The organism is Halobacillus sp. ABA4_118, from assembly GCF_056160205.1.
The window spans coordinates 3,470,863-3,528,533 of record NZ_JBSWWS010000001.1; the positions used below are offsets into that span (position 1 = coordinate 3,470,863).

Here is a 57,671-nt window from a genome sequence, read left to right on the forward strand (position 1 = left end):
CGGAGAACCTGCCGGCGAAAAGGAAGCAGAGACAGCCGAACTTAACGCCGTAGACAATATATCGTATGAGTTGGCGGATTCGACCGCCGGTGCTTTTTCATTTACTGCCTTTAATCTCGATGTTCACTATCCCGGAGGTGTAACCTACCGCGTGTACTATTCAGCTTATGATCAAGGAGCGCAGGCGGTTGTGTACGAAATGGGCAGAGAAAGAATCTCAGGGACGAAAGCCATGAATCAGTTGACGCCCCTCTTCCGGGAAATGAGCTTTGATGCAGATTCCCCGGATGCCCTTGTCATCAACGACGTCCTGCACATTTTTGGACTGGATACCGGATATGAACACTTTTCGCTGCGTGTCACCTATGCAGACGAGCCGGAGCGGCATTATGAAAGCAGTAAAAAACAGCCCCTGTCAAACCAATGACATAGCGGCTGTTTTGTTTTTTTGTTTAAGATTGGAGTTGCTACGAAGTTCGAAGTGCAGATACTCAGTTATGCTTTATAACGGTGCGTCCGTCTTTCTGCTCAATTTTGTCCTGTTTCATCAGCTGGCCAAGCGCACGTTTGAAAGAAGCCTTGCTGATTTGGAACGTTTCCCGGATTTCATCAGGAGAGCTTTTATCATGAAGCCCCATGACTCCGTCGTTCTCCTCAAGGAATTGGAAAATCATCTCGGCATCTTCAGACATGCTTTCCTGTTTTAACGGTCTTAGAGATAGATTGATCGTACCATCTTCCTTGACGTCAATGACACGGCCCTCAATCGTCTGTCCGAGACGCGGTTCTTCTTTACGCTCATGCGGATGGATAAACCCGCGGTAGCCTTCGCCTGTCAACACAGCTGTACCGGCTTTTATGGCCCGGTAAACCCTTGCTGTCACTTCTTCCTTCAACAATTCCGCAGGGGCCGGCTCAAGATCGTCCATCACTTCCTGCTCGCTGATGGGTTCGCCTGTCAACCGGCCTTTTTTATCCAGTTCTAAACTTATAAATAAGTGATCCCCTTCTGCCGGCCAGACTGATTTAAACAGGGGCATATGGTCAGAGGACACAAGAATATCCTTATCCGGAAGTCCGATATCAACAAATACCCCTGTGTTTGGAGAAATTTCGACAACTTCGGCCCAGCCGTAGGAGTCACGGGTGATTTCCGGAAGATCTGCCACCGCTGCCGCTTCTCCCTTTTTATTCATATATAAAAAGCATGACAGTTCATCACCAAGTTCAACAGACTCGTCCACTTCTTCATCAGGAAGGAAGTATTCTTCATTTCCTGCCGTCACCTTGAATCCATGGGTCACTTTTTTTGTTAAAACAGCTTTTTTTACTGTTCCTAAATATTGTTGTTTACTCACTTTATTCACCCTTTTTGACAAGTCATGTCGTCCATTATATCCTAGTTTGTCTCATTTTAAAATATCACGGGGAATGGAAGCATAAAAAAAGCACGGGGGAAACCCGCGCTTCTGCTTATTAGCACCACCAGGAAGCTCCGACAATAATAAGGAGAATGAACAATACAACGATCAGCGCAAATCCTCCACCATATCCTTTACTCATACTTATTCCCCCTTTCCCTTTTATATATGAGAAAAAGGAGGAATTGGTATGGGTGAATGACTCATTTTTCTCCCGAAGCCATTACGTACGGAACTGTTCAGCAAGCAGACGGTAGGATTCTTTCTTATCCTCCAAGTCGTAAATATTCGTAATGATGAGGAATTCATCAGTCTGGTATTGCTCTGACAATTCGAGCAGACGCGCCTTCACCTGCTGGGGGGAGCCGATAACCGCACGCCGGCGGTTCTGCTCGATTTTTTTCTTTTCGATTTCAGAATACGTACAGCTTTCCGCCTCTTCTATAGAAGGAACACGGGTCTCGAGTCCTTTTTCAACCCGAAGGAGCCACAAATCCTGACTAAGCGCCAGCTTTTCTGCTTTTTCCTCTGTCTCTGCACAGACAACAAAAATACAAACATTCACATCCGGCTGGTCGAGCGAGGGGGAAGGCTTGAACTTTTCCCGGTAGGCCCGCAGTGCATCCTCACCATTGTCTGGACTGATAAAATGTCCGAGTGTGAATCCGGTGCCATTCACTGCTGCATGACGTGCCCCGCGTTCAGACAAACCGAGAATCCACGTTTCCGGCTGTCCCTCTGTTGAAGGCCTTGCGGTCACACCGTAGTAATCGCTTCCCTTAGGCATGGTCCCGTGCAGAAACTGCTGCAGCTCTTTCACCTGACGCGAAAAGGAGCTGAGCGGCTTTTCCAACCCATCCGTCAAGGCCAGTCGCGTTTTCCGGCCGCCCCCGGGTGAGCGTCCAAGACCAAGGTCGATTCTCCCCGGATAAAAAGCCTCCAGCACTCTGAAATTTTCCGCTACTTTCAACGGACTGTATTGAGGGAGGAGGACTCCCCCGGAACCGACACGCATCCGGCTGGTAGCTGCCGCAATCTGACCGATCAGGATTTCCGGAGAAGATCCGGCCAATCCATTCGTGCTGTGATGTTCGGCCACCCAGTACCGGTAATAACCTAGTTCCTCCGTCCAACGGGCCAGCTCAATGGTGTTTAGCAGCGCCTGTTCGGCAGAATCCCCTTTGGATATAGGGCTTTGATCAAGTACACTCAGTCTCACTTGTTGTCATCCTTTCGGGCTTAACGATACACATCTTTCATAATCTGGTTCAATATCTGAATCTGTTCTTCAAACAACAATTTATACCGCTTCTTTAAAACGTCAAATTCTTCTTTCCCCTGGTCGGTTAAATAATACCAGTAAACCTTCTGACGTTTCTTATCGTGGGATTTATAATCTTCTTTCCGATAGAGTAACCCCTGCTCCGTCATTTCATGTAACGTATCCAGAAGTGTTGAAGGTGCCGGAATCCAGTTCTTCGTCAGTTTTTTAAACTCCTGCTTAAAATGTTCACTGATCATCGGCTGGCGGATTTGTAACAAGTGCATGATGTAAAATTTGGTGAACTGAGCTGCGCTCATATTTAATGCAAAACGCTTCGGGTTGTTTTTATGTGACACGGCGATCCTCCCCTTCCTTATTGAATACTTTCATTCTACAATAAATGATGGTAGATTTGTCCAATCATAAGCACATTTGTTCGCTTGATGATGGTTTTATTTTTCATTTCGGAGTTGCTACTAAGTAAGAAGAGAGAATATTATGACATTTGAAAGCCTATTTTTCCGAAGTTTTTAGTATCACGGATGTACGTGAAAGCTTCCTCCGCTTGATCCAGCGGGAATATCCTGTCGATTTCCGGACGGATGTTATGGTGTTCGATAAAAGCGATCATCGACCTCAGCTCCTCTGCACTTCCCATCGTAGACCCCAGCAAATTATACTGTCCGTAAAAGAACGCGCGGATATTCAAGGTGACTTCGTCTTCCGTACTGGATCCGAATGTAACAATCGTTCCCCCTTTACGGACAGCACGCAGTGATTTATTGAATGTCGCGGCTCCTATACTCTCAATCAATAGATCGACGCTCTCACCAGCCAATTCTTCACTCCAATCCGATTCGGTCAGGACTGCTTTATCCGCTCCTGCGTCCAACGCCTGTTTGAGCTTCTCCCTGGACCGTGACGTAACGATCACTCTGGCCCCTTCTGCCTTAGCGAATTTGAGCGCATACGTTAGGACGCCTCCGCCGATTCCTGGAAGCATCACGGTGTCTCCTGATTTAAGGTTCCCTCTTGTGAACAAAGCTCTGAAAGCCGTCAATGCAGCCAGCGAAAGGACCCCTGCTTCTTCCATAGTCAAGTGCTTCGGTTTCATCTCCAGATGGTCTTCTGTACATATGTAAGTCTCCGCAAACGTCCCGTGGTCAGGAAAGCCGACGATCTCAAACCCTTCCGGGGGAACATCACTGTTTTTCTGCCAGCCGAGTCCGGGATTGACTATGACTTCATCCCCTTTTTTAAAACGCGTCACATCTCTGCCTGTTTCCTCAACGATCCCTGAGGCATCTGAACCGGGAATGACAGCTGGATCTTCACCTTTATGCCTTTTTGTAACCACTGCAAGATCCCGACGATTCATCCCTGCTGTATGGATGCGCACCTTCACTTCACGGGAGTCCGGCGTTTTCTCCTCCATCATTTTCACCTGAAGACCTTCCAGACCATCTTTTCCTTCATGTACAATCGCTTTCATCATTTGTCTCCTTTCCAACTATAAGATGTCTTAAGTCTATCAATAAGACTTCCTATATAAAAGAAAAAAGACCTTTTCAGAAGGACTGAAAAGGTCTTTTCGTTTGATAATATTGAATTTAGTCCGCAAGTACCTGTACTTTTACAGTCTGGCGTCCGAAATCAAGAGCGTCACCGCGGTCCTGCATATAAAGATCAACACGGTTTCCGTTGATGGCACCGCCGGTATCACCAGCAATGGCTGTTCCGTAGCCTTCCACATATACTTTAGAACCTAATGGAATGACGTTCGGGTCTACAGCAATAACTTTCTGGTTTGGATTCGCATTTAAATCAATACCTGTGGCTGTTACGCCGCTGCAGCCTGTGCAGTTTGCCGTGTAGGCCGTTGCTTCAGCTGTGATTTCCTTAACTACATCATTGCTCGTTCCTTTGTTTGTGTTCGCTTGAACAGCTTCAGTGGACTCAGCAGATGTTTCTTTTGCGGAAGCATTGCTGGAGCTGCTTGATTTCTGGCTGCTCTCACTGGACTTGGCTGTGCTTTCTTTGGCAGGAGCTGTAGATGTCTCCGCAGCTTTCTGTCCGTCAACCTTGAATTGTTCCCCTGGGTAGATGAGAGTGGAAGATAAATTGTTCCAAGCCATCAGCTGATCGACGGAAATATTGAATTTTTGGCTGATCGCGAACAACGTATCTCCGGATTTAACCGTGTACGTGGATGCGTTCGAAGATTTAGTAGTAGAAGTAGATGCTTGATTGTTGTGTGCGTTAGATACGGCTAGTGTTTGACTTGGATAAATTAGATTGGAATTCAGATCGTTCCAAGATTTCAGATTGTTGACAGATACGTTGTATTGTTGAGAGATGCTCCAAAGAGTATCCCCTTTATTGACGGAATATTGTTCAGATTCGTGAGCACTCACAGATGTGGCAAATGCTCCAGTCAAGGCTACGGTTGCTGCAACAGAAAATACAGTTTTTTTCATAGGATAGTGCCTCCCCTTGTTTGTTCGATCACTTTGTATTTTTTGATGTGATCAATTCACAATTACTAGATTACCAGATATTTCGTATAAATGAAGAACAAACAAGCAACAGTTTCGTTGCAAACGTAACATCTATATTTCACTATCATTACAACAGGCAGAAAACCAGCGCCTTTTCGATGATAAAAGCGGAAGATTGACAAAATCCGTCACGCTTCAAGGCACGTTTCAAGGGGATTTAGTCATTCAAAAGGTCGAACAAGGAGGAAATCAAGGGGGAAAAAGAAGAAAAAAAGCCTGTCATTTTGACAGGCTTTTCAGTATTTATGCGTATTGAGCAGCGACCTGCTTTTGAATTTCCGGATCATTCAAATAATCATCATACGTCATTTCCTTGTCTACAAGACCACTTGGCGTCAATTCAATGATGCGGTTGGCGATCGTTTGAATAAACTCATGGTCATGAGAAGCAAAGATAACAGATCCTTTGAAATTGATCAACCCTTTGTTCAAGGCTGTAATGGACTCAAGGTCCAGGTGGTTGGTTGGTTCATCCAGAAGAAGAACGTTTGCACCGGACAGCATCATCTTAGACAGCATGCAGCGGACTTTTTCTCCTCCGGACAAGACGTTCGCTTTCTTCAATGCTTCCTCTCCGGAAAACAGCATACGGCCAAGGAATCCGCGCAGGAACGTTTCTGTTTCATCTTCCGGTGAATACTGGCGGAGCCATTCAACGAGGCTGCGCTCAGAATCGAAGAACTCGGAGTTGTCTTTAGGGAAGTAGCTTTGAGAGGTCGTAACGCCCCATTTATAGCTTCCTTCATCAGGTTCGATCTCACCCATAAGAATCTGGAAAAGCGTGGACTTGGCCACTTCGTTCGCACCTACGAGAGCCACTTTATCATCTTTGTTCAATGTAAAGCTGATGTTGTCCAGCACTTTCACACCATCAATGGTTTTGGACAGGTTTTTAACCGTCAGCAGGTCATTCCCGATTTCCCTGTCCGCCTGGAAGGAAATATACGGATACTTACGGGAGGAAGGCTGGATATCATCCAGGGTGATCTTATCCAATAGTTTCTTCCTGGAAGTTGCCTGTTTGGATTTCGAGGCGTTGGCACTGAAGCGGGCCACGAACTCTTTGAGATCCTTGATTTTTTCTTCCTTCTTCTTATTCTGCTCCTGGGCCAACTTCATTGCAAGCTGGCTGGATTCGTACCAGAAATCATAGTTTCCGACATAGACCTGGATTTTCCCGAAGTCAAGATCGGCGATATGGGTACAGACATTGTTCAGGAAGTGACGGTCGTGGGATACAACGATTACAGTATTTTCAAAATCGATAAGGAAATCCTCAAGCCACTGGATCGCTTTAATATCCAAGTGGTTGGTCGGCTCATCGAGAAGCAGAACATCCGGATTGCCGAACAGCGCCTGGGCAAGAAGGACTTTCACTTTTTCCGAACCGGCAAGCTCACTCATCTGCTTCGTCTGCAGTTCTTCACCGATTCCGAGTCCTTTAAGAAGGCGGGCCGCATCGGAATCCGCTTCCCACCCGTTCATTTCTGCGAATTCACCTTCCAGTTCAGCCGCACGCATGCCGTCTTCCTCGGAAAAATCACCTTTCATATAAATGGCGTCTTTTTCTTTCATGACTTCGTACAGGCGTGTATGGCCCATAATGACCGTTTCAAGCACCTGATATTCATCGTATTCGAAGTGGTTCTGTTTCAAGACCGCCAGACGCTGGTCTTTTTTCAGGCTTACATCTCCGATTTGTGGTTCAATTTCTCCGCTCAAGATTTTAAGGAACGTGGATTTACCTGCTCCGTTTGCCCCGATTAACCCGTAGCAGTTTCCCGGGGTGAATTTTATATTGACGTCTTCGAACAGTTTCTGGTCACCGAATCGAAGCCCTACGTTATTAACTGTTAACATGTCTGAATCCTCCATTGCTTTCGTTTGTAGAACAAGAAAAGTATATCATTCATCCGCTTCATAGAACAGTCATCACGGAGATTTCACGTACTCATTTTCACGACACCATTCGAGAAACAGCTGATAATCCGTGCTGACTCTTTCCTTGTAATGCCTGGACCATAAATTGAGCTCTGTCTGGAAATCCGCCTTATGCCCGCGAATAACCTCCATAATGGCATCCTCACTATGATAGGAAAGGATACCTTCATCGATATCTGCATCCGCCCGCGCATGAATTTTGGCACTGATCTGAGCCATTGTTTTCAGTGTCTTCTTCAGCCGCTTCTCCTCCAACAGATGTTTCGGTTTAAGATCTTTGGAATAAGGCGAACGTTCGCGCACATAATAGTCGCTGTTATTCATCGTAAAGTACCCAAGATACGGGTCGGACAAATGGTGCATCGCCTGCTGGGTGTGAATCACCCGCCGTCCCTGCTGACGATGTTCCGTCCAGAACTGTTCATCATATGGGAAGAAGTAGGCTGGAATGGGCGTGCGCGCTTCCTTGGCTTCCAGTATGATGTCATCTTCATGACTGTCCCCCGATTGGCCTTCTATCAAGATGTAATACCGGTTGAGGCCGGTAGAGCCGATCCCCGAGCCTCGCTTTTTCACGATATCTTTGATCCGGTAAAATTCACGCGGCCGGCGCAGTTTTTGATCAAGGGACTGGTAGTAATCGTCCCATGCTTTAACCAGCTGCTCATATTCCTGTTTCGGTACCGATGCCAATTTCTCTTTGCCGATATCAAAGGAACGGATGGAATCATGCTTGACGATCGTCTGTTTCTCCAGTTCATGGGAAGCCCGGCGTTCTTCTACTTTTTGAATCGCTTTTTTTACAGCGCCTTTACTTTCCTCTTTGGTAAAGTACATCGTCTGTGGATCCTGATCTCTATGATGGAAGGCTTCCATCTGCTTCACGTAATGTTTCAGATAATGATCGACCATCGCATCATGACTGTCTTCAGGATAACCCAGTTGATCCATAGTTAAACGGATACTGACAACCATACGCATCACGTCGTATAAATACGAACCGAGATAGCCCTCATCGAAGTCATCCACATCAAAGACGATATCCTTGTTTTCATTTTGAAACACACTGAAATTATCAAAATGGAGATCTCCCATGATCCATGTCGGCGTTTCATCAGGGGTATGGAACCTGAACGGCAGTTCCGTGGCATCGTGAAAGAATAGATAGGCGCTCCCTCTGAAAAAGCTGTAGGGACTCTCCATCATCTTTTGATACTTCTGCCTGCGCTCCTTCTTCGATAATTTCATTAAATCCCCGTCAAAGCGGTCCAAAATCGTGCCCAGCGTATTTTTTCTGAGTGCTTGTTTCGTTTCCAGCATCTGCTTTACTTTGTTATCCATGGCTGGTTTCTCCTCCTCTCACGGAAAAAAGCGACCGCCCGTGAGCAATCGCTTTTTTTACCATATCATGACTGAGATTTATAATACAGGCTGTTGTTTTCCACAACTTGAAGGACTTTGTTTTCTTCCTTCATATCGCTGCCGCACATTGGACATTTCTTCTCATTGTTCGTACGGAAATTATCCCTCTGCCAGCAGTTGCAGTCATCGGATGAACAAACCCAGATTTTTGTGTCTTCTTCTTTCACTTCAGCTTGATTTTTCTTTCCGAATGCCATTGAAGCAGCCCCCTTTAACTCAATTATGATAGAAAAAAGACTGACTTGCTAAAGCCAGTCTTTTTATGATTTTATAATTTCGTTACGTTTGCAGCTTGTGGTCCGCGATTTCCTTCAGTTACTTCAAACTCTACAGCTTGACCTTCTTCAAGAGATTTGAAGCCTTCTTCGTTGATTGCGCTGAAGTGTACGAATACATCGTCTTCGCCTTCAACCTCGATAAAACCAAAACCTTTTTCCGCGTTAAACCACTTCACTGTACCTGTTTTCATGGAATGGATCCTCCAATATTTCTAAATTAATATGCGTTTTGCTTTAATGAAAAAATCACATATTATAAAAAGTACCAATAGAATTGATCACTCTTTATAATAGGTGATTGGGAAGAATGAACTTCTTAATATTGGTAATTCAACCTTTATACTTACTATACTACGCCTGCGGTATGAAGTCAAGTACACTCCCTTCACATCACTCTACTTCCATTATATCCGTTAAGGAGGAGCATTATTCCTCCCCATGATGATTTATCCGGATTGAATGACGGCACAGGCGATTCTTTTCCCTGAGCGTCCGCTGGGCTGGGACTGATAATCATCCGGACCTTGATGAATGATGACACTTCTTCCGATAATATCACGGACTTGAAAACGATCGGTAAAGAAAATCATCCGAGCCCTTCCCTGATTGGAAAAAAGCACAGGGAAATCTCCCGCATGATTGCCGTGCGGCTGCTGATCAGGATTCCAGTGCCCCCCGGCCGTTGCAAACGGATCGCTCCCGTCCCCAATTTCACACAATCCCTTTTCGTGGATATGAAAGCCGTGAGGGCCCGTCTGAACTCCGTTTTTTTCCTTTTTAAACGAAGGCAGTCCTTCCACATAAACGAAAACCTCAACACCATACGGCATCTGGTAAAACTGAATACTCCCCTTCAGTCCGGGGGCAGTGGGGCTTGACGAAAACTCAGCAGAAGCTGTCTGTGATGCATACTGCTGCCGGTACATTCCCTGGTTCGGATTATACAACATGTTCGTCACCCTCCTTTCCTGTACACTGTATGCGTCTGATCAGCGGGTGATGATAAAAGAATTTCCCCGGCCGGGGAGGAGGAAGAGAACCCCGGCCGGGGAAAATCGTCTTAGTCTATGGTATGTTTTTCTGTTCTCATTTAGACCTTGGAAAGCTGATCCCAGGCTTTCTCCACCTGTTTCCGGTTTACAGGGGTCCTGTAGTGATTGATCAGCTGATCGAACTGCTTTGCTGTTTCATCGATCCAGGAGCGGCGGGCCGTCGCATATACATCTGCCCATTGAGTCTGGTAATAAGGCGTTACGTCTTTGGAAATCTGCTCCAATTGCTGATGCAGAACATCCGATGCACGTGGAGCGGCCGCTTCTTTCATTTTTTCTTTTTCATTTTTCTCAAAGAAGGATTTCGTCCCCTTGAACATTTTCCTGATCTGATCCTGTTCCGCGGCCGTAAGCTCGATCTCCCCTTCGATCTTTGGAATAGGCATATCAGGAAGCTCAAGTGTATCGAGATGGATGGACGCTTCGATGTGATGGAGGTTTTTTTCAATTTTAGCCCTCGTCTCATCGAGATGCTGTGTAATAAACTGCTCCACACGGACACATACAGCCTTGACTTCCTCTTTCATGTCAAAGGTCATCTCTTCAAACAACTGTTTTTGTGCCTCTTTCACCTGTTCTTTCACATCCTGGTGCCATCCATTAATAGCCGCAGGGTTGAAATGGCGCTTGAACAGATCGTTGAATTGAAGCATCATCCGTTCATGGACATAATGAAGCTGCTTATCCATTTTGTTCTGCACCGCTTTTTCAGCCCCGCCGTCATACTCTTTTTCGAAAAGATCCAGCGCCTGCTGCCTGCGTTCTTCCAGTTGTGCCTTTTTCTTTTTTCTTTCTCCTTCATCCATGTGGCTGCTTTCCACCATGGATTGGACATAATTTTTCACACGCTCCAAATCACTTTCAATGGAAGCCGTCATCACTTGGGATAACTCCTCTTCCAAAAAGGAAGAAAAACCGTCTTCAAATGCCCCCATACCGGAATTTTCATCTTGATGGTATTTTTTCTCTTTCAACCCCAGCAGACTTGAGACCGGGTAAAGCCTCGGATTCCGAATTCCGAATGCACTCAGCTGGGTTTCCACATAGCTTTCCACCTGCTGCAGTTCTTCCTTGGACTGCGCAAGGTCTTTGGCATTGATCAGGAAGAACATCTTATCCATGGCAAAACTGTCCTTGACCCTGCCCAGTTGTTTCAGAAACGTTTCATCGGCTCTTGAGAACGGGTGGTTGTAATAGGTGACAAATAAGACAGCATCGGCATCTTTAATGTACTGAAAGCTGACATTCGTATGACGGGCATTGACGGAATCGGCCCCCGGTGTATCAACAAGCGTCACGCCAGCCCTTGTCCACGCACAATCGTAGTACACATCCATCGACTCGATAAAACAGGACTTGTCCTCTTGGGAAACAAAAGCAGCCAGCTGCTCCCAAGGCACAGACATCCTTTGTCCCAGATGTTTCTTCATCTGCGGATATCCATCGTAAAAGGCTTTTAGGAATGAGCGCTCTTTCTGCTCCCGTGATTTCCACTCCTCCACTTCCATTTCATCCAGTTCCTCCCAGGCTGTTTCCAAGGAAGAAAAAGATGCGTACACAGCAGCAATGTCCTCCAGCATATCCATTTCTGACTTTACGGCAGCTTCTGCCGATTGGTGCGGATGATCACTTGATACAGGAGATATCCGGTTGATGGCTGCTGTTGTCGGATTGGGGGACACAGGCAGAACGTCATCTCCGAGAAGCGCATTGCCAAACGAGGATTTCCCCGCGCTGAAGGCACCGAATAAAGCTATTGTAAACGTCCGGTTGTCAAGCCGGGTCACTTTTTCCTCCAGCCGGAGGGAAAGGTCATCCATGCTTTCCAAATCCTGAATAACAGCCAGGGCCTTCTCTGTCCTGTCTTTCACCTGATCCACAGTTGAACTTGGAGAGGGAGCCGGCCTGCCTTTGGATGGTTCTCCCACTATAAGGTTCTCATCCTCGTCCATGACGCCTGCTGGATGTTCAGGAGCATCAGACACCCGCTCTTCCATGCGCTCCTCATCTTCTTCTGCCTGTTTCCTGTTTTCTGCAGATATCGTGTCAGAAAAACTTTCATGAAGGCGGTTGGAGAACTGCCGGACCTTTTCAATGATGAATTCCAGTTCCTCGTCGATCTTCTCTAAGTCTTCATACGCAGAGAATGCTTGGTCATGTTGATGCAGCACATCCTGTTTTTTTGCTGATACTTCTTCCAAAAAAGCTTTTTTCCATTCTCCGAGAAAGGCTTTGGCCTGCCGTTGAATATCAGCTGCCACTTCATCGGTATATCGAAGAACATATGCCCCTGTAACCGAAGCCCCTGATTGAACCAGTGTTTCCAGACGTTCTTTTGGATAGTGAAAATCCATTTCCTGAACGATTTGAAGAAGCTCCGTGGAATGGATGCCGTAAGCGTCCAGCAGTTTCATCATCCGTTCCCGCACCGGCCATTTCAACTGTTCTTCCATCGTTTTTTCCAAGGCCTCGTAAAAAGCGTCTTCCCTCATCTGTTTTTCTTCCTCGGTTTTTTTCTTCGCAAACAGCAGACCGACTTTAAAGTCCGGCTGCCGGGAGTGCAGGTAAGCTTCCGCATACTCACGGAGGGCGCTCGGCATCAAGTAGGCATTGGAAACAAACTGATAGATCCGCTTTTCAAACGCCTCGTCGGCCGCTTCTTGCAGTTCGCTGTACTCACGGATCAGATCCGGATCCATCGGACTTTCGTCAATGGCCGATTGAAGGTTTTCTCTCTGTTCAAGAAGTTCTTCCCGCTTCTCTTCAAAGGTCTCTTCATAATCTCTGACGGTTTCTTCCATTAAAGCAGCGGCTACGTCATCCGCCTGCTGTTCTATGAGGGAAAAATCCCTGTCAAACAACTGTTGGAAATGGTATTTCAACTGCCTGTACTCATTTTCTTCCATTGCAAAGTCTCTCATGGATGTATAATAGACCGATTCCGGGTGAATCCCCCACTGTTGAAAGGCCGCTTCAACACTTTTTTGGTAGTCGCCAAAAGTAAGCTGGTCTTCTACATGCTTATCCACCTGGTTGATCACCACGGTAAAAGGGGTGTTCCTCTGCTGCATTTCCAATAAAAACAATAGATTTACTTCCGACTGGACATGGTTGTAATCCATAACATAATACATGTAGTCCATCACGTGCAGAGAAGATTCGGTGATCAGCCTGTCTGCATCATTCGTAGAATCTACGCCAGGGGTATCCAGGACAGAAACGTGGGGTGGAAGGAGACTGTCCGGACGGCTGATTTCCAGTCCGGTCACACGTTCACCGTCCCTGCACCATGCCTGTATCGTCTCCGGCTCTACATCCGCTTCGTATTTCACAGGCGCATCTGAAGTGAAAAACGCCTTTGTATAGACGGGCCCTGTTCTCAAACGGACAATATTGGCGCTCGTCGGAATAGGACTTGAAGGAAGGAGCCGGCTTTCCAGCAGCGTGTTGATCAATGTGGACTTGCCGGCGGAAAAATGGCCGGCAAAACCGATGACCATTTCCTCCTGCTTGATTTTTTTGATCAGATCCATAACCTTATCTTTTTGTCTGCTCATCCCTTCTTGTTTTAAAAAGGCATAAAGGTTTTGAAGTTTCATGGCATTTTTACGTGTCGTTGTCTGCATCAAAGGTCTCCTTTACGGTTTACGTCTATCCTTATTGTACGCCGCAGACCCCTTCATCTCAATATGGTTTTTCAGGTGATGCCGTCCAGATAGGGAATATCCATAACTGTATCAATCCATCCGAACATTTTTTTAACAGGGGAACGGCGTCCCTTGATCCAGTTGTCGAAGGAAAACGAAACAGCCTGTGCATCACCGCCAAGTCCGAATCGGAGAGAAAGCGTCTCCGGGGAATAACCAGCTGTATGAATCGTACCCGAAGACCGTTCATACTGATCAGAAAAAATCGGACCCGAACGATCGTTCAAAAATTGAAAGGCGTCTTGGGCATCCCACTCCTCCTTCTGTCTGACGATCATTTTGGAAAGCCGCGTTTCTGAATCTGACAAGTGTCTGCGGTTCTCCTGGGGCATGTGGGAGAAATGGTTGGTACAAGCCTGTCCTTCTTTCTTGATCACCCCTCTGGGGGATCCTTCCAAAATAGAAGATCTGCCGGCTTTATCAAAAAGGACATAATTGAATGAATGGCGGTGGGGGAGCTCTTTCAGCAGCTTCTCTGCTTCAACGGTATCCCGGCAGCTCTCCAAAAGAATTCTAGTCAATGTACAGCAGATGAATCCATCTTCCGGGTGAAGACGATTGACGAAGTTGTAGCCAGCACATAATCCATGTTCATTCATGCCATCGGTGCGTCCGATGATCCGCTGACCCGGACCGATGGATGCGGTCCCGTTATCCGGCTGGTAAATCAGGAACCGCCCTTCATAGGTTTTCGGGTTGTAGTCATAGTTGCGGATCATATAGTTGCTGCCAAGCATGATAGAGCATCCGGAACGATCCCATTCCTGCTGCCAGCCGCTGTATTCATGAACGGTTTCTTCAAGGGACCATTGCAGACCTTCCGAAAGCCCCCTCAGCTCTTCCCATAGGATCGGCGCCCAGTGCATAAGCATCGCTTTCACATGTTCTGTATCTGTATGATAATGACGGATGGACCGCGGTCTGCGCTGAAGGTGACCTTCATAAAGGAGGGTCTGTTTCAGTCTTTTTCCCTGCTCATATCCGAAATCATCGGCCCGGCCCTTGAACTGGATGACTTCACTGGACAGTTTTTTCATTGACAGACTCGTCCATTTCTTGAATGATCTTATGAAAGCCAGCGTCATACAAGATGTCGTTATGATCGGCCCCTGTAAGAATATCGACTGGACGTTCCCAGATATCTTCCGCCCACTTCTTCAATTTCTCTGCTTCGATTACCTCATCCTCACTGCCGACAGCAATGGTCACTGGTGCCTGCACACCTTTCAGCAGGCCGGGGGTCACTTTCTCGGGAAATCGGGAAACCAACAACCTGAAGGAAAGGGACAGACGGCCGGTATCGGCGAATTCGTCAGGAATTTCAGCGGCTGGAGCCTTTTCAAACCGGTGGATATTCATTTTATATAAGGTCATTAACACCATGACCTTTTTCGTATAGACGGTGTACTCGACATCATCTCCTTCTCCGGAAGGATCAGTTGCGTCGTTTTTATAAACGGGAACGGCCGGATGAAAAAATGGAGCCGTGAAGATGTAGGCATCTCCGATGGCAGGATTTTTCTTGATCAGGCGCAGCAGGTTGGCACATCCCATGGAATGCCCCATCAGTGTGATCCGCTTGTACCCTTTTTTCCTGATATAGTGAATGAAATCAAACAAATCATCATCATACTGTCCGATATAATCCAGGTCACCGCGCTTATTTTTATGATCATAGCCTCTGAGGACCGGAAGAAAAACGTCCGCATCTCTCCGGCAGGCGGAGGCGAACTTTTTCTGCTCCGTTAATTCTGCCGTGATGCCGTGAATGATGATTACCGCCTCGTCGCTATGGGCGGATTGATGGTAAGACATATAGGAAAGCGTAGAAAAATCACGCGCTGTATACATTTTCCATGTGGCTTCAGTCATAGGAACGGCTCCTTTTCTCCATGTATTCTTGGAAATGCTGCACTTTTAAATCATCGAGGAACCTTTGTTTCAACGCCTCGATGTACTCCGTGGATAAGTAACGCTCTCCGCCGCGGACAATCTCTTCAGCATAGTGGAAGGGCGGAGGTGAGTCTTCTTTCTTAGAGAGCACGGTGAATGTGACAGCCTGCAGGACTGAACCATCATCCGTTTTCACCGGCACGATGGCAGGTCTGTATGCCCCTGCTTCCACCCCTTCCCGTAAAAAAAGGTATTGAAGGGCCTGCTTGTTGATTCGATAAAGGACACCTTCCACTTTTTGCTTCACGCCCTCTCTGATATCCGCTCTTGCTCCATCATTCAAATGGTAAGAAAAGGCTAAACAATAGTCATCCAGCGTTCCTCTTCCTATGACATCCCCAAAGAGATGGTGGACCTTCTGGGTAATGAACCGGGCATCATCCATGCAGGACCCGTAGGCGAAATAAATGTAGGAGTCTTGCTGAAGAAACTGATGAACCTTCCAGTCGTTGTGAGGAATCGATTGCTTCGCCACTCCATTCCAGTAATAGGTTTCTGCCATAACGGAGTCTGTGTCCCAAAAGACTTCTGTTTCTTTCCTATACCAATTCCCATCCCCACTTCCTGGTTGAAAGCCTTCGAAATCATCAAGCAAAGATAATAAAGCGGGCGGAATATGATAGAGTTCTCCATACGTCCATGTATGCTGGTCTTCCAAAAGAAGCGGTTCATATAAGGGCCCGGAATGAAGCGTGCCCCTTACAAAGGCCTGAGCGGATACAAGCTCTGCTTCTCCCAATCGGTGATGATTGTCCTGACCTGAACATAAGGATCCATAAACAAATACGTACACGGGTGTCATCCTTTCTTGTGAAAATCCTTGGCTGCTGGATATTCTTCCGTGGAAGCACTGGACAGCACGGCATTCAGCACCGCTTTTTCCATACACCATGCAGCAGCAGCCGCTAGAGCGTTCGGGTCACAGGGAACCTGATTGTCCGACATACAGAAAATCGTATCCCCGTCCACAAATGTATGGGAAGGGCGGATTGTCCTGGCCAGACCGTCATGAGCCGCATCGGCCACTTTAGATGCCTCTGCTTTCGTCAAAGCCGCATTTGTAAGGATGGTCCCAATGGTCGTATTTCCTTTGAAACGATTGGTATCCGTATCTTCCATTTGACGAAGAAGCTGCTTTTCTGTATGTAAAAATTCATTTCCTTCATAAAGACCCGCGATCACTTTTCCTGTGGCCGGATCGACCACATCGCCAAAACTGTTGACCGCTGCAACAGCTCCGATTTCCACTTGCCCGATTCGGCAGGCCCAGCTTCCGATTCCGCCTTTCATGCTGTGTGTCTTTCCCAGCGCTTTTCCTACCGAAGCCCCGGCGCCCGCTCCGTAATTTCCCATTTGGAACGCAGGTGCCTCATAAGCGGACCGAGCAGCCTCATAGCCGAGTTGGGCGTCCGGACGTTCGACGGCGGGATCGTCGGTCAAGTCAAACAAAATGGCTCCTGGAATAATCGGAACTTTAGCCACCTGCACATCAAAGCCGATTCCTTTTTCTTCGAGAAATTTCATGACACCGGAACCGACATCAAGTCCGAAAGCGCTGCCGCCGGAAAGGAAGAGGCCGTGAATGTGCTGGACAAGGTTTTCCGGCCGCAGCAGGTCGGTCTCCCTCGTCCCCGGCGCACCGCCCCGGACGCTTACACCTCCGACAGCACCTGTTTCATGAAGCACAACGGTACAGCCGGTACGGCCTGATGGATCTTCTTTCTGTCCGATTTTAAACGGGGACAAATCCGTAATCTTCATTTCTTTCATCCTTCTTCCTCCTTATTGAGGTTTGCCTGCAGGGGGACGCAGGGAATTGTTCAGAGAGGAACTGGAGGTGCTGACACAATGGAAAATAATAGAATTCTTGTACATGGACGCGTTCAGGGAGTCGGTTTCCGGGCTTCTGCCAAGCAGATGGCTGAACAACTCGGCGTAACGGGCTGGGTCAAAAATCAGCCGGACGGAACCGTCCTGATCGAAGCTGAAGCTGAAGAGGATCAGTTGAAACGTTTCATTGAAAAAATCAATGAAGGTCCAACTCCTTTCAGCCAGGTTGAATCCCTTGATATAACTAGTCAAGATGAAATTCAGGGTTACAGCAGATTTAAAGTTGTCCATTAAAAGATGACCGCTTCCCGCGGTCATCAATGCTTGTAGAAAAACAGAAGTTTTTCTACAAGCTTTTTTTTAGATGTCTCTTTTTGCTCAGGCCTGATGCAGCGGTCGTACAATGATTTCATTTACATTTACGGATTTCGGCTGTGTCACAGCATACGAAACGGCGCTGGCAATATCTGCAGCTTCAAGGGGCTGCATACTGCGGTCCTTAAACATATCCAGAACTTCTCCGTCAGTGATGTGATCGGTGAGCTCTGTTTCTACCGCCCCGGGAGAAATGTTGGTGACGCGCACACCGGTTTTGGCCAGTTCTTTTTCCATACCCATGGACAGCGCTTTTACTGCGTACTTGGTCGCGCTGTACACCGTGCTGGAAGGAAACACTTCATGGCCCGCCACTGAGGAAACATTGATGATGTGGCCGGAATCCTGTTCAAGCATAACGGGCAGTCCGGCATGAATGCCGTACAGCACACCTTTAATATTCACATCCACCATCTGTTCCCATTCGTCTACATGATCATTTTTCAGGAAGGAAAGCAGCATAACACCGGCATTATTGATGAAAATATCCAAACGGCCGAAGGCATCTTTCGTTTCCTTCACGAGATTTTCGACATCCTCCCGCTTCGTAACGTCCGTTTCGACCACTTTCGCTTCTACTTGATACTGACTTGTAATTTCGTCAGCAAGCTCCTGCAGGCGTTCCGCGCGGCGGGCTGCCAATACGACATGAGCTCCCTGTTCTGCGAGGGAGTGAGCGATCGCTTTACCGATTCCGCTGCTTGCCCCTGTAATAACTGCTGCTTGATTTTGTAACGTTGTCATAAAATAGCCTCCTATGTCCGAATTCTTTATGTATCTACCCGGAATTCAAGATAATTATTCATTGGAATGCTGTGAAGAAATGGGATAATAAAAAACGCCCTCCTTAATCGTAAGGAGGGCGTTTTTTTGTATGTGCCTTATTGTTCTTCGAAGAACTTGCGGTTGATTTCGATGTATGGGGTTTCCTCTTCAGGAACTTCATCCTCGATATAAATAGCTTCTACCGGACACACAGCTTCACATGCGCCGCAATCTATGCAGATGGCAGGATCGATATAGAACATATCTTTTCCTTCCTCGATACAGTCAACCGGGCACACATCCATGCATTCTCCAGCTTTTTCATCTTTACAAGGGGATGTAATAACAAATGCCATTTCGTTTTCTCCTCCTTTAAGTGGAATTAAGTGTGCTTACATTTCTATATTCACCTTGAATAGCTAAGATAAACACCACAATCTATCATAACGATTTTATGTCAAAATCGCAATCCGAGGTCTGACAACAGAAGAAATAAAGAAAGGAAAGATGACAGCCGAGCTGTCAATCTTCCCAAATACGTTCCACAATATATTCTCCGCCCTGTTTCTGGACAAGAAAAACATCCGGGCGTGACAGCCGTTTCCAATCATAAAATCCAATTTCACGGTTATACTTCTGCAGCAGCAGAGCAAGAAGATTCCCGTGCGTTACGAGGAGGACATTTCCACAGTCTTGATTTTCCAGCTCCTCAATGAGCGAGAGAACCCGGTCCTTCGCTTCTACAGAGGACTCACCTCCGGTTAACTTCAAATCAGGATCCTGAAACGTATCGTGAAGGACTTCTTCCCAGTCATCCAATGGTTCGTGACTGAGGACCCTTTCCTCCAGGCGGTCGTCTCTTTCAATTTCCATGTCCTTGGACCGGGCATAGGGTCTGATGGTCTCAACGGCCCTCAAATAGGGACTTGAGATAATACGGTCAATGGTTACACCAGACTGATCCAGCAGGACCGCCAGTTTCTGTGCTTGACGTATTCCAAGCTTAGTTAAGGGTGAGTCTTCATGCTGCCCTTCTGTTTCACTGTGGCGGACGATAATTAGTTTATCCATTTCTACCCATCCTCCCCTTTCCGTCACCTTACTCTTATTATGGATGATGGAACGAGTGTTTACAAGAAAAGTCGTACTTATCTTTTATAGACCCTTTGTCCTCTGTGCCAGGTTTCCAGGACACTCAACTCGTGCAGGTGCTCCGGTTTGATTTCCTCGGGATGCTGATCCAGAAGAACAAAGTCAGCCTGATAACCACCTTTAATGATGCCCTTGTGATCTTCATTGTATTCAAGTTCCGCCGGTGTTTTTGTAAATCCGGTGTAGGCCGCCTGAAGGCTGATCTTTTCCTGCGGCATCCATCCACCTTCAGGGCGCCCGTCCAAGTCGGTCCGGTTCACCGCTGTAAAAATCGTCACAAAAGGATCCAGGGCGCCGATAGGAAGGTCCGAGCTCAACGTAATCGGAATCTGTTCTTTCAGAAGAGTTTCATAAGCGTCAGCGTATGGAACGAGACTTTCCGGCGACCAGTGGTGTTTTTTATCCCATTCATCAAGCAGGAAGGAAGGCTGTGTTTCAATATAAGGGGCAGCCTCTCTCATGCGTTGGATAAGATCAGGAGCGAGCGTCTGGGCATGAATAATCCGGTGGCGGAACCTTTCCGTTTCTGCTTCCGGCTGTTCAAGGGCTGTCAACGCCTGCTCCACCGCCCGGTCTCCAATCGCATGCATAGCTACCTGCATCTTTTGTTCACTCGCATAACGGACCATTTCATTCAATTGATCCTGGGTATAAATCAAAATGCCGTCCGTATCCGGCTGAACGGGGTAAGGGCTGCGCATGGCTGCTGTAAACAACCGTTGTGTCCCGTCAAGGAAGATTTTCACTGATCCTACCCGCACCCGTTCTGTTCCCCCGCCCGTACGGAGGTCATTATGAAGGCAGTAGTTTTTCAAATCATCGATATTGAATATATAATGGTGCAGATGAACATCGATGGGAAGTTCCCCTTCTTGTTCAAGCTGTGTATACGCTTCCCACAAGCGTTGATAAGACCCGATGAAGTTGATGTCATCGGTATGAACCGACGTGATACCACAGCGGCTTAAATAAGGTATTCCGGTTTTCAGCGCCTCTTTCGCATCCGCAGCGGAACGGCCCCAGAAATGGTGTTTAATGTAATGAACAGCAGTATCCTTAAAGCGTCCGTTCCATTCCCCGCTTTCATCTGTTTCCTTGAATTCATCCGGTTCCTGTTTAAACGCTTCCTCCTCTTTCAAACGCTCCAACGCTTTCTGGCTGATTACGCACTCATGTCCATCCTGATGCATGAAGTACATATTGGCATCAACGTGAATCTCGTTCAAATCCTCAGCGGTAAGCAGACCATCCAAATCGTCAAAGTTCCCATCATTGAACCCTTTTCCATAAATCCAGTCATTCTGTTCAATCTTGTCATAGTGGTCCTCGACCATCTGTTTCATTTCCTTCCAGCTTTTCGCTTCGGTCAAGTCCAGCTCCTTTTTCAAAAGACTGTAGCGTAAAAGGTGCATGTGGCTGTCATTGAAAGAGGGGGCCAGGACTTTCCCTTTCCCATCTATGACCTCCCCGCCTTCTAAAGGCTCTTCAGAGATTTTTTCGAACGTTCCGCCATTTATTTTAACCGCATACGTTTGATCATCATAAGGGTGGGAAGGATCGTAAATTCGGACATTATTTATAATCATAAAGAAGGCATCCTTTCTTCTTATAGGCTTATACCCCCCATACCCCCGCCAATCTTGACTGTAAACGTCCAATTCTCACAATATTCGACATTCGTACAGCCAATAAAAAAGCTGAAGGGCATCCCTTCAGCTTGTCTCATACTTCTTTGAAGTAATCTTTGTAGAAACCACCGATTCTGCCGGAGTTGTCTACTACAAAGTAAAATTCTTCGCTTTCATTTTTAACGTCGTACACCTTACCTGGGGTGAGGACGTTGTTGACAACGAATTTAGCGGCGTCATTATGGACGCATTCGATTTGTTTTATCGTTTTATTGTTTTCCCAATCTTTATGAATCACAGCACTACCTCCTTTGTTCCCTGCCTTCTATCATACACGGAACAAGGATGTGACTCAATACAGACACCATTAAAACTGCGCCGCATACCACTCGGCGGCTGCCCGTACTTCCTGTTCAGTCAACTGGTGCCCCATCCGCTCCCAGTGATCCGTGACATGGGCTCCGGAAGCTTGAAGCAGTGATTTTAAATCATGGGTTTCAGAAGCCGGACAGATCGGGTCGTTTTCACCGGCACCAATAAATACGGGAATTCCCGTCTGATCAGGAAGCTCTATCCCCCGTCTTGGCACCATCGGGTGGAACAACACCGCACCAAGCAGACTCTTTTCATAATGAAACAGAAGGCTGCCAGCAATATTCGCCCCATTGGAGTATCCTGCGGCTACAATCTGATCCCGTCGGAAGCCGTAATGAGCGGCAGCTTCATCCAGAAATTCGGATAATTCCTTCGTCCGCTCAACCAAATCCTCTTCATCGAAAACCCCTTCTCTAAGCCGCTTAAAGAAGCGCGGCATTCCGTTTTCAGAAACGTTCCCCCGGACAGACAAGACGGAGGCTTCAGGATCGATCATCCCTGCGAGTGGGAGAAGGTCCTGTTCTGTCCCCCCTGTCCCGTGCAGAAGCAGAAGAACTTTCTCATTCTGCCCTTCTTTGAAGATGTGCTTCATATTCATGTGAATCCCTCCGTTTTTTCTTTATCATCATATTTAAAAACATAATATCTTTAATTCAAGATATTGTCAAAGAAAGAACCGCCTTTTTAAAAAGCGGCGGGTTCATTCGTTTCTTTGGGACAAACCGTGTTCCATCATATGGAACAATTGCTGCGTCATATCCTCTGCTCCGATTTTTTTTCGGTTGGAAAATAAAATCGAATGAAAAATAACGTCGGAGATGAGCGTGGAGGAAACATCTGTCGTCCACAACCCAGCTTCTTTCGCTTCTTCAATCCAGCTGCCCATAAGTTGTTGGGTTTTCATGAGATCCTTATGAACTTCGGTTTTATATAACAGGGCTACCTGCTTATCACTCGTTTGAAGTTCGTGAATCATTTGATCAATGTGATACGTATCGGCGTGCTCCAGAAAAATGTGAAGCAGCTGCTTTAATTTTTCGTTGGGAGGAAGATCCGGCGGCACCGCCTCAATTTTTCGATTCATTTCATCCATCATCGCTCTCATGTACGAGAGAATCAGTTCCTCTTTATTTTTGAAATACTCATAAAGGGTGCTGCGGCTGACTTGAAGCTCTTCAGCCAGTTTTTTGAAATGAACCTCCTGGATACCACCGTTTCGCAGTACTTCCCCGGTTACGGTTAAAATTTCATCTTTGGTTAGGATTCGTTTTCTGCCCAAGGTCCGTTCCTCCTCATCCAATCATTATAGCATTGGATGACAGCTGCTTCTAACCCTGACTCTCTGAACAAGCCATTCAGCGGAAAAGATGCTTCAAATATCCGTATCCTTTTTCGTCCATCTGATCTTTCGGAATGAATTCGAGCGCTGCAGAGTTTATGCAGTAACGAAGTCCTCCCTGGTCTACAGGGCCATCGTCAAAGACGTGTCCGAGATGCGAATCGGCTCCACCGCTCCTGATTTCCGTACGGAACATGCCGTGGGAAGTGTCTACTTCCTCTTTGACCTGCTGTTTCTCAATCGGCTTGGTGAAGCTCGGCCATCCACAACCGGCGTCATATTTATCTTTCGAGCTGAACAGCGGCTCTTTAGAAACAATATCCACATAGATGCCTTCCTCTTCATGATCGAAATATTCATTATCGTAAGGACGTTCCGTCGCATTTTCCTGTGTTACTTTATATTGAATATCACTCAGCCGTTTTTTTAGATCTTCAGGATCCTTTTTATAACTCCAGTTGTCCTGGATAAATCCAGCACGTCCGGATCCTTTTTTGTAACGCTTGTAGTGGAACGCGTTCTTCTTATAATACTCCTGATGCTTGTCCTCCGCTTCATAAAAGACGGCAGCGGGAAGGATTTCTGTAACAATCGGCTGGCTGAATCTCCCTGATTTCTCCAGCTCCTGTCTGCTTTGTTCAGCGACTGCTTTCTGTTCTTCGTTATGGTAATAGATGGCTGTTGTATAGGAATGGCCCCGGTCAGCAAACTGCCCTCCGTCATCTGTCGGGTCTATCTGCTGCCAGAATAGTTCTACGAGCCGTTCGTAGGGGAAGATTTCCGGATCGTATACGATTTGAACAGCTTCTCTATGTCCGGTTGCTTCTGAAACCACCTGCATGTACGTCGGATTTTCCGTATGTCCTCCGGTGTATCCAGAAACAATGGATTCGATCCCAGGTCGTTCATCGAAAGGTTCCACCATGCACCAGAAGCACCCTCCGGCGAATGTTGCTTTTTGTAATGTATTAGTCAATATGAAGCCTCCTCCGGCATTGTGTAATCAATGACCTTTGTTCCTATTCTTGCTAATTCATAAAAAAAAATCAAGCCACACGCACAGCCTAAATAAACAATTTAGGCTGTGATGTTCCTTGACTCTTTTTCTTTTTATGCGATTTGGAGGTATGTTTACTCCTCCCTTTCCCCCTGCTGGAGCTTTCTCTGGACTCCCAGCTGTAGGAGGAGGATGGTGATTCACCCGATTTTCCTGATGACTCATCTGCCTCTTCTTCATCCGGCTCATTCATGATTTTCATCATATTAATCATTGCTGGGATATTTTTGATCATCGGACCGTACTGCTGCATCATCGGCGCGGCAGTCTGGACAGCCTTCAGCGCTGTCTGCATATGCCCAAGCCACCCGGCCCCTCCTGTTTTGGCAGCGGCGCCGGCCGCATTCAACGCATTGGAACCAAGGCCTCCGCTACCGAGAAAGCCCGCTCCGGGTACAGATCCTAATCCGGCATTCCCGAAAAACCCGGGAGCTCCAGCACCAAAACCGCCTTTACCAAGCAGACCCGGCAGACCTCCGAATCCACGGGAACCGGCATTTGCGAGAGGTCCCATAGAACGCATCATCTGTGGACCTGCTGCTTGTTGAAAGCCCGGGAACGCCCCCATGGGAGGGTATGGTGGTTGACCAGTAGGAAACATAACAACCCCTCCGAAACTTTAGAATACTGTAACATATGCCCTGGGTAACCGTATGGTCTGGGCTCAAGCCTCTTCAGGATTGACTGGAAGCGCCCAGTTCACAGGAGATTCCCCATGCATGTTCAGAAACTCATTAGCCTTGGAAAAAGGGCGGCTGCCGAAAAATCCACGATGGGCAGCAAACGGACTGGGGTGGGAAGATTCGAGAACGAGATGGCGCTCCCGGTCTACAAAATCAGCTTTCTTTTGAGCATGTTTTCCCCACAATAGGAACACCACAGGCTGTTCTCTTTCATTGATCTTCTGGATTACAGCGTCGGTGAACTTTTCCCAGCCGATTCCTTTATGGGAATGAGGCTCATGCGCGCGCACCGTCAAGACATCGTTGAGCAACAGGACACCTTCCGCAGCCCATGACTGGAGGCATCCGTGGTTGGGTTTCTTTATGTTCAAATCCTGTTCCATCTCTTTATAAATATTACGAAGAGAAGGTGGAATAGACACGTGGGGACGGACCGAAAAGCTGTATCCATGAGCCTGACCCTCATTGTGATAAGGGTCCTGTCCCAGGATGACGACTTTCGTATCTGAGAGTGCCGTTCCCTTCATAGCGGCTAAAACGTTCTCGCGCTCAGGGAACACGTGCGCCTGTTCATATTCTCTTTCGATTTCCATTTCAAGCTCCCGGAAATATTCTTTCTGCTTTTCCTGCTGCAGCACCGGTTTCCAGTCATTTTCAATCGTAAGCAATCCGCTCTCTCCTCTCTGTCATTGGCAGGGGTGGAGCAACTATTTCCCGGGCAAGCGCATCATTAGACAATAGTCTTAGAGCCGGATCTTCTCCTCGGGACGAATTTTGTTGGACAACGTCACTCCCTGCCCTTTTCCGGCAGGTTTTGCTCCTCAACCAAAAAGGAGCAACCCTGTTCTTTACCGGTTATTGAAAAATAAATTGAAGCGAAGACCCTTTAGGACCGGTATAAACTTGTAGTTTGGCCGGGATTTCCTCTTTCAGCTGGGACACGTGGGAAATAATTCCGAGCATGCGGTTTCCATCCTGAAGTGCCCGCAGACAACCGATGGCCTGCTCCAGTGATACTTCATCAAGGGTTCCGAACCCTTCATCGATAAATAAGGTATCAAGCTGAACCCCTCCCGCATGGGATTGGACAACATCAGCCATACCCAGGGCGAGACTGAGTGAGGTTTTAAAGCCTTCCCCGCCTGACAATGTCCGTACAGATCGCTGCTGTCCTGTATGATGATCGATCACTTCAAGATCCAGGCCGCTCTGCGCACCTCTTTTGGCAATTGCCCCGCTCCGGACCAGCTGATATCGGTGGTCCGTCATTTGATCAAGGCGGATATTCGCCTGGACTAGAATTTCATCAAGGAAAGAAGCCAGCACATAGCGTTCAAGCGAGAGCCTCATAGGGTTATCTCCAGCAGCAAGCTGGGCCAGTTCAGCCACATCATAATAATCAGCAGCCAGTGCTCCAACTTCCTCCACGAGACGTGTGATATTTTTTTCGACGTCCCTGTTCTGCTTCAACATTACCTGAATTTCATTTAAGTGCTCCTGCCTGGCGTCCCGGGCCGCCTTTTTCTCCTCCAATCCCTTATGGAGAGCATCCATATCAGGTTTTTCGGTTTCTTTCAGCTCACGGTTCAATACACCCAGCCGTTCTTCTACCATTCCTTTCCGCTTATCATGTTCAAGAATTCTTTTCTCCATAGCCTCCCGTTCAGAAGAAGGTTTAAGAGCCTCCCTGTACGCCTCTATAGAGGGGAAGGAAAATTGGTCAAGCGTTTGATTCATTCGTTTTTCCCGATCCTCCACAGCTGCTTTCATTTCCTCTACATACGCAAGGCCTTCCTCTACGGCAGTCTGGACCTGCTGCCGTTCTTCCCGTTTCTGCTGATAAACGGCCTGTGCTTTCTCCCAGCTTTGTTCTGCTGCAAGATATAAAGCTTCCTGATTCTCTGTTTCCTTTTTCAACGTTTCTGCATCGGTCGTTTCAAAGGCTCCATTCTTTTCCATCGCATGGATGTCAGCCTGAACATCAGCAGTCTTCTGGCGGGAAGACTGGAGAGCTTCCTGGAGATTCTCTGCCTCCCCGCGGAGCTGGACGATCGTACCCTCCAGCTCTTCCAACTGTTTGTTTTCCTTTTGGAGGCGTGCTCTCTTTTCTTGAAGACTTTGAAGTTCTTTATTGTAAGAGTCAAGATGCTCCCCGGCTGTGTCCACAGCTTTTTGAATCGATGCATCCGTCATGTCTGTCATATCGTCCTGCAGTTCCTGGTACAGACGGTCGGTCAGCTGCCGCTGGGTTTCGCCTGCTGATTTTACCTGGACAAATTCCTCTTGAAGCTTGGAGAGCTCCTCGTCGTGTTTTTCATAGACTTCTTTAAGCTGCTGGATCTCCGCTGCACTTTTAACAGCTGTCGGTTGCCGGGCAGGTTGAGGATGGTGGTTCGAACCACATACCGGACAGGGCGTGTTCTCCACGAGGTTCATGGAAAGTGTATAGGCATGGTGCCCCTGCACCTCTTCAAGAGCAGATTCATAGGCCTCCTTGGATTTCTGCTGGTCTTTCTTGGCTGAGTCAAAGCGGACCATGAACGATTGATAGGTTTTCCGGAGATTCTTCAACTGCTCCCATTCCCGGCTCAATTGCTGGAGCTTCTGCTTTTTATTACCCATGTTTTCCTGCTTCTGCTTTAATGTGTATTCTTCTTCAGCGAGAGAAGGATCTTCTTTAACGCTTTCCTTCAGCTTCTCAACTGTTTGAGATGCGTCCAGCAGCTTTTTTCGATTGGTTTCGAAAGCTTCCTGATCTCGGCGGAAATTTCCCTTATGCTGCTTGAGCACCTCCACCAGCGAAAGGTATTCCTTCAGCAGTTGTTCTTCTTCCTGCTTCTTTTTCCATTTATTTTTCAACGTTTCGCGATGCGGGGCGTTCTGTTCCTCTGTACGGTATTTTTCTTCAGCTTCCTGATACTCCTTTAACAGGGAAGCTCTTCGCTCTTCTTTCTGTTGGAGGCTCGTCTGCCACTTTTCCAGTTCAGCTTTACGATTTTTATAATCCTTTTCATAAGGAAGGACCTCCGCAGCCTTTGCCGCCCACTGTTTTTCCTCCTGCAGCCGATTCACTTCAGGCTGCCGGTCTTGAAGCTTCTGCTGTTCACGGACCAGATGCTCTTTTTCCTGAAAAAGTTCTGTCACCCGCTGCTGTTGATAGACATGTTCCTGGAAAGCGTCTGTCTCCTTTTTGATTTCCTGCAGCTTCTCCTGCTTTTCATGATAATGATTTTCCTGGTCGATAATCCGCTGTTGCAGACGTTCTCTCACTTTTGAAAGCTCCTGGATTTCTTCTTCTTCCTGCTGATCCGGGTGCCAGTGAATTTTCTCTTTCTCTTGTTCGATTCTCCATTCAAACTGCTTCATCTCATCTTCAAGTTTTTTTGCTTCAGCCTTGAAATGAGAGGTCAATGCGTCAAAAAATTCAGTTTTAAATATGCGTTGGAGAATTTCTTCTCTTTCTTTACTATTTTCTGAAATCAGTTTCCTGAATTCTCCCTGCGGAATCATGATCATTTTTCGGAACTGCTCATAGTCCAGCCCCATCAATTCCTCGATGGTATCGTTCACTTCCTTGATCTTTGAAGCAAGCAGCCGCTCCTCATCATCCATGATCTGATACAGCTCTGCCCGGGCCGGCTCTTCTTTATATCCTTCGCCGCGTTCCTTTTTCTTCTGCTGTTTCGGAAGACGCTTGATGCGGTAGGTTCTGCCTCTCAATTCGAATAGATAATCCACATAAGTGAGGTCCTCGGGAGAAGCAAAATGACTTCTTAAGGTATCCTGATCGCGGTCACTCCCGCTGGCCCGCCCGTACAGGGCAAAACACATCGCATCAAAAATCGTCGTCTTGCCGGCTCCGGTCGGTCCTGTAATTAAAAAGATCGATTCGCTGCCAAGGGTCGTAAAGTCGACCGTCTGCTTATCTCTATATGGTCCGAAAGCATTCATCGTTATCGTTATGGCTCTCATATTACTGCTCCCTTTCCTTTTTCTTTAACGCATGAACGGCCTGTTCAATCATGTCCTTCCGCTTTCCAGGCAGGGGATCTCCTTTAATATCTTCATAGAAAGAGGCGAAAAGTTCCGAGTGAGAGAGAGTCTGTCTTTTCTTCACATGCTCCAGATCGTCCATTTCAGGGTTGGACATCGATCTTTTTCTTTCTAAATGAAGGATGTTCGGATAAACTTGACGGAGTTTTCCCATCGGATCAAGCAGTTGTCCGTCATCCAATAGACGAACATGCAGATAGTCCTCTTGATTGGACACTGCATCACCCGAAAGAAGATCTTCAAAATACCCTTCAATCACTTTGAAATCGCGCAGCGGATGTAAAGGGATTTTCTCTATCTCACACGTGCCGTCCTCATCCATATGGACAAAGGTTACGGATTTATTGTGACTGGCTTCCGAAAATGAGTATTTCAGCAGCGAGCCGCTGTAGCGGATATAATCCCGGGTCACACGCTGGGGTTGATGCAGATGACCGAGTGCCGTATACGCAAAATCCGTAAACAAGGAGGCATCCACATAAGGGCTGCCCCCGATCATTGAAAGCCGTTCTTCTGATTCGGATTCCATCCCTCCGGCGAGGAACGAATGACCGATCCAGACATGTCTCTCCGCTGAATTAAAGCGCTGTTCGATATCGTTGATAATTTTTTCTGCTGCCTGGTGATGGGATTTTATCGAGTCATCATCAAAGACCTTTGCTGCTTCTGCCGGCTCTAAGTAAGGGATTAAATGAAAATGGACAGGCCCGTGATCGTCATATAACGTGACAGGCTTCCGATCTTTCTTTAATTTAGAATCTAAGAACAATCCCTGCCTGCGGAACATTTCGCTTCCGAACTGTAAACGATCTGGACTGTCGTGGTTGCCTGAAATCGCAAGAACAGGGATCTGCAGTTCATTGACCAACGTCGTCAGTGTATCGTTCAACAGCTCCACAGCCTCTTTAGGAGGTATGGAACGATCGTATAAATCGCCTGCGATAATAATACAATCCGGCTCTTTTTCTTTGACTATATCAATGAACCGCTCAAGCATATAACGTTGATCATCCGTCATATGTACATAGTTGACGATTTTTCCTAAATGCCAGTCGGCGGTGTGAAGGAACTTCATTGGATCACCTCATTCTTCTACTTTTTCATATTCATCATAAAGCCGGTCAAAAAGGCTGAGAGCCCCTGCAAAAGGAGCATTCCACTCCAAATAGCGGCTGATTTCATCATAGGAGACCGACTGTTTGGGAAAGCTGTGATCTTTGAACATCCACTCAGCCAGCTGCTTCTCCTCATCCATTTTTTTGTTTCCGCGGTAACGCATCATATAATGATAAAAAGATTTCATACAAATCCTCCTGTCTCTCTTTCTATAGTTTTATCACGAATAAAAGAAGCCGGCAAAAAATTCAAGCCGGTCTTCCTTGAAGAAAAAAGATCCCCGGCCGGGGATCTTTCCTATTCTTCGATATCCGATTCCATAAATTCTCTGTGCTTTTCAAGCTTTTTCCGATAAACCATCCGCGATAAAACGATACTGATTTCATATAAAATAATTAAAGGCACGGCCACGACCAGCTGCAGAATGAAATCCGGCGGAGATATAATCGTGCCGATAATGACCAGCACAAAGTAGGCATACTTTCTGATCTTCACGAGTAGGACAGGGTTAACAATACCCAGGCTGGTTAAGAACATGACGATGACCGGAATTTCAAATAACACCGCAAATGGAATCGTCACCCGGAATAAAAATCGGAAATATCGTTCCACTGTATAAATCTCATTGAACATCCCATTGTTCAGCGACAGCAGAAATGGAAGGATCAACTCTACGAAAACGAGATACCCGAACGTCAGCCCTCCCAGAAACAAGATGAAGATGGCTGGTATGTAGGAAAGAGATGCCTTCCGTTCCTTAGGGGTCAACGCAGGTTTAATAAACAGCCACAGCTGCAGAGACAGAACAGGAAGAGTTCCGACAACGGCAACCAGTGTGGCAAATGTAAAGATGATCCAGATGATTTCACCTGGACTGGTCATGTTCAGTTCAAAGGGTAGATCTTTGATGAAGAAGTATTGAATTTGATCTACGTAGAAGAAGCCGGCAATAAAAAAGGCGGCAAAAAAGACGAGCGTCCAGATTACGCGTTTCCGTAATTCACTTAAATGGTCGGTTATGTTCATTTCGATATCTTGAGATATATTTTCGTCGGACAAATCATTCACCTCCAGGCTTCCTCCAGCCTGACAAAAAGGAAGATGCAAGGGGAAACCCTTACATCTCCCTTATTCATTTAGTCTGTCTTTTTCTTTTCAGTTTTCCCATTGTCCTCATCGGACATGATATCGCCGGTCGCTTTTTTGAATTCCTTCAGAGAGCTTCCAAAGGCCTTGCCGATTTCAGGAAGCTTGGAAGGGCCGAAGACGACCAGAGCGATGATCAAAATCAGAATCAGCCCGGGTACTCCAATACTTGATAACATGGAAATCACTCCGTTTATGCAGGGTGGTGGTTATTTTTCGGTCTTCTTTTCCTCTGAATCACTAGTCAGATCGCGGGCCGAATTCTTGAATTCCTTTAATGTCTCTCCGGCAGCCTTTCCGATTTCAGGAAGTTTCTTTGGACCAAATATCACCAAAGCAATCGTCAGAATTAAGATCAACCCCGGAATACCAATACTTGAGAGCATATCCTCACCGCCTTTTTCTCAAAACGACTAGTCCTTGACCCGGAACCGTCGTTGATGCTTGGAAAAATTCTCTTGATAGCCTTATCATATCATTCATGACGGGGGTTTGTCTCTATCCCTTCGTCTTTTTTCAACCATTCCTCCGCCTTTCTATAATCGGACGGTGTATTCATGTTGAAGAAATGCTTGTCCAGGACATTTAGAGGGATGGGAGAAAAATCGTTGATGTCCTTCGTTCGGATCCCGGCCAGGAATTCTCCTACTTTTCTTCCACCCTGCTGTATGAATGTGTCCAGGGTATGTACCGTCCGTTTGTGATACAAACCGGATAATGGATGTCTGCGGCCGTTATGGCAGGGAATCACCGCGTCCGTTTGGGAATCCGCATACGTGAGCAGATGGCGGTAAACCTCCGCGGAAAGAAAGGGCGTATCACAGGCCGTAACGGCTATCCACTCCGCTTCCGCATGGTTCATGACAGCATGGATACCCCCGAGCGGCCCCGTCTGCTCAAAATGTTCCGGAACTGTCGGATAGACCGGGTGTGCATCGTGTTGATTAATGATCAAATGCGGCGTCAATACAGCAAGGCGGGACAAAATTCTTTCCAGCACCGATGTGGGGCCGAGCCGCAAAGAACTTTTATCCATACCCATCCTCGTCGACCCCCCTTCATTCAGAACAGCTCCGCATACGGGCTTCATGAAATCCGCTTCCGGTCGTAGGTTCGGAAGTAATAGTCATAAGGGTTTTTCTCGTCCTTCATGCCTTTCGTTTCGGAGGATAACGTCCACTGATCATAATTGAATGGCGGGAAATAGGTGTCGCCTTCGAATTCAGCGTCAATATAAGTGAGATACATACGGTCGGCATAAGGAAGCATTTTCTCGAATAATACACTGCCTCCGATGACGAACCATTCCTTATCGGGCTGCTCCTGCTCCAGTTTCAGAATCTCATCCGTGGAGTGTATGACGGTACAGCCTTCCCTGTCATAGGATTCGTTTGATGTCAAAACAATATGCTTTCGTTCAGGAAGCGGACGGCCGAAGGATTCGAAGGTTTTTCTTCCCATGATGATGGTTTTCCCCCAAGTCATATCCTTAAAGAATTTAAAATCGTTGGGGATATGCCAGGGAAGGTCGTTATCTTTTCCGATTAGTTGATGACGATCCATCGCAAAAATAAATGAAATCACAGTCTCACAGCCTTTCTATGGTTTACACCGCTACCGGTGCTTTTATTCCCGGATGAGGGTCATAGTCTTCGATTGTAATATCCTTCATCTCAAAGTCGAAAAGACTTGAGATTTCACTGTTCAGGTGAAGCTTCGGCAGCCTTCGGGGTTCTCTGCTGAGCTGTCGTTGAATCTGGTCTATGTGATTGGTGTAAATATGGGCATCTCCAAGCGTATGAATGAACTCTCCGACCTCGAGGCCGCATTCGTGGGCGATTAAGTGTGTCAAGAGGGCGTAACTGGCGATGTTAAAAGGCACACCCAGGAAGATATCGCCGCTCCGCTGATAAAGCTGGCAGGAAAGCTTACCATCCGCTACGTAAAATTGGAACATGGCATGACACGGGGGCAGTGCCATATTGGAAGGAACGTCCTCCGGGTTCCATGCCGTTACGATATGGCGACGGGAATCAGGATTGGATTTGATGCTTTCCACCACATTTTTCAATTGATCGATGCTGCCGCCCCTGCTCGTCTTCCATTCCCTCCACTGCTTTCCATAAACAGAACCAAGCTCACCGTAGGTATCAGCGAACGTATCATCGGTAAGGATTTTCTCCTTAAAACGATTCATCTGATCTTCATAAACCTTTTGGAATTCCGGATCCTGCTGACTCCTGCGGCCGAAGTCCGTCATATCCGGCCCGTGGTAGTCCTCACTTTCCACCCAGGTTTTGAACGCCCATTCATTCCAAATATTGTTATTGTGCTGCAGAAGATATTTAATATTTGTATCTCCTTTAATAAACCAGAGCAGCTCACTCGCAATCAGACGGAAAGGCACCCGTTTGGTCGTTAAAAGAGGGAAACCTTCTTCTAAATCAAAGCGCATCTGATGGCCGAACACAGAATATGTACCTGTCCCTGTCCTGTCGGATTTTTCACTGCCTTCTTCCAATACGAGCCGGCACAAATCAAGATAGGCCTGTTCGTTATTTGTCATGATGATGAACCTCCTCATTGGTGATGAAAATATCATTTTGCATTTCTTCAAGGAATTGTACCATAAATGAATGGCGCCTGGAGGCCTCATTTCTGCCTGTTTCCGTATTCATTAGAGAGACCAGTTTCAGTAACTTTTCCTCAAAATGACTGAACGAATCGCGGGATCCATCTTCTGAATACAACGGCTGTCCATGTGCTCCACCATAAGCAAACGTGCGTGCGATACCAATGGCACCTATCGCATCCAGCCGGTCAGCATCCTGGACGATTTTTCCTGTCCACGTTTGAGGGATACGTCCTTTTGAAAACGACACATCACGGATTGATGCATCCAGTTCTTCTACCTCGCTGTGGGTCAGGGACAGGGAAAGAAGAAACGAATCTCTTTCTTTCAACGCCTGTTCAGGATGTTTTGTCAGCTTCCGGTCTCCAATATCGTGGAGCCAGCCGGCCGCTTCACACATAAAGGGGTCCCCCTTCTCCTTCCTGGCAATCGCAGCCGACCAGAAGGCGACCCGTTTCATATGCTCGTAATCATGGCCGGTCGCATCCCCTGAAAACTGCGAGGCCGTATAGGTCCGGATTCTTTCCAACATCTCTGTCTTCTTCATAGAACCTCCTAAAAATTGAATAAATCCATCTGTCTTGGATTTAAATCGTTGTAATGGATGTTCAGCATTTCCTGAAACTGTTTGGCATTGTCTGCGGCATCCCCGCCGGAATTATTGTTGAATAGGAGCGTAACCTCAGGGGTCTCCTGTTCGAGCTCCCGGGCCCGCTCCGCCCATTCGGCAAGCTCATCATGGCTGTACCGGTAAAGAAAACGGACTTTACGCCAGTCTTTCCGGCCATTTTTGTTCCATCCGTGTGTATTCCGTCCATGAAAACGCACGAGCGTCTTATTGGGATGGGTCGGCACAAGAATACGGGGAACGGACCCTTCTCCTGCCTGTGGTTCATCACAGATGCTGTGAATCCACTGCTGGTCCTTCATAAAGGAAAGCGTCTGTTCTCTGTACTCCTCCTGAAACCACGTTCGGTTCCGGAATTCAAGAGCGATCGGATACGGCTCCAGCCACTCCCGTATATACCTCAATTTGCGGATGTGCTCTTTTCTTACATCAAACCACGGAGGGAATTGAAACAGCAGGGCGTTTACTTTTCCAGCTTCCCATACCGGCTGGACCGACTCCTCATAACGGAGCATAAGATCTCTCGCTTCCTGAACGGACCTGGATTCCCTGTCATGTCCTGTCAGCTGGTTGAATGCTTTAATAACAAAAGAGAATGAGTCCGGAGTCTCTTTCAGCCACTTTTCGTAGCGGGACAGCGGCTGGATCGCATAAAAAGCTGTATCCACTTCCACTACAGGGAAATGAGAAGCATATTCGGAGAGCTTGTTTTCTGAACGCGTTTTCTCCGAATAGAGAGAGGCGTGATCGCCCCACCCGGTAAGTCCAATATTGATCGTCATCGATGTCCCTCCTCTTTGTATAACAGCGTCCACAGGAAGATGATCAAAGATTAAAACAATCCTTTTACAACTCCGGACGCATCAACATCCATCTGGAGAGCTGCCGGATTTTTAGGCAGCCCCGGCATCGTCATGACATCTCCCGTCAAAGCTACCAGGAATCCAGCACCGATGGAAGGATATAGGTCTCTCACAGTAATCGTGAAATTTTCCGGACGTCCAAGCTTCGATGGATCATCGGAAAGAGAGTACTGGGTTTTGGCCATACAAATCGGCAGATGGTTGAAGCCCAGGTTGGTCATCTGGCGTATTTGTTTTTCAGCTTTGGATGAGAATTCAACGCCCGAGGCTCCATAAATCCTGCGGGCAATTTTTTCTATTTTCTGCTCTATGGCATCTTCGAGCTCATACGTGTAGGCAAGCGGCTGATGTTTTTGGTCTGCCGCAGCTATGACTTTTTCAGCAAGATCCAATCCACCGCTGCCGCCTTTCTCATGGACCTGGACAAGAGAAACGGACGCACCCTCCTGCCTACACCACGCTGTCAAAGCATCGATCTCTGCTTTAGTATCTGTCGGAAACTCATTGACAGCAATCACATAAGGGACTTGGAACTGCTCTATCGTTTCCATATGTTTTTTCAAATTGGCAGCCCCTTCCATTAAGGCGGCTGTATTTTCGTTGTGAAGCTCTTTTTTGTCCACTCCTCCATGCATCTTCAAGGCACGGATCGTTGCCACAATCACAACGGCATCAGGTTCAAATCCGCCTGCACGTGTTTTGATATCAAGGAATTTCTCTGCACCCAGGTCTGCTCCAAACCCGGCTTCTGTTACGGCGTAATCGCCGAGTTTCGCAGCCATCTTCGTAGCCTTGACACTGTTGCATCCGTGCGCAATATTGGCAAACGGCCCCCCGTGTATGATTGCCGGAGTATTCTCCAAAGTCTGAACCAGATTGGGTTTAGCAGCATCCTTCAATAGGAGAGTAAGAGCGCCTTCATAACCGAGTTCCTGAACGGTTACAGGTTTTCTGTCATACGTATACCCGATGACCATGCGGGCCAGGCGTTCTTTTAAATCCTGAAGATCTGAAGCCAGACAAAGAACAGCCATAATCTCAGAGGCGACGGAAATCATAAACCCATCTTCCCGCGGTACACCTTTGACAGGCCCTCCCAGTCCTACGACGACTTCTCTTAAGGCCCGGTCGTTCAAATCCACCACCCGCTTCCATGAAACACGACGAGGGTCGATATTCAGCTCGTTCCCCTGGTGTATGTGATTATCTATAAAAGCCGAGAGGGCATTATTCGCAGAAGTAATCGCATGAATATCTCCTGTAAAGTGCAGGTTGATTTCCTCCATAGGGACCACTTGGGAATACCCACCACCGGCGGCTCCACCTTTCAATCCCATTGTCGGCCCAAGGGAAGGTTCCCTCAAGGCGATGACCGCCTTTTTGTTCAGCTTGTTCAAAGCCTGCCCAAGCCCCACAGTAACCGTGGACTTCCCTTCACCGGCAGGCGTCGGATTAATGGAGGTTGTGAGGATGATTTTTCCGGATGACCGGCCTTCCAGCTTTTGTTCAAGTTTGTCAGAAAGCTTTGCCTTGTAATGTCCGTAAGGTTCCCAGTCCTCTTCAGAGAGATTCAATCCGGCTGCTATGTCCTTGATAGGTTTCATTTGTGCTTCAAGGGCTATATCAATGTCTTTCTTCATATGTATCATCCTTTCTATTTTCCACCTCTATTGTACCTTACACCGCTTGATAGTTATAGTCATCCACTCTTGCGGACCCTCCCAACGTGTATCCGTTTCCTTATCTTGATTTAAAAGGTTTTTTGAAGAAAAAAGTATAGTCTGAATGTTGACGCTTTTTTTCTCATAAGATATATTTGTAGTAAGCAAATATCACGATCGGAAAGATAAATGACTGGTAAAGCCCATAGGAGTGACCGGAATTTATGTTCCGCACTTGTATGGTTTTTTTATTTCGGTCTGTATTTGTAATTCCCACGTTTGACGTGCAAGATTTAGGAGGAAACAACATGCAGAATGGTACAGTAAAATGGTTTAACGCTGAAAAAGGATACGGCTTCATCCAGGTAGAGGGCGGCAACGATGTATTCGTTCACTTCTCTGCGATTCAGGAGGAAGGTTTCAAATCCCTTGAAGAGGGACAGGCCGTAACATTTGAAATCGTTGAAGGCGACCGTGGTCCACAGGCGGCCAACGTTGTAAAAGCATAAATCTCCAAAAAAAGCAGTCTCTTTTGAGATTGCTTTTTTTCATTTGCCGTTATCCTTGCATTCCTGCCTGTTCCGTCGTATAATTTAGCGCTGTTGTACGCATACGCGGTTCGGGAACTCCCGCGTTACCAAAACTAGGAGGAATAACAGCATGAATAACGAAATGATATGGCTGATTTTTGCAATCATAAACTTCATACTTCTGCTTGGTGTGTACCGGATATTCGGTAGAACCGGCTTGTTTGTCTGGATCGGTATGGCTACAGTGGTGGCCAACATCCAGGTCGTGAAAACCATTGAGTTGTTCGGTCTACAGGCGACACTTGGAAACATCGTCTATGGAACAGCCTTTTTAGCTACAGACATATTAAATGAAAAATACGGAAAGAAAGAAGCTGGAAAAGCGGTTTGGCTCGGATTCAGTTCTCTGCTTGCCATGACTATCCTTATGCAGGGGGCTCTCCTGTTCACGCCAGGATCCAATGATATCGCCCACCCCGCACTGGAAACATTGTTCGGTATTGTTCCGAGAGTAGCAGCCGGAAGCCTGGCCGCCTATCTGGTGAGTCAATATTTTGATGTGTGGCTCTACGCCCGGCTGAAGAAACGGTTTGCAGATGATAAATTTTTATGGATCCGCAACAACGGAAGCACCATGATCAGCCAGCTTCTGGACACAGCGGTTTTCTGCTTCATCGCCTTTTACGGCGTTTATCCATTTGACATATGGCTGGAAATATTCCTGACAACCTACATCATTAAATTTATAGTATCCGCTTTGGATACCCCATTCTTTTATATAGCAAAAAAATTTCCACGCTCTGAGTGAGGAGGGCCTTCATGATTGAAATATACACCGATGCTGCCTGCAGCGGCGATCCGGGTCTGAGCGCCGCAGGGATTGTGATCAAAACCAACAATCAAACCGAAGAACACCAGTGCTTTCTTGGGACATGGACCAATCATGAAGCGGAATTCCTTGCGGTCAGCCGCGCTCTGGAATTGTGCCGGTCGTATTACCCGGGTGAGATCATTTCCATCCGGTCTGATTCAAAAATCGCTGTCGATACACTGGATCGGAAATATACGAAAAACAAAAAGTTCCTTCCTTTATTCGAGCACATTCAGGAGCTGGAACAGTCCTTTTCCTTTGTATTTTATAAATGGATCCCAGATAAACAAAACCGGCATGCAGACAAGCTCGCCCGCGAATGCCTGTTGAAACACGCACAAAACCCAGATCAATCCTGATCTGGGTTTTGTTATGACTTCTTTAAAGCCAGCTTCTGCTCCACCACTTCATAGGCCCGGCGCTTGTTTGTAATCGATGCGTCTGCAATAAGTTCCAGCACACTGATAAAGAAGCTGGCGTCAAAGGACTGCTGTGCTTTCAGTGTCGTCCGGACGGCAATAATGGTTTTCCACTCAGCTGCATTCGTCGAATTTTTACCAAAGTAAATAAACTGTACATCCTCATCACTCAGTTTAAAGCCTCTGCTCCATAGATCCTCAAGAAAATAAGCCAAGTCATGTTTTCGATTCATAGGACGCTCCTTCGTGCATAGATCGTTGAAACCTTCACGTTCGCGAAAGAGTGCAAAGCCACTCTTTCTGTCCGTCCCCATTATAGCATCTTTATTCGACAAATTTCTTCTCTCTCTGCTTCTTTTTCAAAAATAAAGCCAGGTCCCAGGGCCTGGCGGAGATGGATGTTTCCTATTTTTTTCTCGTTTCCTCGAGGGATGCACGTTTTTGTAATTTCAATCGGTCGATGGCAGGAGCAGCCCCGACATGAGCTGTTATATAGATCATAAGCACACTGTACACCATCATCACAGCAAGAAGAAGCAGAACCATCATCTGCACACCTTTCTAATTGAAAATGATTTTCATTTCTATTTAGAAATTATAGCAGAGCTTCGGCAGGTCCGCAACGGAAAATCCCTCCTATACCCGCTCCTTCAGCGCTTTTTCTTCTTCCGGGATCCGGACCGTTAAAACCATGAGATGAAGAAAAGGAAAAACAAGGGCAGTCGCATAAGCATGAAACAATACAGGAATCACCAGCAGCTCAAAAAATACAATCACATAATTAGGATGCTTCATATATTTATATAATCCACGGCTGATTGGTTTTTCCTCAGGAAGAACGAGAATCCTTGTGTTCCATCTTTTCCCAAGCGTAGAAATGCACCATATTCTCATCCCTTGGAGAACTATAAAAAGAAAAACGGCGGGATAGAAGATTGGTTGAAACACAAAAGTAGTAAACGTGTATTCTGCTATGATGGACAGAAAAAACAGGGCATGCAGAAGGATGAACAGATAATAATGATTACTTCCCCATTCTTTCGCACCTTGAGAAAGCATCCATTTCCGATTTCTTGCTGCCATAATAAGTTCACCCAAGCGCTGAAAAATAATCAGCGAAAAGATCAGCCACAACAGCATCTCCATCTATACCCACTCCAAACTGATAATTTCTGAACTAAAGCCAGGCCCGAGAGATGTCATCAACGAACGCGTGCCCGTTTCAGGCCGCTGATCCATGATATGCTCCAAGACAAAATGGACGGTTGGTGAAGACATGTTTCCATGCTGCGCCAATACGTTTTTGGAGGAAATCAGCACAGAATCCTCCAGATGGAGAACTTCCTTATACGCCTCCAGTACTTTCTTCCCTCCGGGGTGCGCGACGATAAATGGAAGCCCGTTGACATCCCATTGGTGTTCATTTAATACTTCACGTACATGGACACTCCAGAAATCCTTCACTAACCGTGGAATACTTTTTTTGAATATCACTTCAAAGCCATTGTCCACAACACGCCATCCCATTACATCTTCACTATTCCGTTTTGTTTTGGAGCTGGCACTAATTATCGAAGGAACCGCTTCTTGAACCTGATTGTTCATTTTCCATGTATCACCTGAAACAAGCACGGCAGAAGCACCGTCTCCGAATAATGCTGTTCCTACAAAGTTGCTTGTTGTTGCATCATCCAATTGAAATGTCAAACTGCAGAGCTCCACACAAACCACCAGCACGCAGCTATCCGGATGTCCCAGCAGCCATTCATAAGCTTTTGCTACTCCACTCGTTCCACCTGCACAGCCAAGACCAAAAAGCGGGGTTCGTTTCACACTTTCTTTAAGATGCAGTTCATTCATTATGTAGGCATCGAGGGTTGGAGTGGCAATTCCTGTTGATGAGACAAAAATGACGTGATCGATGGTTCCATAGTCAAAATCTCCTCCAAACACCTTTCCTACACAATTTTTCACTGCTTTTAAACTGTACTGGAGAGCTTTATCGACGTACAAGTCATTTCTTTCCTTTAATCCGTGCTGTTTTTTATACCAATCCAATGGCTGCGCAAACTGTCGTTCATGTACTTCCGCATGTTCAAAGATGGGAAGCAGTCGTTTCATTTCGTGAGGTTTCATGGGAAACAGTTCTTTTACGAGATGCTGGACATCTGTTTGAGGACAGGGATATTCCGCACGGGCCGTTCCTGCAGCAATAATGTAAGGCATTGTCATCCTCCTTTTTCTTACTATGTGTAAAAAAAGGAGATTTATGTTTGTATCGATTTCTTCTTATTGATGGTTTTTTCTTTTTTGCAGTTCGGAGTTGCTACTAAGTTTTAAGTTAGAATTATAAAGCATAGATTGCGCCATGGATGATGGCTGTTTTGTTCGTTTTTTAGAAACCGTAAATGGTCATGCCTCCATCTACAAGGAGCGTCTGTCCTGTCATATAATTGCCGGCATCTGAAGCAAGAAATACGGCTGCGCCGCTGAGTTCTTCCAGCTTCCCTATCCTGTTTAACGGCGTCCGTGCGAGAATCTCTTTCACATACTCTTCATCCTGAAGCAGCTTCTCTGTCAGGGAGGTTGGAAAATACCACGGCCCGATTGCGTTCACATTGATGTTGTGCTTCCCCCATTCAAGGGCAAGATTCTTAGTCATCTGAATGAGTGCACTTTTCGTCATGGCATAAACCACACCAGTACGAAGAGCGGTGTGCCCTCCCACAGAAGAGATGTTAATAATCTTACCTGCCTTGTTATCCATCATGATCCGTCCGGCATATTGAGAAAGAAAGAAGGCGCTTTTCATATTGGTATTGATGATCTGGTCCCATTCCGATTCGGAGACGGAGGCAGCTTCACTCCGGATATTCATGCCGGCGTTATTCACCCAGATGTCAATGGGTCGCCCCTGCCTTATGTTCTCGACTTTTTCAATGATAAGGTCATAATGATTAATGTCTTCTACTATTGGAAAAGCCCGCTGCCCCAGTTCCTCTACGTCATCCTTCACTTGGTCAAGGTCCCGGCTGTTTCTGGCAATGATGATGACGTCTGCACCGGATTCAGCAAAGGCCAGTGTAATGGCCCTTCCGATCCCTTTCGTTCCTCCCGTGACAACAGCTAAGCGGTGATCCAGTCTGAAATTTGGCAGATACATAGGTTATCCTCCTGTTTATTCGATGAATTTTCAGTATATTGTAACATTTTTGCTAATTCTTTACATTTTCCTCCTGCTTTTTTACAATAAACGTTGTAACTACATAAGGGGGTCATAACTTTGAAAAAATGGTTGATTGCTCTCGGTGTAACTTCGGCATTGATAACAGCCGGTTGCAGCGGAGACACAGAAGAAAGCAGTGATTCAGAAGGACAAAACGAAGAAACGGCTGAAACTGAAGAAGATAACAGCCAGAATCTTAAACAATCACTGATGGATGCCCAGATGGAATTGACCGATACATTTAAACCGCACCAGCAGAAAATTTCCGCCTATCAAGCAGCGGCTGCTGAGGAAGAGCCGGATACAGAAACCATTACATCAGCAGGCGAAGAAGCGAAAACAGCTGTTGGTGAAGCAGCGGCTGCTGCTTCAGACTACACAATAGAAACCGAACTTCCTGATGAAACGAAAACAAAAATCCAGGAAGCCATGCCTTCTCTTCAGGCCTACTACGAGGAAGTAGAAAAAGCATTGGATGAAAACATAGAAGAAGCCGACTTCTCAGCTGCCGATGAAAAAGCAGCGGAATTCAATGAGCAGTTTGGTCAGATTCTAAAAGATGCAGGCTTCCCAGCTGCTCCGGATTTAATTGGTGAAATGTCATAATGATAAGATACCCAGCTGCATGCAGCTGGGTATCTTTTTAATTACTTGGATAACTTATAGATGTTCTGGTATTTTTCAGTGACGTACGTAATGAGGTAATCGGGGTTCAACCCTTCTCCTGTCACATCCTGGATAATTTCAAGCGGCTTCTTCATTTTTCCATACTTGTGAATGTTCGCCGTCAACCACTCCTGAATCGGTTTGAAATTCCCTTTTTCCATACATTCATCCACATCAATATCTTTCCTCATCGCCGCGTTTATCTGGGCTGCGTACATATAGCCGAGAGCGTAGGAAGGAAAGTAACCGAAATCTCCCCCTGACCAGTGGATATCCTGCAGCACTCCCTCACCGTCGTTGGAAGGGATGATGCCAAGGTAGTCCTCCATCTTCCTATTCCATAACTCAGGAAGATCCTTCACTTCAATTTCCCCGCCGATCAAGGCTTTCTCCAGCTCATAGCGGACCATAATATGAAGGCAGTAGGTCAGCTCATCCGCTTCAATCCGTATGAATGACGGCTTCACTTCATTTACAGCTTTATAAAAGTCACTTAAAGGAAGCTCCTTAAAGCTTTCGGGTGCATAGTTCTTGAAGACAGGGTAATGGTTTTTCCAGAAGCTTTCACTTCTTGCGATAAAGTTCTCCCAGAAAAGGGACTGGGATTCATGGATTCCCATGCTTGTCCCATCCGCCAGAGGAGTGAAGGCCAAGTCTTTTGAAATGTTCTGCTCATACAAAGCGTGCCCCCCTTCATGAATGGTCCCGAATACAGCGGTCCGAAAATCTTTCTCATCATATTTCGTCGTTACCCGCACATCCTTCTGGTTCAATCCGATTGCAAATGGATGGATGGTTTCATCCAGACGTCCCGCCTCAAAATCATAGCCCATCCGCTTCAAAATCTCCTCACTGAAGGCTGCCTGCTGATCTTTAGGAAAATGTCCCTCCAGAACCGATGGGTCGGGTTTATTATCAGAAGCTTGAATATCAGAAAGCAGACCTGTCAACGCTTCTCTTACCTTAGGAAAAACCTCATCAAGAATCCGGACGGTCATGCCAGGCTCATAACTGTGCAGGAGCGCGTCATATTTATGCTCTTCATATCCCCAATATTCAGCAAAGCGTCGCTTATAGTCCACCAGTTCTTCTAAATAGGGCTGGAATAAGGCAAAGTCATTGTTGTCCTTTGCTTCCGCCCAGACCGCTTCCGCCCGGCTCTGCAGTGTCACGTATTCCCTGTATTCTTCTGCCGGGATTTTCACCGTGCGAAGGTACGTTTCTTCCGCTTCCTCGACTGCTCTCTCCATCAGCCGACTGGATGTCCGCCCCTTCAATTCACTGATCATCGTTTTCATATGATCAGAGGTCTGGATTTCATGCACTTTGGAAGAAAGGACTCCAATCACCTCTGAACGTCCTTCTATCCCTTTTTTCGGTGCTTTCGTCCGCATATCCCAGGCCATTAACCCAATAGCTTCTTCATAGGACGCCTGTTCCTTCAGCAGAGCCTGAAATTCCTTCTCTGTATGACTGCTCACTATACCCTCTCCTTTTTACATCATCGTTATGTAGCTGCCTTTTCATTATAGCAGTCTTTCTCTTTACACACAGGAATAGAAAAAGACCGCCCGGTCATCCGGACGGTCTTCTCCTTCACTCTTTAAAACTCTTTGGCTGTCTGTTTTTTCTTCTTCCCGAAATATTGATAATAGTCCGTCTTGATATATCCATTGAAGAGCTTCCTCTTCTTTGTAGCGGACTGGCCGTACAGCTTTTCGAATCCTTCGTGGGACGTCAGGATGTAAACGCTCCATGATGGATAATCACGCATGATCGTACCAAGATCTCTGTACATCTGCTCCACTTCTTCACGGTCACCGATCCGCTCCCCGTAAGGTGGGTTGGATACAATATATCCCCCATCATGCTTCGGCTTCAAATCATTCATCTGCATCTGCTTCCACGACACAAGCTCACCAAGTCCCGCTTCCATCGCATTTTTTCTGGCGATTTCAATCATTTTCGGATCAAGGTCTGACCCTGTAATGTCGAGAGGCTGATCATAATCGGCGGCATCCTCCGCTTCCTGAAAGGCATCATCCCAGGCTTTTTGAGGAATGAATCCCCAACCTTCCGATGCAAATTCGCGATTAAACCCTGGTGCAATATTCTGCCCGATCAAAGCGGCTTCGATCGCGATGGTTCCAGAACCGCAGAAAGGATCGACAAACGGCTTGTCCGGATGCCAGTTCGTAATCTGAACGAGTGCTGCGGCCATTGTCTCCTTCAACGGGGCTTCCCCCTGTCCCACTCTATATCCGCGCTTATGGAGACCTGAACCGGATGTATCGATTGTAAGAAGGGCTTCATCTTTATGAATGGCCACTTCCACTCTGTAAAAGGAGCCGGTTTCCTTCAGCCACGAGGCCACTCCATGCTTTTTCTTCAACCGTTCCACAATCGCTTTTTTAACAATCGCCTGACAATCCGGAACACTGTACAGTTTCGATTTAACCGATTTTCCTACAACGGGGAATTCACCGTCTTCTTCAATGAACGTTTCCCATGGCAGGGCTTTCGTTTCTTCAAACAATTGATCAAAGCTTGTCGCTTTGAACCGGCCGACCAGCAGTTTAACCCGGTCTGCTGTCCGAAGCCACAAATTCGTACGCGGAATGGCTGACACATCGGCTTTGAAAAGGACACGTCCATTTTCCACTTCCACATCCTCATACCCGAGCGCTTTCACTTCTTTACTGACGATTGACTCCAGGCCCATCGCCGCTGTCGCAATTAACGTTACTTTTCCCGCCATATTTTCTCCCTGCCTTTCCATTTACATATGAAAGTCAAAATAAAAACCCTTCTAAAAAGCATAGGGCTTTCCAGAAGGGTAGCTTATACATAATGAACGACCTTTGAATACTCTGTAAGCCATGTTCTGTTCCATCGTACTGCCAGCGGTGGTCAGCCTCGTACTCCGGTGGCAATCATCTATCTGCCGTAAAACGGCCTTTTCTCCGGTTCGTTTCCCTTCAAAAAGTGCCCCTACCTAAATTTGGGTTGCTCGCTCGCGGGGTTTACCTCGTTCCACCCGGCATATTTCTATACCGGCTCCGTCACTGTGGCACTTTCAAGGTAGTCATTCCCTATCCTTAGACGTAGGAATTTTCCCTGCCGTAAGTTCAAAAGAACTCCCCTGACTTATGATTTCGTCAGGCACGAACACTACAGACATCTCAGTACTGTGCGAGCATGGACTTTCCTCTGCACAGTCAAGCTGCGCAGCGATTACCCGAGTATTCAAATGTATGTTGTCATCTGTTTCATTTACGCTTTAATGACGCACTGATAGAGTATACCAGAATCCTTCGCTTTTGTCATGTGGATTTTTTTGTCATTCTTCGGCGTATTTGTTTCCGAACACAGCTTTTTCCAGATTGGAGACCCGCTTCAGAATGTCGTAATTGACCTGCGGTGTGCTGCCTGTGTTCTGCTTCTGCCTGGAAGCCGTCTCTCTTGAGGACATTTTCTTCAAACGTTCATTTTCGTGTTGGAGGCGTTCAATCTCCTGCTGGAAGCGGTCATAGTCCTGAATAATTAAGTCCAGATACTCATCCACTTCTTCCTGGTTGTACCCCCGCATGGATGTTTTAAAGTCTTTTTCCAGTATATCCTTACCTGTCAAATGATACTCTTCTAAGTTCATTCTTTTCACCTCTGTTCCACACATTACCTACATTTTTTCAAATGGAGACCCAATTGTCAATTTCATTTTTGTATAAAAAATCACTGACTCCAAAAATCCGGATCAGCCATCCGCATTTCCTCAACGGTTTCCTCCAAATCAAACGGGGTAATATATAGAATCTGATAATTTCCTTTTTCCACAGCTTTTTCCGCCATATTTAGAAAGAAGCGTGGACTGCCCTCGGTCTCTTCATTATATAAAACGAGGCAGGCATCCGAGTGTTCAATAAGAAACTGATCTCTGGCCTTGAACTGATACGGTCCTTCATACCCCTTATTATAAACAGGTTGGAAAAAATCAGCCGTCATCGTAACTTCCTCATAAATCATCTGCAGATCTTCCGGCCAGCGCTCCTGCTGGTTCTCAAAAGGAGGAATGATGCCGAGGTTGACCGCATAATCTTCATCCTTCAGGTCAAGAACGACTTCAGCGGTCCAGAGTTCCACACCCATCTGCCCGGAAACAAGCACCCATTCAAGACCTTCATCGATATATGTAATCAGACGCCTTTTGATGGTTTCCTTTATAAAGGAGACTTTATCATCCTGTTGTTTGAATATACCTATTTCCATAGGTTTGTAACCGGTAACCACTAACGTTCTCACAGACGCACCGCCTTTCATTTGTTCCTTGATTTCTCTATTTTACCCATGTTTAAGACAAAAAGAAAATAAGCCACTGGTGTGGTGGCTTATTGATTTACTCTCCGAATCCCGGACCCATCATCGGCATCTGGCCGCTCATCCCAGGCATCTGCCCCTGGTTCATCATCGGCATCTGGCCGTTCATTCCAGGCATCTGACCTTGATTCATCATCGGCATCTGGCCGTTCATCCCAGGCATCTGGCCTTGGTTCATCATCGGCATCTGGCCGTTCATTCCGTTCATTCCCGGCATCTGGTTCATTGGCATTTGTCCGTTCATATCTGCCATTTCGCCTTCTTCCATATCTCCCATAGGGCCCGCACCCTGCTGGTTCATGTTTTCCATCCAATTATAGTCTGGAGAAGACCCTTGAGGGTAGGCAAATTCCTGCGTTTGGAAATTGTTTTGTTCGGAAACCATGTATGGGAAGTAATGGTTATTGTTCAACAAGTGGTTATTTCTTACGAGAATGTGTGTCGGGTGAATGTAATCCTGATTTTCACAGAAAAAATTGTCTACAACACAATGTTGGACCGGACATACAATTGGACAGCGGTTGCTGCACTGTGACATCGGTCCACAGCCGCACGAGTCATGCATTGAATGGTGATGCATTCTCCTTCACTCCTTGTTCTGTTATTCCTTATCAGCGTATGTCATAAACGGGAAGGATGTACTAGGCGAAATCATCATATCTCCCGCTCCTTCTGCTTGTACACCAATAATTAGAAAGAAGAACAAGCTTCTTTTGAACGGTAAAAAGCCCACGTAAATCGCTGACTCACATGCCGATATCCAAAGAATGTCAGCGAATACATAAAAGAAAGACTGCCGTAATTTCGACAGTCTTTCTCGTCATTCAAATCCATTACTCTTCCGGAAGATCAGAAGGCGCAAAGGAAAACGGCAGGATTTCATCCATCGTAAATGTTTTGGAATCACCGTTTAAATTGGTTGTATAAATCGCTACTGAGGAATCGAAAAATTCACTCATCACCTGGCGGCAGGATCCACAAGGAGGTACAGGCCTTCCTGTGTCAGCCGCTACAGCAAGAGACTTGAACTTTTTATGTCCATCGGAAATGGCTTTGAATATAGCGACGCGCTCTGCACATAAGGACACCGGATACGCGGCATTTTCAATATTACACCCTGTATACAGGCTGCCGTCTTCTGTAATGAGCGCTGCTCCTACAGGAAATTTGGAATAAGGTGTGTAAGCCGTACCTCTGGCTTCAACGGCATGTTTCATCAATTGTTTTTGTTCCAACGTCATCCCTCCCTATTAGTGGGAAGGTCATTATATATGAATGAAAAACAAAAGTAAAGCGATTTCAATAGAGGAAACCCGGCACATTGAGCAGGTTGATATTTGACACATGTGTCGGAAAAAAGCGTATACTGGAGAAGCACATAAAGAATAAGGGAGGAAAGCACATGAAGACACTATTACAATACAACAAGATTGTATGGGTATTTATTTTACTATTATTGTTTACAGGTATCTTCACGTACCTGCAGCTTCCCAAACGGGAAATTCCTGAAATTAACGTGAACGTCGCTTCCATTTCCACGGTTTACCCTGGAGCCACGCCCCAGGAAGTGGAAAGTACCATTATCAACCCTCTTGAAGAGGAATTATCTTCGCTTGAAGGTGTGGACGAACTCACTTCCGCCTCTACATCAGGTTTCGGGTCTGTAACAGCGTCCCTGGCAGGCGGGGCCTCTGTAGATACGGTGAATTCTCAAATCAGACAAGCCGTATCCGATGTTTCCCGCGGGTTCCCTGATGAGGTTCAGGAACCTGAAGTCAATACAGACACGACTATGTCTGCTGTCGCTTCCTATAACCTGACTGCTGATGAACAGGAAAGTCTGTATGACCTGCGCAGTGACATAAAGGTGTGGGAAGAAAAACTCACCTCCATCACAGGGGTCCAGTCGATTTTGGTCAAAGGGCTGCCGGACGAGCAGTTGACCGTTTCACTAGACAATGAATTCCTCGAGGAAAACCAGCTCACACCTGTGGCTGTCATTCAAAAACTCCAGCAGGAAATCAGTCCTTCCGCTATTGGAACAGAGGAAACCAATGGTGAAATTAAGCAGCTGCTGTTTCAAAAGTACGAAAGTGCAGAGGAACTGGGCGGGTTAAATATAGGCACCAGCCCTGACGGATCCCCTCTTTCCTTATCCGATGCAGGGGAAACGACAATCACAGACAAAGCATTGGAAGATCGTATTATCTATAAAGGAAAGCCGGCTCTTTCTGTAACGATTCTCGCTGAAGAAGGAGTCAACATATCCGCACTGCAGGAACAGATCACCGGACAGGTCAAAGAATTGAGCGGGGATCTGCCTGAAAACATAGAAGTCGAACAATTTTATACCCAAAGTACCGTTATTGAAGAAGTGTTTACGAACTTAATCACTTCCTTTGGAATATCGCTGCTTGCTGTTATCGTAATCATGGTCCTGGGTCTGCCTCTATCATCGGCCGTTCTGGTCGCCCTGGCTATACCTGTTTCCATCATAATCGGCTTGATTCCGCTTCCGTATGTAGGCGTTGACCTTAACCAGATTTCCATCATCGGCATGATCATAGCCATCGGTATACTGGTTGATGACGCCATCGTGGTCAACGATAATATACAACGCAGGTTTCAACTGGGAGACGGTCCTCTTGAAGGTACGGTACGAGGAGTAAGAGAAGTAGGAAAATCCATAGTGACCTCTACATTAATGATCATTTTCAGTTTCTTTCCGCTCATGTTCCTTTCAGGGACTAACGGCGATTTCATTCGAGCGCTTCCTTCTGTATTGATTTTTACAATCACCGCTTCCACCATCATCGCACTCACACTGATTCCAACGGTCCAGTATGCGAGGAAACGGAAAACCAAACAAAAGAAAAAATCTAAAACAGGCTTGCTGGGCGGACTTTTCGACCGGCTTGAGCGTGTCTATGCCGGCCGTCTGCTTCCTAAAACGACGAAACGGCCATGGGTGACGGCTGGATCCGGAATCGTGATCTGCATCCTGCTTGCCCTGCTTGCCGTTAAAATTCCATTTGAATTTTTCCCGGCTGCCGACAGACCTGAAGTGACTATCAATGTGGAAAATCCGAAAGGAACAACGCTTGAGGACACAGAAACAACCCTGCAGGATATGGTACGCTTTATCGAGGATTCGGAGGAACCCGTAACGGAAACAGCCACTTACGCAGGTACAGGCCTTCCGAATCTGTTCAGCTCCGGACTCCAGCAGACTGGAGAAAATACCGGACAGGTGCTCATCCGGGTGGACAGGGAAGAAACAAGCGCTTCCGCTTTTATTAAAAAATGGGAGGAACCGCTTCGCAATGAGTTTCCAGATGCAGAAATATTCCTGGAGACCATCGTATCAGGTCCGCCGCCTTCTCCACCTGTTCAAGTGAAGATTCAAGGCCCGGATATCAATCAGTTGTTTGAAACGGCTGAGCAGGCTGAGCAAGAGTTTTCCTCTATTGAGGAATCCGAAATTGTAACCATCAACGCCGATAAAAATCAGCCGTTTGTTGAATATATCCCTGACAGAGCTCTGCTTGCTGAGAATGGCATTGCCGTTGATACCGTTATATCCCAGCTTCAGCTGGCCAATTCAGGCGCACCGCTGGGTACATTCGACAATGGTGTCACACGCCTGCCTCTCCAAGTCATCCTGGATGATGGCAGCGAAGAAGGAGCAGCTCTTGAAGAACTCCGCGTAGCTGCTTCAAACAGTGAAAACGGGCCGCCTGAAACGTTTACACTGGATGAAGTAGTCTCTGTTGAGGAAACGGAAGGCATCGGAGTCATCCCTCACTTAAACGGAGAACGCACATTAACGATCGAAGCCTATCCACAGGAAGGTTCCGAGGATGAATTTTCCAGTAAAGCTGAAGAAGTGACTGCCTCCATTAAAGAGAACCTGCCTGAAGGTTATTCTCTTGTAGAAACCGGACAGAATGACGCGCAGACGGAATTCTTCATTGAAGTATCCAAGTTATTTGTAATCGTTCTGTTCCTGATCTATTTAACCATTGCCGTTCAATTCAACTCCCTGTTTATGCCGCTGCTGATTACTGGAACGGTATTCCTCGCTGTCACGGGTGCCATTGTAGGACTATTCGTTTCAGGTGAACCACTCAGCTTCCTGGCTGTTCTGGGTATCGTATCCTTGTCCGGCATAGTCGTTCGAAATTCCGTCATTCTGGTGGAATTCATTGAGCAGAATCTCGGCTCCTATGCGACGACAACAGAAGCCGTCATTGAAGCAGGACGTGCTAGAATCCGTCCCATTGTCCTGACTTCCCTGACATCCATCGCTGCATTAACACCGATCATCTTTTCCGGCGATGTCTTATTCAGGCCATTAGCTGTATCGATCGTTTCCGGGCTTGCTTTTTCCACAATACTCACATTACTGCTCGTTCCTTCGTTCTATTTGATTTTCGCAAAAGTGACGAAAAGGGAAAAGCGGGCCTAACAAATAAAACCGGAGCTGACTTCATCAGCTCCGGTTTTATTGTTTTCTTACGATGACCTTTTTTCGATATCACTCAAAATCATATCCAGCACATAATGGGATGACTGATATAATTCCTTGAACCGTTTGCGATCCACATCCAGGTAATAGCTGTGGAGAATGATCATCTCAATATTTTCATGTGTCGATTTCACCTGATTCGGGTGAACGGACGATTCTCTATTTTTCACAAACTGCTCCGATTCCTCCATCCATTGATGGTTGACCTCGAACATCGGTTTCGTTTTTTCCTTCACATGTTCGAAGAAATCCCGGTTGTTTCTGTCCACAGGTCCATCTGTCTGGAGAAAGCGTTTATGCTGTTGATCGATCAAGGATTTCAATTCCAGTGTATATTCTTTTAACGACATCCTCCCACACCTTTCCTTTCTACTCTATCATGCGGGCAGGGATGGCATCAATTTTATCCGACAGACCTTTTCTTAGCCTGCTGCGCGATTCTTCCCATGTAAGCCTGGCGTTTTTCTTTTTTCATATGCCTCAACTCACCCTGCAGGTTCAAAACCTCTTCCTTTAAATCATCCACTTCTTTCCGGTGGGCGACCGTCATGGAGAAAACAATCTCATCCGCTTTCAAGGACATTCTTCTTTCAAGGAGTGAGAATTTTTCCTGCAGCTGAAAAAGCTGACGCTCAAATTCCTCAGGCGTGACGACAATCGGCTTGGTCATGGGCATCTCCCCCTTTATTGGATACATAACAAATTCTCTTCCCCATGCATATCTCCTTTAGGAATGACAAGACTAGAACTAAAGCAACAAAACAAGTCAAAACCATCATTACCTTCGACATTAAAGGAGGAGTACACATGGCAGGAAAAAAAGATAAGAAGAAGAAAAAACCGGTGAAAGCCGAGACTGACAATCCTAAGCTGGCGGGAGAAAACCGACCGGCCACATAAGGATGATGCTGCTGCTATTTCTTTTAGCAGCAGTTTTTTTATCCTCACAAACGAAAAGGGATTTTCGAAGGACTATATATACAGGTTTAACATGTCTGTTCATAGGGAAATTTCCCTGGTGCTGAATCTTTCTGTGTCGGAATTGTGACAAAATGAAACTTTCCTCTGGTTCAAACGTCTATAAGAATTGAACCATTAGTATATATGCGTGGAGCGTAAATTTTGGTATGATACTCTCATGGCTACAGGGAGGGAAAAACATTGAATTATCCCAACGGGAGACGCAGCCCAAGCCGTCATGCTGCTCCCCAAGGAAAGACAAAACCAGAATTCAGCAACAGAGGAATGACCCTTGAAGAAGACATTAATTTAACGAATGAATATTATCTGCAGGCCGGAACGGCGGTCATCCACAAAAAACCGACACCCGTACAGATCGTTCAGGTGGATTACCCAAAGCGCAGTGCGGCCGTTATTAAGGAAGCTTATTTTAAACAGGCGTCCACGACAGACTATAATGGTGTCTATCGTGGCAGGTACATTGATTTTGAGGCAAAAGAGACGAAGAATAAAACGTCTTTTCCACTCAGTAATGTCCATCAGCATCAGGTGGATCATATGAAAGCCGTGGAAAAACACGGGGGCATCAGCTTTTTCATTATTAAATTCACACCCAGGGATGAGGTCTACCTTCTACCCTCTTCGACGCTGTTCGCCTATTGGGATGATCAGCAGAACGGAGGTCGGAAATCGATCCCCTACAACAGTATTGACAAGGAAGGTTTTCGTATTCCTTTTCGTTACCAGGCCCGGATTGATTACGCCGGGGTTTTGGATAAGCTTTATTTCTGAAATGGAGGATATGTAACATGGCAAACGATAGCCAGTCGCGTACAGCACGACGAAAACAAATGAAATCATCGAAAAAAACTAAAGGAACATCAAAGTTCAAAAAAATCTTTATGACCCTGTTAACTATAGGAATTGTTCTGATGATCGGTGTCGGTGCATTATTTACTTATTATGCTGTTTCCGCCCCCGCTCTGGATGAAGAGAAATTATCCGATCCTTTTTCTTCGAAAGTGTATGACGATGACGGTGAGCTTATTGCTGATCTCGCCGGGGATGAAAGGCGTACAAAAATTACGTACGATGATATTCCTGCGGTCATGGAAGATGCGGTGCTGGCAACGGAAGATGTCCGCTTTTACGATCATATCGGTATTGACTTCCAAAGAATCGGCGGGGCCATTCTAGCCAACATCACAGGCGGATTTGGTGCCGAGGGTGCCAGTACAATTACCCAGCAGGTTGTCAAGGAGTCCTTCCTGACAACAGAAAAAACGATTAAGCGAAAAGTTCAGGAACAGTATCTGGCCATTAAACTCGACCAGGAATATTCCAAGGAAGAAATTCTGGAGATGTACCTGAACAAGATCTATTACGGCGCAGGTGCCTACGGGGTAGCAGAAGCCGCAGAAACGTATTTCGGTAAAAAAGACCTGAATGAACTAACTCTGCCGGAAGCCGCTTTGCTTGCCGGTCTGCCCCAGCGTCCAAGTGGATACATGCCTTTTGAGAACCCGGATCTTGCCAAAGACAGGATGAATACCGTCCTGAGCCTGATGGTCCAGCACGGGAAAATCACAGAAGCCGAGGCTGATGAAGCGAGAAATGTTGAAATTGAGGACATGCTGGTCGAAAGACAACAGGAAGAAGCGACTCCCTACCAGGCCTTCATTGACAAAGTAGCCAAGGAAGTTGAAGAAAAAATGGATGGCGCCGATATTTACAAAGACGGATTGAACATTTATACAACCTTGGACACGGATACACAGGATTATGTCCAGCAGCTCCTCAGCGATGAAGGCGGTATTTCCTGGCCCGACGATGAACTGGAAACCGGTCTTGCTGTAACGGATACCCAGACAGGTGCTGTCAAAGCCATCGGTGGAGGAAGGAACTATCAGAAAGAAGGCTTCAACTTTGCAACAGACATCAACCGTCAGCCCGGCTCCACTTTCAAGCCGATTGCTGCTTACGGGCCGGCGGTTGAATACAATAAAATTTCCACCTATCATCAGCTCAATGATGAACAAACAGACTTTGGTGACTGGTCGCCGAATAACTTTGACAATCAGTTTAGAGGCTGGGTTACTGCCCGCTACGCCTTAAGCCGCTCATTGAACATCCCTACCATTAAACTTCTGCAGGAAGTCGGCGTGGATAAGGCTCAGGACTTTGCCGAAGGACTCGGCGTTGACTTTGGAGAAGAAGGCATGTCCTTGAACGATGCCATTGGAGGAGGATCGACAGGAATGAACCCTCTTCAGATGGCAGGCGCATATGCGGCCTTTGGCAATGAAGGCGTCTACGTGGAGCCTTACACTGTTGAAAGTGTTGAAATTCCCGGGGAAGGTACGATTGACTTAAAACCTGAACCGTCTTCAGCTATGAGCAGTGCCACCGCTTATATGGTATCCAACATGCTGCAGACCACGATGAGTGAAGGTTCAGGTGCGTCCGCCAACGTGCCCAGCCTTCCAGAAGCCGGGAAAACAGGAACCACGAACATTGGAGATGTAGCCAACAACTCATGGTTCAGCGGTTATACGACGAATTATTCCATCTCCATCTGGACAGGGTACGGAGAAGATAACTCCCGTGGACTGTCAGATGCAGCTAGAAATATTCCTAAACAGATATTTAAACCTTTGATGACCCAGATTTCTCAAGGTAAGGATACGGCTGACTTTACGAAACCTGATTCCGTATCCTGGGTGGACGTTGAGGAAGGATCCAATCCCGCCCGCCTTCCGAGTGATTACACCCCGGAAAGCCGGATCGTTACAGAGCTCTTTCATGTAGACAATCAGCCTTCCAAAGTGTCACAGGTATTCCAGAAGCTTGACCCTGTTGAAGGGTTGTCCGGTCAATTCAATGAAGAGTCATCGACGATTGATTTGAACTGGAAATATGGCAGTACTGATGGCGTAACTTTCCGTATCGCTGCATCCATTAACGGCAGTGAAAGCAGACAGCTTACAACGACGAAGGATACCAGCGTGGAAATTACCAGCATCGACCCTGCTGCCACCTATGAATTTTCCGTCGTTGCCATCAGCGATAACGAAGAAGCTGAAAACAGCGATCCTGCCACTGTCCGTGTTCAGACACCTGGTTCTATCGGAGATGAAGAACCGGAAGAAGAACCCGAGGAAACCGAAGAAACCGAAGAAACCGAAGAAAATAGTGATGAAGAACCACCTTCTGAAGAGCAGGAACCAGCAGAAGAAGAAACCGAGGAAGCTGATGAAAACTCCGATGGAGAAGAAGGAAACGGGGAGGAAAGTGAAACCCCTCCTGAAGAAGAACAAGAGAACAATCAAGAGAACGAAAACAACGAGCAGAATAACGAAGATAACAGCAATTCGGATGCTGATAATGGAAATTCCGGAGAAAATTCTGGTGAAGGAGGCGGCTCAGAAGAGCAGCCTCCTCAGGAAGAAAATGATACAGAGCTGCAGCAAAATGAAGAAGATGAAGAAGATGAGTAAAAAATACCCGTACGCTTTTATGCGTACGGGTATTTTCATCCGTTTTTTTCTTTCTTTTTCATTCTCTTCTGCCCCTCCCTGCAAAGGGAAAGCAGTGAACATTCTTCACAGTTGGGACGCTGGGCTTTGCAGTGATAGCGCCCGAAAAAGATCATCCGGTGATGCGTGACGCTCCACTCCTCTACCGGGACTTTCCGCATCAATGTTTTTTCTACTTCAAGGACGGAATCCTTCCAGCGGCAGATGCCAAGCCGCTTGGAAACACGTTCCACGTGTGTGTCCACGGCGATGGCTGGTTCATCAAAAGCGACCGAGGCAACAACATTTGCCGTTTTCCTCCCCACCCCGGCGAGGCTTTCCAGCTGTTCTTTTGTGGGGGGAACTTCGCCGTCATACTTTTCAAGCAGGGTCTCCGACAACTTTTTAATATTTTTGGCTTTGTTACGGAATAGTCCGATCCGCTTGATGTCATTCTGGAGTTCTTCCAGCGGTACGTTCACATAATCTTCCGGACTTTTATATTTGGCAAATAAATCCGGAGTCACTTTGTTCACCAGCGCATCCGTCGCCTGAGCGGATAAGACGACAGCTACAAGAAGTTCAAATGGGTTGGTATGGTTTAATTCACATTCAGCATCCGGATACATCGATTCGAAAATATCCAGGCAGTAACGAATTTGTGATTTATTTAACATGAGCCTTTTTTATGAATCCTCCTCCAGCCAGTTGTAATAGAGAGAAATATCCCTCTTTTTTCTTTCCTGATTCTGTGTCCGCTGAGCGGGCTGGCCCTGACGGAACTGTTTCCCCTGCTCTCTGGCCTGCTCCACCGTGCGGATCCCTTTTTTCTTCCATTCCCTCAGGATACGGTCGATGTATTTGAAATTAAGCTTGCTCATCAATACAGCTTCTCTTAAAGCAGCTTTAATTAAAGCTGGCGACTGTTCTTCCTCATCCAGCCAGATGTTGATCGTTTCAATCTCAAATGGTGACAAAGGTCTGCCGAATTCCTGTTCAAATAATGGAAAGATGTTATCATCATAATTCGTTTCCTTTTGCGGACGCGCCTTGTTCACGGTGAACAGTTTCTCCCATAATGGTTCAAGAGAATAACGCTCATTGAGGACCTGATGTTCGTTATGGTTCTGCTCAATGGTCATCAATCGTTTTTGAATAAGGCTGCGCAGAACTTTTGAACAGTCCTGGCTTGTGATAGATAAATGCTCTGCGATTTGTTCAGGTGTCGGAAAATCATTTCCTTCTGTTCCGAACCTGTGAATCTGCAGCAGGACAACCAATTCGGTTTCATCCATATTCAACTGGTGATAATGCATCAGCAGCTGTTTGGGAACGACTATTTGGTTATCAAGGATGTCTTGAAAGCTTTGGTATTTTCCCAAATGAATTCCTCCGTTCCTATACTTGCTCATGGAATGAAAAACACCGATAAGCCGTAGGCTGAACATCGGTGTTTTTCTCTGCCGTCTATTTTATCATGGATACAGGCGGTTAAGCAGACGTGGGAATGGAATCGTTTCACGCACGTGTTCGACACCTGCGATCCAGGCGACTGTACGTTCTAAGCCCAGTCCAAAACCTGAGTGAGGCACGCTGCCATACTCACGAAGCTGCAGGTACCATTTATAGGCATCTCCGGAAAGGCCGTGTTCTTCATAACGCTGTTTCATCAGCTCAAGATCA

At 46.6% G+C, this 57,671-nt stretch carries 63 protein-coding genes and 1 other RNA gene (2 of these 64 only partly in view); 9 read left to right on the top strand and 55 right to left on the bottom strand.

What is annotated here, in order from left to right:
* Positions 1-427, top strand: partial view of a YusW family protein gene (locus ACXAGL_RS17740; protein ID WP_474991978.1) — the 3' portion only. Its footprint begins 53 nt before the window's first position; the window shows 427 of its 480 coding nt (coding positions 54-480); the start codon falls outside the window, past its left edge; the stop codon is at positions 425-427.
* Between the two features lie 64 nt (positions 428-491).
* On the opposite strand, the gene ACXAGL_RS17745 is transcribed toward ACXAGL_RS17740, so the two are convergent.
* From ACXAGL_RS17745 to ACXAGL_RS17820, 16 genes are all read right to left on the bottom strand, one after another.
* Positions 492-1,358, bottom strand: coding sequence for a CvfB family protein (locus ACXAGL_RS17745; protein ID WP_474991979.1), 867 nt, complete (start codon positions 1,356-1,358; stop codon positions 492-494).
* A 118-nt stretch (positions 1,359-1,476) separates the two neighbouring features.
* Entirely contained in the window at positions 1,477-1,563 is an 87-nt protein-coding gene (locus ACXAGL_RS17750) for a YjcZ family sporulation protein (RefSeq protein ID WP_035531317.1), read from the bottom strand.
* 81 nt (positions 1,564-1,644) lie between these two features.
* A complete protein-coding gene (locus tag ACXAGL_RS17755; RefSeq protein ID WP_474968620.1) occupies positions 1,645-2,640 on the bottom strand; it encodes an LLM class flavin-dependent oxidoreductase in 996 nt (331 codons plus the stop codon).
* A gap of 20 nt (positions 2,641-2,660) precedes the next feature.
* The gene (locus ACXAGL_RS17760) at positions 2,661-3,041 is read right to left on the bottom strand and encodes a helix-turn-helix transcriptional regulator (protein ID WP_027954338.1); all 381 of its coding nucleotides are present in this window, start codon (positions 3,039-3,041) and stop codon (positions 2,661-2,663) included.
* A gap of 140 nt (positions 3,042-3,181) precedes the next feature.
* On the bottom strand, positions 3,182-4,177 hold the full coding sequence (locus ACXAGL_RS17765) for a zinc-dependent alcohol dehydrogenase family protein (protein ID WP_474968621.1): 996 nt from the start codon (positions 4,175-4,177) through the stop codon (positions 3,182-3,184).
* Positions 4,178-4,295: 118 nt separating this feature from the next.
* Positions 4,296-5,162, bottom strand: a complete 867-nt coding sequence (locus ACXAGL_RS17770; RefSeq protein WP_474968622.1) for a 3D domain-containing protein — start codon at positions 5,160-5,162, stop codon at positions 4,296-4,298.
* Positions 5,163-5,486: 324 nt separating this feature from the next.
* Entirely contained in the window at positions 5,487-7,103 is a 1,617-nt protein-coding gene (locus ACXAGL_RS17775) for an ABC-F family ATP-binding cassette domain-containing protein (protein ID WP_474968623.1), read from the bottom strand.
* 72 nt (positions 7,104-7,175) lie between these two features.
* Positions 7,176-8,525, bottom strand: coding sequence for a DUF2252 domain-containing protein (locus tag ACXAGL_RS17780; protein WP_474968624.1), 1,350 nt, complete (start codon positions 8,523-8,525; stop codon positions 7,176-7,178).
* A 65-nt stretch (positions 8,526-8,590) separates the two neighbouring features.
* On the bottom strand, positions 8,591-8,803 hold the full coding sequence (locus tag ACXAGL_RS17785; RefSeq protein WP_027954343.1) for a cold-shock protein: 213 nt from the start codon (positions 8,801-8,803) through the stop codon (positions 8,591-8,593).
* Between the two features lie 71 nt (positions 8,804-8,874).
* Entirely contained in the window at positions 8,875-9,075 is a 201-nt protein-coding gene (locus ACXAGL_RS17790; protein WP_027954344.1) for a cold-shock protein, read from the bottom strand.
* A gap of 255 nt (positions 9,076-9,330) precedes the next feature.
* Positions 9,331-9,834: a superoxide dismutase family protein gene (locus tag ACXAGL_RS17795; protein ID WP_474968625.1), complete on the bottom strand. Its 504-nt coding sequence runs from the start codon at positions 9,832-9,834 to the stop codon at positions 9,331-9,333.
* 140 nt (positions 9,835-9,974) lie between these two features.
* Positions 9,975-13,562: a dynamin family protein gene (locus ACXAGL_RS17800; RefSeq protein WP_474991980.1), complete on the bottom strand. Its 3,588-nt coding sequence runs from the start codon at positions 13,560-13,562 to the stop codon at positions 9,975-9,977.
* 71 nt (positions 13,563-13,633) lie between these two features.
* A complete protein-coding gene (locus ACXAGL_RS17805; protein ID WP_474991982.1) occupies positions 13,634-14,680 on the bottom strand; it encodes a C45 family autoproteolytic acyltransferase/hydolase in 1,047 nt (348 codons plus the stop codon).
* The gene (locus ACXAGL_RS17810; RefSeq protein ID WP_474991983.1) at positions 14,661-15,515 is read right to left on the bottom strand and encodes an alpha/beta hydrolase; all 855 of its coding nucleotides are present in this window, start codon (positions 15,513-15,515) and stop codon (positions 14,661-14,663) included. Before ACXAGL_RS17810 ends, ACXAGL_RS17805 begins: the two co-directional genes overlap by 20 nt.
* Complete coding sequence (locus tag ACXAGL_RS17815) at positions 15,508-16,389, bottom strand: gamma-glutamylcyclotransferase (protein ID WP_474991985.1); 882 nt, start codon at positions 16,387-16,389, stop codon at positions 15,508-15,510. Before ACXAGL_RS17815 ends, ACXAGL_RS17810 begins: the two co-directional genes overlap by 8 nt.
* A 5-nt stretch (positions 16,390-16,394) precedes the next feature.
* Entirely contained in the window at positions 16,395-17,366 is a 972-nt protein-coding gene (locus ACXAGL_RS17820; protein ID WP_474971412.1) for a P1 family peptidase, read from the bottom strand.
* 78 nt (positions 17,367-17,444) lie between these two features.
* Between ACXAGL_RS17820 and ACXAGL_RS17825 the strand changes: the two genes are divergently transcribed.
* Positions 17,445-17,720, top strand: coding sequence for an acylphosphatase (locus ACXAGL_RS17825; protein WP_474991987.1), 276 nt, complete (start codon positions 17,445-17,447; stop codon positions 17,718-17,720).
* Positions 17,721-17,804: 84 nt separating this feature from the next.
* Here the strand turns inward: ACXAGL_RS17825 and ACXAGL_RS17830 are convergent, their stop codons facing one another.
* The 22 genes from ACXAGL_RS17830 to ACXAGL_RS17935 form a co-directional block, all read right to left on the bottom strand.
* Complete coding sequence (locus ACXAGL_RS17830) at positions 17,805-18,545, bottom strand: SDR family oxidoreductase (RefSeq protein ID WP_474991988.1); 741 nt, start codon at positions 18,543-18,545, stop codon at positions 17,805-17,807.
* Positions 18,546-18,682: 137 nt separating this feature from the next.
* Positions 18,683-18,922 (bottom strand): indolepyruvate ferredoxin oxidoreductase subunit alpha, encoded by a 240-nt coding sequence (locus ACXAGL_RS17835; protein WP_008640010.1) that lies wholly within the window; start codon positions 18,920-18,922, stop codon positions 18,683-18,685.
* 166 nt (positions 18,923-19,088) lie between these two features.
* A complete protein-coding gene (locus ACXAGL_RS17840) occupies positions 19,089-19,637 on the bottom strand; it encodes a histidine phosphatase family protein (protein WP_206932753.1) in 549 nt (182 codons plus the stop codon).
* 77 nt (positions 19,638-19,714) lie between these two features.
* Positions 19,715-21,304, bottom strand: coding sequence for an amidohydrolase (locus tag ACXAGL_RS17845; protein ID WP_474968633.1), 1,590 nt, complete (start codon positions 21,302-21,304; stop codon positions 19,715-19,717).
* Positions 21,305-21,440: 136 nt separating this feature from the next.
* Positions 21,441-21,644, bottom strand: a complete 204-nt coding sequence (locus ACXAGL_RS17850) for a DUF6501 family protein (RefSeq protein ID WP_474968634.1) — start codon at positions 21,642-21,644, stop codon at positions 21,441-21,443.
* Between the two features lie 69 nt (positions 21,645-21,713).
* On the bottom strand, positions 21,714-22,313 hold the full coding sequence (locus tag ACXAGL_RS17855) for an alpha/beta hydrolase (RefSeq protein ID WP_474970392.1): 600 nt from the start codon (positions 22,311-22,313) through the stop codon (positions 21,714-21,716).
* A gap of 108 nt (positions 22,314-22,421) precedes the next feature.
* Positions 22,422-23,000, bottom strand: a complete 579-nt coding sequence (locus ACXAGL_RS17860; protein WP_474968635.1) for a TetR/AcrR family transcriptional regulator — start codon at positions 22,998-23,000, stop codon at positions 22,422-22,424.
* Positions 23,001-23,076: 76 nt separating this feature from the next.
* Positions 23,077-24,036 carry a peptide-methionine (R)-S-oxide reductase MsrB gene (gene msrB / locus ACXAGL_RS17865; protein ID WP_474991990.1) on the bottom strand — a complete coding sequence of 320 codons (960 nt, stop codon included), beginning with the start codon at positions 24,034-24,036 and terminating at the stop codon, positions 23,077-23,079.
* 88 nt (positions 24,037-24,124) lie between these two features.
* Positions 24,125-24,718 carry a VrrA/YqfQ family protein gene (gene vrrA / locus ACXAGL_RS17870; protein WP_474991992.1) on the bottom strand — a complete coding sequence of 198 codons (594 nt, stop codon included), beginning with the start codon at positions 24,716-24,718 and terminating at the stop codon, positions 24,125-24,127.
* Positions 24,719-24,781: 63 nt separating this feature from the next.
* Entirely contained in the window at positions 24,782-25,468 is a 687-nt protein-coding gene (locus tag ACXAGL_RS17875) for a uracil-DNA glycosylase (RefSeq protein ID WP_474971406.1), read from the bottom strand.
* Between the two features lie 187 nt (positions 25,469-25,655).
* The gene (locus ACXAGL_RS17880) at positions 25,656-28,772 is read right to left on the bottom strand and encodes an AAA family ATPase (RefSeq protein WP_474991994.1); all 3,117 of its coding nucleotides are present in this window, start codon (positions 28,770-28,772) and stop codon (positions 25,656-25,658) included.
* A gap of 1 nt (position 28,773) precedes the next feature.
* Positions 28,774-29,928, bottom strand: a complete 1,155-nt coding sequence (locus ACXAGL_RS17885) for an exonuclease SbcCD subunit D (protein WP_474991996.1) — start codon at positions 29,926-29,928, stop codon at positions 28,774-28,776.
* 9 nt (positions 29,929-29,937) lie between these two features.
* Complete coding sequence (locus ACXAGL_RS17890; RefSeq protein ID WP_474968641.1) at positions 29,938-30,156, bottom strand: YozE family protein; 219 nt, start codon at positions 30,154-30,156, stop codon at positions 29,938-29,940.
* A gap of 110 nt (positions 30,157-30,266) precedes the next feature.
* Complete coding sequence (gene tatC / locus ACXAGL_RS17895; protein WP_474970393.1) at positions 30,267-30,995, bottom strand: twin-arginine translocase subunit TatC; 729 nt, start codon at positions 30,993-30,995, stop codon at positions 30,267-30,269.
* Between the two features lie 110 nt (positions 30,996-31,105).
* Entirely contained in the window at positions 31,106-31,294 is a 189-nt protein-coding gene (tatA, locus tag ACXAGL_RS17900; protein ID WP_027954362.1) for a twin-arginine translocase TatA/TatE family subunit, read from the bottom strand.
* Between the two features lie 30 nt (positions 31,295-31,324).
* Positions 31,325-31,501 carry a twin-arginine translocase TatA/TatE family subunit gene (locus ACXAGL_RS17905; protein ID WP_084163020.1) on the bottom strand — a complete coding sequence of 59 codons (177 nt, stop codon included), beginning with the start codon at positions 31,499-31,501 and terminating at the stop codon, positions 31,325-31,327.
* 89 nt (positions 31,502-31,590) lie between these two features.
* Positions 31,591-32,205 carry a molybdenum cofactor guanylyltransferase gene (gene mobA / locus ACXAGL_RS17910; protein ID WP_474971402.1) on the bottom strand — a complete coding sequence of 205 codons (615 nt, stop codon included), beginning with the start codon at positions 32,203-32,205 and terminating at the stop codon, positions 31,591-31,593.
* Positions 32,202-32,699 (bottom strand): dihydrofolate reductase, encoded by a 498-nt coding sequence (locus ACXAGL_RS17915; protein ID WP_474968643.1) that lies wholly within the window; start codon positions 32,697-32,699, stop codon positions 32,202-32,204. The genes mobA and ACXAGL_RS17915 overlap by 4 nt, the downstream gene beginning before the upstream one ends.
* 22 nt (positions 32,700-32,721) lie before the next feature.
* Positions 32,722-33,681: a thymidylate synthase gene (locus ACXAGL_RS17920; protein WP_474991998.1), complete on the bottom strand. Its 960-nt coding sequence runs from the start codon at positions 33,679-33,681 to the stop codon at positions 32,722-32,724.
* Positions 33,671-34,294, bottom strand: coding sequence for an HD domain-containing protein (locus tag ACXAGL_RS17925; protein ID WP_474992000.1), 624 nt, complete (start codon positions 34,292-34,294; stop codon positions 33,671-33,673). The genes ACXAGL_RS17920 and ACXAGL_RS17925 overlap by 11 nt, the downstream gene beginning before the upstream one ends.
* A gap of 8 nt (positions 34,295-34,302) precedes the next feature.
* Positions 34,303-35,157 carry a DUF72 domain-containing protein gene (locus ACXAGL_RS17930; protein WP_474968646.1) on the bottom strand — a complete coding sequence of 285 codons (855 nt, stop codon included), beginning with the start codon at positions 35,155-35,157 and terminating at the stop codon, positions 34,303-34,305.
* A 50-nt stretch (positions 35,158-35,207) separates the two neighbouring features.
* Positions 35,208-36,878 carry a formate--tetrahydrofolate ligase gene (locus tag ACXAGL_RS17935; protein WP_474971398.1) on the bottom strand — a complete coding sequence of 557 codons (1,671 nt, stop codon included), beginning with the start codon at positions 36,876-36,878 and terminating at the stop codon, positions 35,208-35,210.
* Between the two features lie 329 nt (positions 36,879-37,207).
* Here ACXAGL_RS17935 and ACXAGL_RS17940 point away from each other — a divergent pair, with 329 nt between their 5' ends.
* From ACXAGL_RS17940 to ACXAGL_RS17950, 3 genes are all read left to right on the top strand, one after another.
* On the top strand, positions 37,208-37,408 hold the full coding sequence (locus ACXAGL_RS17940) for a cold-shock protein (RefSeq protein WP_474968648.1): 201 nt from the start codon (positions 37,208-37,210) through the stop codon (positions 37,406-37,408).
* Between the two features lie 151 nt (positions 37,409-37,559).
* On the top strand, positions 37,560-38,237 hold the full coding sequence (locus ACXAGL_RS17945; RefSeq protein ID WP_474968649.1) for a queuosine precursor transporter: 678 nt from the start codon (positions 37,560-37,562) through the stop codon (positions 38,235-38,237).
* An 11-nt stretch (positions 38,238-38,248) separates the two neighbouring features.
* On the top strand, positions 38,249-38,659 hold the full coding sequence (locus tag ACXAGL_RS17950; RefSeq protein ID WP_474971397.1) for a ribonuclease HI family protein: 411 nt from the start codon (positions 38,249-38,251) through the stop codon (positions 38,657-38,659).
* An 11-nt stretch (positions 38,660-38,670) separates the two neighbouring features.
* Here ACXAGL_RS17950 and ACXAGL_RS17955 read toward each other — a convergent pair whose 3' ends face one another.
* The 5 genes from ACXAGL_RS17955 to ACXAGL_RS17975 form a co-directional block, all read right to left on the bottom strand.
* Positions 38,671-38,952, bottom strand: a complete 282-nt coding sequence (locus ACXAGL_RS17955; protein ID WP_474968651.1) for a DUF6123 family protein — start codon at positions 38,950-38,952, stop codon at positions 38,671-38,673.
* Positions 38,953-39,124: 172 nt separating this feature from the next.
* The gene (locus ACXAGL_RS17960; protein ID WP_474992002.1) at positions 39,125-39,265 is read right to left on the bottom strand and encodes a hypothetical protein; all 141 of its coding nucleotides are present in this window, start codon (positions 39,263-39,265) and stop codon (positions 39,125-39,127) included.
* Positions 39,266-39,355: 90 nt separating this feature from the next.
* Positions 39,356-39,865, bottom strand: coding sequence for an isoprenylcysteine carboxyl methyltransferase family protein (locus tag ACXAGL_RS17965; RefSeq protein WP_474992004.1), 510 nt, complete (start codon positions 39,863-39,865; stop codon positions 39,356-39,358).
* Positions 39,866-40,945: a type III polyketide synthase gene (locus tag ACXAGL_RS17970; protein WP_474992006.1), complete on the bottom strand. Its 1,080-nt coding sequence runs from the start codon at positions 40,943-40,945 to the stop codon at positions 39,866-39,868.
* Positions 40,946-41,114: 169 nt separating this feature from the next.
* Positions 41,115-41,882, bottom strand: coding sequence for an SDR family NAD(P)-dependent oxidoreductase (locus ACXAGL_RS17975; protein ID WP_474992008.1), 768 nt, complete (start codon positions 41,880-41,882; stop codon positions 41,115-41,117).
* A 120-nt stretch (positions 41,883-42,002) separates the two neighbouring features.
* Here ACXAGL_RS17975 and ACXAGL_RS17980 point away from each other — a divergent pair, with 120 nt between their 5' ends.
* Entirely contained in the window at positions 42,003-42,551 is a 549-nt protein-coding gene (locus ACXAGL_RS17980) for a hypothetical protein (RefSeq protein ID WP_474992009.1), read from the top strand.
* Between the two features lie 41 nt (positions 42,552-42,592).
* Here the strand turns inward: ACXAGL_RS17980 and ACXAGL_RS17985 are convergent, their stop codons facing one another.
* The 7 genes from ACXAGL_RS17985 to ACXAGL_RS18015 all read right to left on the bottom strand — a co-directional run bounded on the left by ACXAGL_RS17985 (position 42,593) and on the right by ACXAGL_RS18015 (position 48,220).
* Positions 42,593-44,092 (bottom strand): carboxypeptidase M32, encoded by a 1,500-nt coding sequence (locus ACXAGL_RS17985; RefSeq protein ID WP_474992011.1) that lies wholly within the window; start codon positions 44,090-44,092, stop codon positions 42,593-42,595.
* Between the two features lie 122 nt (positions 44,093-44,214).
* On the bottom strand, positions 44,215-45,369 hold the full coding sequence (locus tag ACXAGL_RS17990; protein WP_474968658.1) for a THUMP domain-containing class I SAM-dependent RNA methyltransferase: 1,155 nt from the start codon (positions 45,367-45,369) through the stop codon (positions 44,215-44,217).
* Positions 45,370-45,479: 110 nt separating this feature from the next.
* Positions 45,480-45,857, bottom strand: an RNA gene (gene rnpB, locus ACXAGL_RS17995) — RNase P RNA component class B.
* A 94-nt stretch (positions 45,858-45,951) separates the two neighbouring features.
* A complete protein-coding gene (gene gpsB, locus ACXAGL_RS18000) occupies positions 45,952-46,263 on the bottom strand; it encodes a cell division regulator GpsB (protein WP_281658065.1) in 312 nt (103 codons plus the stop codon).
* 80 nt (positions 46,264-46,343) lie between these two features.
* Entirely contained in the window at positions 46,344-46,910 is a 567-nt protein-coding gene (locus ACXAGL_RS18005) for an SLOG family protein (protein ID WP_474968659.1), read from the bottom strand.
* 94 nt (positions 46,911-47,004) lie between these two features.
* Entirely contained in the window at positions 47,005-47,565 is a 561-nt protein-coding gene (locus ACXAGL_RS18010) for a CotD family spore coat protein (RefSeq protein ID WP_474968660.1), read from the bottom strand.
* A gap of 253 nt (positions 47,566-47,818) precedes the next feature.
* Positions 47,819-48,220 carry a cytidine deaminase gene (locus ACXAGL_RS18015; protein ID WP_027954381.1) on the bottom strand — a complete coding sequence of 134 codons (402 nt, stop codon included), beginning with the start codon at positions 48,218-48,220 and terminating at the stop codon, positions 47,819-47,821.
* Positions 48,221-48,387: 167 nt separating this feature from the next.
* Between ACXAGL_RS18015 and ACXAGL_RS18020 the strand changes: the two genes are divergently transcribed.
* Positions 48,388-51,453, top strand: coding sequence for an efflux RND transporter permease subunit (locus ACXAGL_RS18020; RefSeq protein ID WP_474968661.1), 3,066 nt, complete (start codon positions 48,388-48,390; stop codon positions 51,451-51,453).
* A 47-nt stretch (positions 51,454-51,500) separates the two neighbouring features.
* Here ACXAGL_RS18020 and ACXAGL_RS18025 read toward each other — a convergent pair whose 3' ends face one another.
* Complete coding sequence (locus ACXAGL_RS18025; RefSeq protein WP_474992013.1) at positions 51,501-51,863, bottom strand: DUF1798 family protein; 363 nt, start codon at positions 51,861-51,863, stop codon at positions 51,501-51,503.
* 53 nt (positions 51,864-51,916) lie between these two features.
* Positions 51,917-52,183 (bottom strand): hypothetical protein, encoded by a 267-nt coding sequence (locus ACXAGL_RS18030; protein WP_474968663.1) that lies wholly within the window; start codon positions 52,181-52,183, stop codon positions 51,917-51,919.
* 491 nt (positions 52,184-52,674) lie between these two features.
* On the opposite strand from ACXAGL_RS18030, the gene recU reads away from it, so the two are divergent.
* Positions 52,675-53,265 (top strand): Holliday junction resolvase RecU, encoded by a 591-nt coding sequence (recU, locus tag ACXAGL_RS18035; protein ID WP_474968664.1) that lies wholly within the window; start codon positions 52,675-52,677, stop codon positions 53,263-53,265.
* Between the two features lie 17 nt (positions 53,266-53,282).
* Complete coding sequence (locus ACXAGL_RS18040) at positions 53,283-55,970, top strand: PBP1A family penicillin-binding protein (RefSeq protein ID WP_474968665.1); 2,688 nt, start codon at positions 53,283-53,285, stop codon at positions 55,968-55,970.
* A 35-nt stretch (positions 55,971-56,005) separates the two neighbouring features.
* On the opposite strand, the gene nth is transcribed toward ACXAGL_RS18040, so the two are convergent.
* From nth to asnS, 3 genes are all read right to left on the bottom strand, one after another.
* Positions 56,006-56,665: an endonuclease III gene (gene nth / locus ACXAGL_RS18045; protein WP_474968666.1), complete on the bottom strand. Its 660-nt coding sequence runs from the start codon at positions 56,663-56,665 to the stop codon at positions 56,006-56,008.
* A gap of 9 nt (positions 56,666-56,674) precedes the next feature.
* On the bottom strand, positions 56,675-57,370 hold the full coding sequence (locus ACXAGL_RS18050) for a DnaD domain-containing protein (protein ID WP_474968667.1): 696 nt from the start codon (positions 57,368-57,370) through the stop codon (positions 56,675-56,677).
* 93 nt (positions 57,371-57,463) lie between these two features.
* Positions 57,464-57,671, bottom strand: the final stretch of a protein-coding gene (gene asnS / locus ACXAGL_RS18055) for an asparagine--tRNA ligase (RefSeq protein WP_474968668.1). Its footprint extends 1,085 nt past the window's final position; 208 of the gene's 1,293 nt are visible here — the last part of the coding sequence; its start codon lies beyond the right edge, outside the window; the stop codon is at positions 57,464-57,466.

Coding starts and splice junctions, on each gene's coding strand:
- ACXAGL_RS17955 (WP_474968651.1), bottom strand. CDS start 38,952: ATGAATCGAAAACATGACTTGGCTTATTTTCTTGAGGATCTATGGAGC.
- ACXAGL_RS18040 (WP_474968665.1), top strand. CDS start 53,283: ATGGCAAACGATAGCCAGTCGCGTACAGCACGACGAAAACAAATGAAA.
- ACXAGL_RS17820 (WP_474971412.1), bottom strand. CDS start 17,366: ATGAAAGAAATGAAGATTACGGATTTGTCCCCGTTTAAAATCGGACAG.
- ACXAGL_RS17840 (WP_206932753.1), bottom strand. CDS start 19,637: ATGGATAAACTAATTATCGTCCGCCACAGTGAAACAGAAGGGCAGCAT.
- ACXAGL_RS17925 (WP_474992000.1), bottom strand. CDS start 34,294: ATGAAGAAGACAGAGATGTTGGAAAGAATCCGGACCTATACGGCCTCG.
- ACXAGL_RS17830 (WP_474991988.1), bottom strand. CDS start 18,545: ATGACAACGTTACAAAATCAAGCAGCAGTTATTACAGGGGCAAGCAGC.
- ACXAGL_RS17920 (WP_474991998.1), bottom strand. CDS start 33,681: ATGACAAATAACGAACAGGCCTATCTTGATTTGTGCCGGCTCGTATTG.
- ACXAGL_RS17810 (WP_474991983.1), bottom strand. CDS start 15,515: ATGACTGAAGCCACATGGAAAATGTATACAGCGCGTGATTTTTCTACG.
- ACXAGL_RS17945 (WP_474968649.1), top strand. CDS start 37,560: ATGAATAACGAAATGATATGGCTGATTTTTGCAATCATAAACTTCATA.
- ACXAGL_RS17975 (WP_474992008.1), bottom strand. CDS start 41,882: ATGTATCTGCCAAATTTCAGACTGGATCACCGCTTAGCTGTTGTCACG.
- ACXAGL_RS17775 (WP_474968623.1), bottom strand. CDS start 7,103: ATGTTAACAGTTAATAACGTAGGGCTTCGATTCGGTGACCAGAAACTG.
- ACXAGL_RS17960 (WP_474992002.1), bottom strand. CDS start 39,265: ATGGTTCTGCTTCTTCTTGCTGTGATGATGGTGTACAGTGTGCTTATG.
- ACXAGL_RS17805 (WP_474991982.1), bottom strand. CDS start 14,680: ATGAAAAAACTGTCCAGTGAAGTCATCCAGTTCAAGGGCCGGGCCGAT.
- ACXAGL_RS17765 (WP_474968621.1), bottom strand. CDS start 4,177: ATGAAAGCGATTGTACATGAAGGAAAAGATGGTCTGGAAGGTCTTCAG.
- ACXAGL_RS17855 (WP_474970392.1), bottom strand. CDS start 22,313: ATGAAGCACATCTTCAAAGAAGGGCAGAATGAGAAAGTTCTTCTGCTT.
- ACXAGL_RS17750 (WP_035531317.1), bottom strand. CDS start 1,563: ATGAGTAAAGGATATGGTGGAGGATTTGCGCTGATCGTTGTATTGTTC.
- mobA (WP_474971402.1), bottom strand. CDS start 32,205: ATGAAGCCCGTATGCGGAGCTGTTCTGAATGAAGGGGGGTCGACGAGG.
- ACXAGL_RS17795 (WP_474968625.1), bottom strand. CDS start 9,834: ATGTTGTATAATCCGAACCAGGGAATGTACCGGCAGCAGTATGCATCA.
- ACXAGL_RS17780 (WP_474968624.1), bottom strand. CDS start 8,525: ATGGATAACAAAGTAAAGCAGATGCTGGAAACGAAACAAGCACTCAGA.
- ACXAGL_RS18010 (WP_474968660.1), bottom strand. CDS start 47,565: ATGCATCACCATTCAATGCATGACTCGTGCGGCTGTGGACCGATGTCA.
- ACXAGL_RS17905 (WP_084163020.1), bottom strand. CDS start 31,501: ATGCTCTCAAGTATTGGTATTCCGGGGTTGATCTTAATTCTGACGATT.
- ACXAGL_RS17770 (WP_474968622.1), bottom strand. CDS start 5,162: ATGAAAAAAACTGTATTTTCTGTTGCAGCAACCGTAGCCTTGACTGGA.
- gpsB (WP_281658065.1), bottom strand. CDS start 46,263: ATGAACTTAGAAGAGTATCATTTGACAGGTAAGGATATACTGGAAAAA.
- ACXAGL_RS17825 (WP_474991987.1), top strand. CDS start 17,445: ATGGAAAATAATAGAATTCTTGTACATGGACGCGTTCAGGGAGTCGGT.
- vrrA (WP_474991992.1), bottom strand. CDS start 24,718: ATGTTTCCTACTGGTCAACCACCATACCCTCCCATGGGGGCGTTCCCG.
- ACXAGL_RS17880 (WP_474991994.1), bottom strand. CDS start 28,772: ATGAGAGCCATAACGATAACGATGAATGCTTTCGGACCATATAGAGAT.
- ACXAGL_RS17845 (WP_474968633.1), bottom strand. CDS start 21,304: ATGATTATAAATAATGTCCGAATTTACGATCCTTCCCACCCTTATGAT.
- ACXAGL_RS18030 (WP_474968663.1), bottom strand. CDS start 52,183: ATGACCAAGCCGATTGTCGTCACGCCTGAGGAATTTGAGCGTCAGCTT.
- ACXAGL_RS17970 (WP_474992006.1), bottom strand. CDS start 40,945: ATGCCTTACATTATTGCTGCAGGAACGGCCCGTGCGGAATATCCCTGT.
- tatC (WP_474970393.1), bottom strand. CDS start 30,995: ATGAACATAACCGACCATTTAAGTGAATTACGGAAACGCGTAATCTGG.
- ACXAGL_RS17990 (WP_474968658.1), bottom strand. CDS start 45,369: ATGGCGGGAAAAGTAACGTTAATTGCGACAGCGGCGATGGGCCTGGAG.
- ACXAGL_RS18025 (WP_474992013.1), bottom strand. CDS start 51,863: ATGTCGTTAAAAGAATATACACTGGAATTGAAATCCTTGATCGATCAA.
- ACXAGL_RS17785 (WP_027954343.1), bottom strand. CDS start 8,803: ATGGCATTCGGAAAGAAAAATCAAGCTGAAGTGAAAGAAGAAGACACA.
- tatA (WP_027954362.1), bottom strand. CDS start 31,294: ATGTTATCAAGTATTGGAGTACCCGGGCTGATTCTGATTTTGATCATC.
- ACXAGL_RS17885 (WP_474991996.1), bottom strand. CDS start 29,928: ATGAAGTTCCTTCACACCGCCGACTGGCATTTAGGAAAAATCGTCAAC.
- ACXAGL_RS17890 (WP_474968641.1), bottom strand. CDS start 30,156: ATGAAATCTTTTTATCATTATATGATGCGTTACCGCGGAAACAAAAAA.
- ACXAGL_RS17790 (WP_027954344.1), bottom strand. CDS start 9,075: ATGAAAACAGGTACAGTGAAGTGGTTTAACGCGGAAAAAGGTTTTGGT.
- ACXAGL_RS17935 (WP_474971398.1), bottom strand. CDS start 36,878: ATGAAGAAAGACATTGATATAGCCCTTGAAGCACAAATGAAACCTATC.
- ACXAGL_RS17940 (WP_474968648.1), top strand. CDS start 37,208: ATGCAGAATGGTACAGTAAAATGGTTTAACGCTGAAAAAGGATACGGC.
- ACXAGL_RS17800 (WP_474991980.1), bottom strand. CDS start 13,562: ATGCAGACAACGACACGTAAAAATGCCATGAAACTTCAAAACCTTTAT.
- ACXAGL_RS18020 (WP_474968661.1), top strand. CDS start 48,388: ATGAAGACACTATTACAATACAACAAGATTGTATGGGTATTTATTTTA.
- ACXAGL_RS17965 (WP_474992004.1), bottom strand. CDS start 39,865: ATGGAGATGCTGTTGTGGCTGATCTTTTCGCTGATTATTTTTCAGCGC.
- ACXAGL_RS17835 (WP_008640010.1), bottom strand. CDS start 18,922: ATGGCATTTGTTATTACATCCCCTTGTAAAGATGAAAAAGCTGGAGAA.
- ACXAGL_RS17930 (WP_474968646.1), bottom strand. CDS start 35,157: ATGACGATCAATATTGGACTTACCGGGTGGGGCGATCACGCCTCTCTC.
- ACXAGL_RS17950 (WP_474971397.1), top strand. CDS start 38,249: ATGATTGAAATATACACCGATGCTGCCTGCAGCGGCGATCCGGGTCTG.
- nth (WP_474968666.1), bottom strand. CDS start 56,665: ATGTTAAATAAATCACAAATTCGTTACTGCCTGGATATTTTCGAATCG.